Consider the following 57,671-nt stretch of genomic DNA (forward strand, 5'->3'; position numbering starts at 1 on the left):
CAGATAAAGATACTAATTCTTGCAGATATAAACAAGAAATAATCAAACTAATATATTGTCAATCAAATAAATGAAATGCTTTTAAGGATAGACTAATTACAGGATTGCTTATTTCTGCATTGGTACTGAATACGCCTAATTTTGCCCCGGCATCTTCTGTGGTATCAAAGTGATCTTTATATACTACCCATACGAGGAATGCTCCTAAGGCAGCACCCAGCATTTGGGCGGCAATATACGTACAAACATCGCACCAGGGGAATGTTCCACCAATGGCTAATCCGATGGAAACTGCCGGATTCAGATGCGCTCCGCTATACGGTCCGGCTACTACCACACCTATAAACACACCCAGCGCCCAGGCTGTTGTAATAACGATCCAGCCTGCGCCATGCCCTTTGGTCTTGTTCAGACAGACATTTGCCACTACGCCACCTCCCATTAGGATTAGTAGCATTGTACCTAATAATTCAGCTATAAATGGAGTCATGTTATTTAATTGAATGTTGAACGTTAAAAGTTTAAAATCATTTTTGTTCGTTTGGCAGCGCCCAGACTCGTGAGCTTCCTACTGCCTTATGCCATTCGGATAGCAACAGACCGGCTTCGCGTTCTTTCATTTCCGGATTGAAAACCTTGTCCAGCGACCATTGCTCTTTTAACTCGTCGATGTTTTTCCAGTAGTTAACAGCCAGACCGGCCAGATAGGCTGCTCCCAGAGCGGTTGTTTCCAATACTTTAGGCCTTACTACCGGGCAACGACAAATATCTGCCTGAAACTGCATCAGGAAATTATTGGCAATAGCTCCGCCGTCTACGCGTATTTCTTTCGGCTTGGCGTTGAAGTCGTTTTCCATAGCCATTAGTACGTCGTATACTTGATAACAAATACCTTCCAGAGCTGCACGGGTGAGATGTGCGGCTGACGTTCCGCGCGTAATGCCTACGATTGTTCCTCTGGCGTATTGATCCCAATAGGGAGCGCCCAGTCCGGTGAGGGCAGGCACAAAGTATACGCCTCCGTTGTCGGGAACAGATAAGGCCATTTGTTCGCTGATAGATGCATTGGGTATCAGTCCGATGCCGTCGCGCAACCATTGGATAGCCGCTCCGCCGACAAAGACGCTTCCTTCCAGGGCATATGTCACCTTGTCACCTATTTTCCATCCGATAGTAGTAAGCAAATGGTTCTGAGACAAAACCGGCTTCTCTCCGGTATTGACAATCATGAAACATCCTGTTCCGTAGGTGGTTTTTATCATTCCCTTTTCGATACAAAGTTGTCCGAAAAGAGCTGCTTGCTGGTCTCCGGCTATTCCTGAGATCGGTATATTTCTTTTGAATACCGGACTGGATGTTTCGGCATACACTTCGCTGCAACTGCCAACTTTGGGCATTAGTGAGGCAGGTATCGTGAATAAATCCAGTAGTTCCTGATCCCATTGCTGCTGATGTATATTAAATAACATGGTACGCGAAGCATTGGTAATATCGGTGACGAAGCATTCGCCGCGCGTTAGCTTCCATACCAGCCAGGTGTCAACTGTTCCGAAACAAAGTTCTCCCCGTTCCGCCCGTTCACGTACACCTTTTACATTGTCCAGTATCCATTTAATTTTGGTAGCCGAGAAGTATGCATCAATGACTAATCCTGTTTTCTGCTGGATATATTCGGCATAGCCTTTTTCCTTTAGTTCTTCGCAAAAGTCAGACGTCCGGCGGTCTTGCCATACGATGGCGTTGTAAACCGGAAAGCCGGTTTCCTTGTCCCAAACGATAGTCGTTTCCCGCTGGTTGGCAATGCCTATACAGGCGATGTGTTCGTCGGTAAGGTCGGCCTTAGCCATTGCCTCTTTGATGACTGTCGATTGTGTATACCAAATCTCATTCGGATCATGTTCTACCCATCCCGATTTCGGGAAATACTGCTGAAAAGGCTTTTGTGCAAGGGAAATAATATCTCCCTGCCGATTAAAGAGAATAGCCCGTGAAGAGGTGGTTCCCTGATCGATAGCTAATACGTATTTGTTCTTAAAAGTCATATATTTACCGTTAATCGTTGAGTATATAATTGCTGACTAATTGTTTAAAGGCTGTGAGCTGGGCATCTTTCCAAGCCGGGTCTTTTCCCTGCTCAGCCATGAGTATCTCTGCTACTTGCGGAGCTATTTCCAAGGCTGCACGAGCGTCCATAAAGAGAATACGGAGCCTGCGAGCCAATACATCTTCCAGTGTGCAAACCATTTCGTTCCGGATAATCCAGCTTACTTCTCCCACAGTGAAAGGGTAGTGGGTATGTAGCCGCTCGGACATCTCCGGTGACGAATTGATCAGTTCCCGGATCTCGTCGGCATCTGTCCCGTACACATAGAGTGGGTCGGAAAAGTTAGGATTAGGCTTTGCTCCGTGAATAGGATATGTCTCGGTAACACAATCGTGCGTTGAGATACGCATATTACGGATAGCAAAGTCTACTGTCTCTTGAGCCATTCTGCGATAGGTAGTCCACTTGCCGCCAATAATAGAGATCAGGCCGGAATCTTCCCGTATGATCTTATGGCTGCGGGATATCTCTTTGGTTTTCTTTCCTTCACTGCGAGGAGCAGCCAGCGGGCGAAGTCCGGCAAAGACAGACAGTACGTCGCTGCGCTTGGGAGCGCGGGTCAGGTAATGTCCTGCCGTAGTCAAAATGAAGTTGATCTCTTCTTCCAGGGCAACGGGCTCTTCTACAGCTTCCTTCATCAGCGTATCGGTAGTTCCTACCACTACTTTATCATGCCAGGGAACGGCAAAAAGCACACGCCCGTCTGAGGTTTTAGGTATCATTATGGCGTAATCGCTTTGCAGGAAAGACATATCCAGGACCAGGTGCACTCCCTGACTGGGACGTACGCTGGGACGCTTACCCGGTGTATCCATCTGCAGGATATCATCTGCAAATACACCGGTGGCGTTAATGACAGCTTTTGACTTGATAGTGTACTCCGTATTGGTTTCTTCATCCCGAACGCTAACACCGCTTATTTTGCCATCTTCCTTTAACAAACCGGTAACTCTCATGTAATTAAGAACACATGCCCCGGCATCTACGGCTGTTCGGACGAGGTTAATACCCAGGCGTGAGTCATCAAACTGTCCGTCATGGTATAAAATTCCGGCTGTTAGCCCTTTCTGACGCAAATTGGGGATTGTCTTTACAGACCGCTTGGGACCTATGCACATGGAACGCCCGAAGCGCAGAATACCTGCCATGAAATCATAGAGTACCAGTCCGCAGAAGTAGAAAGGCCCTTCCCACCAACGATAGCAGGGAATCAGGAAACGCTGATCTTTTACGAGATGTGGAGCATTTTTGCGCAGGATACCCCGCTCGCGCAAGGCTTCAAAAACAAGTGACACATTTCCCTGAGCCAGGTAACGGACACCCCCGTGTACCAGCTTGGTACTTCGGCTGGACGTTGCTTTAGTGAAATCAGACTGCTCGAATAAAGCGACACTATACCCGCGTGTTGTAGCATCAAGCGCCACACCCAGCCCCGTAGCGCCTCCTCCGATCACAATAAAATCAAAAGGCTCTACCCTTGAGGTTAACAGATGAATAATGGTTTCGCGCTTCATAATATAAAGAATGTGGTACGTTGTACGTAGTATGTGGTAAGCTATAAGGGGTATGTGCTTACTTCTTACCACATACCCCTTACCACAAATATTTATTGAAACATCTTATCAATGCCTCCTACATCGGTAGGGATGTTTCGTATGTCTTCTTCGCTATATCCTTTACAAGGATTGGCATATTGAGACGGAACGTCGAAATTTTCTGTTTCGGAATATCCCAAAGTCTTGTCTGCATATACTTTTTGCATAAAGATGCCATAGATTGGGAGTGCCATGCTGGCTCCCTGTCCTTCGTTCATGGTGTCGAAGTGGATGGAACGGTCTTCTCCACCTACCCAACAACCTCCCACCAGGCTTGGTGTAAAGGCCATAAACCAGCCGTCTGAATGATTTTGCGTTGTACCTGTCTTGCCGCCCATCGGCACACGGATGTTGTAGCGGTAGCGGATACGGCTACCTGTTCCGCCATCCATTACGCTCCGCAGCATGTGCAGTGTTTTATAGGTGGCTTCTTCGGTTAATACATCCTGCATATGCGGATTGAATGTCGCAATAGTATTTCCATATGAGTCTTCAATGCGCGTAACATACATCGGTTCTACGCGTATACCTTTATTGGCAAAAACAGAATAGGCTCCAACCATCTCGCCCACAGAGATATCAGGCGTACCCAAAGCCAGCGAAACAACCGGATCTATATTCCCTTTCAATCCGAACGAGTGCAAAAGGCGCACCAAGGTGTAGGGAGAAAGCTGTTTCATCAGATAAGCTGTCACCCAGTTGGAGGAGTTCTGTAGCCCCCAGTTGATGGTCACCATTTCGCCTACCCGCTTGGCTCCTGCATTCTTGGGAGACCAGGGAGTCCCGTTTTCGTCGGTCAGATGCTGCTGCACGTGTAATACCTGGTCACAGGGGCTGAACCCTTCCAGCATAGCCAGGGAGTACAGGAACGGCTTCATGGTTGAGCCGATCTGACGGCGACCTCCGTTCACCATATCATACTGGAAATTATTAAAGTCTATTCCTCCTACATAAGCTTTTACATGTCCGGTTCTCGGGTCCATAGCCATAAAAGCAGAGCGTAGGAAACTCTTATGATAGCGGATAGAGTCCATTGGAGACATAATGGTGTCTACTTGTCCATTCCAGCTAAATACTGTCATCTCTACCGGCTTCTGAAATTCCTTCCGTATATTCGCTTCACTCATACCTCCTTTCTTCATACCTCTGTAGCGGTCGGTTTGTTGCATGGAACGGAATAAAATAGTGTCTACTTCTTCTGTCTTCAATATCCGGGAGAAGGGAGCATAACTCCGTCCTTTCTTTTCCTTAAAGAACGCGGGTTGCAAGTTTTGGCCTATATGTTCGCGAACGGCATCTTCGGCATATTGCTGCATACGGGCGTCTATGGTTGTATATATCTTTAATCCATCGGTGTATATATTGTAGAAAGATCCGTCTGCCTTTTTGTTCTTATTGCACCAGCCATACAGAGGATTCACCTCCCAGGCTGTAGAATCTTCCTGGAACTTCTGACGTTGCCATGCGCCATAGTTCTTCCATTCAGGCTTCTTGGCAGTCATCGTCATGCGAAGGTATTCGCGAAAATAAGGCGCCAGCCCTTCTTTATGGTCGAGCCGTGAGAAATGTAGTGTCAAAGGCAAAGCAGACAGTGAGTCGCATTGAGCTTTGGTAAGATAATCAGCCTTTTCCATTTGCGACAGAACAACATTCCGGCGCTGACGCGTCCTGTCATTGAATCGTACCGGATTATATAAAGACGGATTCTTACACATACCGATCAGTGTAGCAGCTTCTTCTACCTTCAAGCCTCTGGGCGTAGTATTGAAGTAAACCTGAGCTGCCGACTGTATTCCTACGGCATTGTACAGGAAGTCGAACTTATTTAGATACAGATTAATAATCTCTTCTTTGGTATAATACCGTTCGAGCTTAACAGCTATCACCCATTCGATGGGTTTCTGAAGCAGACGCTCCAGCATATTATTTACGTTGGGCGAATACAACTGCTTAGCCAACTGCTGAGTAATGGTACTTCCCCCTCCGGCGTTTTTCTGAAACAACAATCCTCTTTTGATAATGGCACGAAACAATCCCTGAACATCAATCCCGCTATGCTTGGAGAAACGAATATCTTCCGTAGCAATCAAGGCTTTCACCAGTTCCGGCGAAAGGTCATTGTAGTTGACCTGGATACGGTTGTCCGAACTGTGCGCATATCGGTTCAGCGTCTTTCCGTCAGCCGAAATAATAAGGGAGGCGTATTTATCTATAGGATTCTCTAACTGCTCTACTGGGGGCATATAGCCAATAGAGCCTTTGGATATAGCAACAAAGAGAACAACTACTGTCAACATGATAACAGCATACAATATCCAAAACCCGAGAATGATATTCTTTTTTACTTTTGATGTCATATTTATTTCTTATGCTTCACGAACTCAAACGGCAAAGTTAGTAAAACATTTTTTATTTCATAGGCTGATGCTTCATGTAGTTTTCTATTAAAGCAGTAACTTGCTGTATCGGCATTTTCTCTATCAGCCGGAGGTGATTGCCATTCTCGTCCGCTGTCCAGTTGTTTGAGCCTTTCTCATCTGTCAGGGCAATCCTGCCTCTCTCTACATTATAATAAGGCTCATACCCCTTAATGGACACCAATACAGCCGTTTGATCCCAACTCATCCGCCCGTTTTTATCTCCTTCCGCCAGGCACAGACGATAGGTATCAACAACCGGACTACCTTCTACATCCATCTCAATAACAGACGTGCCGGTTAGAATTTTCTCTCCGATTTCAAATCCGCTAAAGACAATCTCAGTTGGCCATTTGCTGAATACAACAGCTGAAGCCGGAGTGTCAATATATACATTAAACTCATATCCTTGCGGAAAACCTCCAGCCATCGAAACCAGCCGTTTAACCTTTTGCTTAACCAACTCTTCCCCGTTCAGCGGACTATAAATATCCCCTTGCGAAAGGAGCAATCCCGCAAGGTTTGTAAAGAAGCCTACCGTGCAGATCGTAACACTTTGATCGTCCGCTTTGCTTAATAGTTGGCGATAAACACTCACGGCATCCGGCACATCCGAAGTAGCCTGTACCTTATGTGGATAATGAGCCGGAAGATACTCTGTCCATTTATCCTTATGCCATGTAGTGAGGTTTGGAGCATTCTCTCCCTTAGGTGCTCCAAGCGGAATATCCGGTCGCCCAAAATACGTATTTAACACATCAATACAAGGAACAACCATCTCATGACAATTAGAAGAAAGAGTGGCCAGGATAGTAACCTCTCCGCTGTCTGCCAAAGCATGCAAAAGCGCCATAGCCCCCACATCATCATAGTCAGGCCCCAGATCGGTATCAAGGATCAGATTAACAACCTGTTTGCCGGATGTTCCCGTCTTGTCATTACAACCTACACAAACAACAAAACATAGCAATAATAAACAAAACACAGCATATTTAACTTTCATACAGACAAAGATTTAAGATTACACAATGAGCAACTAAAAATCAAATATATAATATTATTTTTAAAATCCCACAACTGTTGAACACAAGTTCCACAATTGTTGAACACGAATTCAACAGTTGTAGAACATAAGTTCAACAGTTGTGGGACTTAATTTGAATCCGTGTAAATTTATAGAGAGAAATAAGAGAGAAGCTAAGGGGCTAAAAACAAAAAAAGCCGCTTAAATAGCGACTTTCCTTTGTGACCCCGGACGGGCTCGAACCGTCGACCCAATGATTAAGAGTCATTTGCTCTGCACGCCTACAAAAGCTTCGCTTTCGTACGCCACCAACTGAGCTACAGAGTCTTATAATGCTGCGCTTTTTCACTTCTCATTCGTCTTTCCCCGATGGTTTAACTCACGGTTTAACTGACAGGGTTAAATCAAGAATGATTAATAATAAATTTCATATTTTCTCCTTCACGTTAGAAAGAGCATCAGAGAGTCCGCCAGCCAATAAAGCTAACGGTAATATCCTTAATGAATGTCTGCTATTTAATATAATAGTATTATGACTGGACTTGTCCTCATAATGCCCTATTATGTTATATAGCTTTTAGGCATTCGTTAGGGATATGGAGCCTATAACAGCTACCCTAAAATCTATCCCAAGGAATAGCCACCACTAAAATAGGTATAAATATCGCTGCTAATAACAAAACTATCTATAATATAAAGATGAAATGATTTCACCACCAACAATAACTCCTAAAACAATTAGGACTACTTTCAACCATCTGCTGAAAACATATTCTCTCAAAAATATTGAAAAGAAAAATACCCCCAATAAAAACAGAGCAATTAAGGGTATATAGCTAAAGACTTCGCTTAGTGCTAATACTGTAAAGTACAGAATACAACAACTAATATAAAAGATTCGCTTATGCCTAATATTCTGCTTAACAAACTCATAGCCTATGCATAGGAACATCGAAAACAGAAATAAGCAAACATTCAAAATAAAACCATATATATTGTAAATTCCAGGTAAGGGAAATATTCTTGCTATAAAATCCAACAAATCAACAGATAAGCATAAAATAATGAATAATAAAATGCCATACCCTAAGCCTTTTAATATCTTAATAGAAATATTCTTAATTGATTCTAACCGATTCATATTTAAATTAATAATTCAATAATATATCATCATAATCTTCACAACCTCAATATTGGGACATTTCTGTATCGGGGTCTATAAAACGGAAATCAACTGATTTTTGTCCCACTCAACTTTATAAAAAGATAGCATTATTCATAATGATAGTTTATTGTAAGAACAACAGTTTCATCAAGAGATGCAGTAGAAGAAATCCTGCCCTCACTATCCCTTTTAATGTTCATGAGGTAATTGGGTAAATAAGAAACAGGTTTTCCAGAAAATCCTCCATAATATATTAATTCTGTTATACCAAATGTGGCTGCACCAAAGAGTATAATGGGCTCAACCCCTCCTGTGTTTTCTTCATTTGATAAAAGTATATCATAAGAGTGTGAGTTAGGATATCCATAGCTTATAATACTGATTTTAGTATCATAATATTTGTATGCGTGATGGCTTTCCGCAGAACTTTCCTGCTCCCATTTTTCTTTTATGTAACCTTCCTCATTATAATGACATTCAAATTGCTCAACCCACTCTTCGCTATCTTCTGGATAATAGGTAACTGTCATTTCAGAAGCATAACCTTTATCATTTAAAGCGATGATAAAAGATGTTGTATAAATAGAGCCTTCTATTGCTTTTGTTGTGCCATATATGCGATTTTTATCATATGAAGCTTCTAAAGATTGTCCTTCAGTATCATAAATTTTAATAATACGTCCAGATTTATCCCTTTGAAAATTCATCCTATAACCATTGTTATCGCTAATCGCTATTAGCTTCTGAGTTATTAAAGATGTTGCTGGCTTTTCATCAGGTTTCTCTCCACCTTCTTCACTACTGCATGAGGCAAAGCATAATATAGCTATCACAGTAGCCATGATTAGTTTAAAAGTTTTCATAAGTTTAATTTATTGAGTTTATAATGAATTCTTCTGTTTAAAACTATAGACAGGGACATTTTTAACTTGGGGCCTATAAAACCTTTATTCTGAAAAAAATGTCCTTGTCAAATCAATACTAACAGCGTTGGCTAAAAAACTGTACCTATAGCAATTGGTATCCCAGCATTTATCCACAAACAACAAAGAATAAATATTTCAGGATTGCCGCTTTTTTTTGCAGCAGCAATCCTTCAATGTTTCCAATCATATTTCGACTCGTTTTGATATATGTGCCATCAAATAATCGCCATTCCACTGCATGACAATATGTTCGTTAAACCTCGCTCGCATAATAATAACATTGTAGCCACCACAAACAACAGAATTGTCATCTTTGATCGTGTCAACTCTATATGTATATGTTTTTCCTCGCAATACTACAGTAACCCACTCCTTAGTGATAGAAATACTTCCTATATTAAGGTTATTTCTAACTAAAGCACCTGAAGCGTCTGTTTCAACACAGTAGTCAAAATGGTAAACATAACCAGGAAGATAGTCGTATTGCTGCTGACCACATCTGGGGTTATCCGAAACATTCCACGAACTAAGTACAAGAATAGTCATAATGCTAAATACTAACTGTTTCATTTTTCTTTTTCATTAGAAATGTATTGCTTAACTATACTTTGCATGTATCCGACGATTTCTGACAACTTTCCATGTTCGAATTCGTCTTCAATCCCATTTTCTTTCAGAAAAGACCGAAACCAACCTTTGCATTCTTCTTCTGTCTCTCCTGCAATAGCAGATTCAATAACATATTCTTTAATCTTGCGAAAGGTGCCAGCGTGCCCCAATAGACCGTTTTTCACATGAGGTGAATCGTTAATCTCATTTTGCAAAATTTCTTTTGCGGAATCTAAACTCATAATAATAATCTTTTTGCTTCCTATTCCCAACAGAAGCGGTTATAAAAAAAGAAGCAGGGAACTATCCGTATATCTTATCTGCTTTAGAAGGTATCGCCAGAGACCCCCGAACAAATAAGCGAATAGACCCTGCCCTTTATGTGATACGCCTTGTAAAAGGAATATTCCATAGAAAGACAGAGCACTTCTTCGCTATCACTCGTTCGGATTCGAAAAACTGGCGATTTTTCTAAAGCAGAGTAATATCCTAGAATGCTTCTTATAATAAGTACTTCACTACCTTGCTAACTCTTTAGCCATAATGAAGTAATGCAAAGATAAACAAAAGCGTTAAATATCGTATTCTGATAAAAGAATTATAAAACTCCTTCATCAGCAAAAGAATAATAACCTTCTGCTGTAATAATCAGATGGTCTAACACAGTAATATCAAACAACTTGCAAGCCTCTTTAACATTGTTAGTGATGCATCTGTCCTGATTGCTAGGCATCATATTGCCTGAAGGGTGGTTGTGGCAAAGAATAATGCCACTACTGTTAGACAGGATTGCAGACTGTATGATTAGCCTAATATCGACTATAGTTCCGTTAACTCCTCCTTCACTTATAAGGTGAACACCAAGCACCTTGCTAGCACGATTCAGTAATACCACATTAAAAGACTCCTTGTGTTGGATTGTCTTCATATCAAAGACGTGCTCCATCAGAAAACTAAAAATATCCCGCGAGTTCTTAATCTGCAACCTTTCAGAAGGCTTGATTAGGGGCTCATAGTGGATAGTAACATCACAAACTTTATAAACATCTTTCATCTCTGTAAATGATTAGATTAAACAATAAGAGAGCCACTCATTGCTGAATGACTCTCATTTTGAATTGGTTGTAAAGGTTAAATGATATGTTTATTTCCTCCCCAAAAAGAAAAACCTATTAGATTTCTGCCTTATGTTATTTGAGTAGCAGTTTTCTCTAAGAGTGATTTCCCCAATAGGGCAGGTCAAACTAAAAATGCAGCGTAGTTTCCACAGCTACAATTCGAGTTATAATATATCATTTTCCTCTGAGCCACCTCTCGGGGCGTATTGGGGAACACTACTATCGCTCACATACCTATAGCTATGTTTGTATGGAACATCTTACTAGATTTTAACGGGGAGGGGGTGTTTTTTGTTGATTCCTTTATATACGGAACATCACTCAGGAACAAGCCATTTTATGTAGTTATATTGTTCGTATTTCGGTTAGTATAAAATTTTAGAAAATTGATTGTATATGACCCGATAAAAATTTCATACTAAAGTGGATTTATCAACAATAGAGTGACCTTTTGCATGAATTTTCTGTAACATGGCACACCGTAGTACCATTAATAGAACATATAGAGGTACAGTGGTTGTTTTTGTAGATTTATCGCATTTCATTTTTTCAACCTATCAAGTCTTTGTACCTTTGTTTATCTCCAAATCGAAAACTACCCTACGTCCCAGTAAACGGAATAACTCACTTCGCGTCCGGTTCTGGCATTACTACTACCTTTAAGAGGACGACGTCTGATAGATACATTATTTATAAACCAACCAAACCGTAATATGTACCATACCTACGAACAGTTAAAAACAGAAGCTATTAAAGCTGGCATACCAGATTCACGAATGCATATCGCCATTTGGGCGCAACTTAATGGATATGTAAAAGTAAGAAAACAGATTAACCACATTAGACAAACCTATTATTTCAAACCTACCAAATCGCTTCAATAACTAATTGGAGAAAAAACATTAGGCAATATTTAATCCCGAAAAAGTAAGATGTAAAATTTTAGGGGTATGAACATGTAAAAAATTAGGGGGCTATACTATTAACTAATATACTATTAACTATTTTAAGTTCGCAACTCTTCCAGAGTTCCAAACATGGAAATCACAGAATGTATATCAACAAACAGACCAACCAAACTTATGAGGACCGAAAAGAAGCCAAATTGTCTCTTGGCAGTTCTCAGTTTAATAGATTATTAAAACGTAAGATACTTTATTATACCAACACACAACCATCTGCTAACTATGGACTACAGGATAATACCTATAAGCAAACTCTTAGGACTCACCGTAAATGAAGCATACACTTATTTATGTTTATTGGCTAAAACAGACTTTGTAACATATATATCACATGTAAGCCTTCAGACTCTATGTGAATTGACAGGAATAAAGAAAACAGAAACTATATCGGGTCATATAGACACTTTAATTGATAAAGGTCTGGTACTCCGCAAATACCGTTATAGACGTGAAGGCACCAATACTTATGAACTTTATAAGCCTGAAAAAGACTTTGTAAGAGTCAATCTGCAATTATTGAGAACAGATATTCCAGTAAAGTTGAAAGGCTTCCTAATCCTTCTAAAATGCCTCTGTCTGAATAATACTAACTATACTGGGTATTGCAAATCTGAAATCAGCAAATTATTGAATATTAGCAGACCAACAATAGACAGCTATCTGAAAGAGTGTATTGCCCTTCGTCTGGTAAAGGAAGAAAAGACAGGATTCACTATAACCAATTCTGAAATTTTCATTATAGACCCGGTTCGTGGCTCAGGTGAATTTCATGATGTATTCTTTGTCCCTGTCCGTAATTATCTAATAGATAAAGGTATAATTCCACCTCACTATGATGAGAAGATATTCCGCAGATTCACGTCCTGTTATAGCAGTCCGGACTATATTATAGCTGCATTAGACAAACGTAAAATACCTAAAGGTACTAATTGCAGTTGGCAGTATCTGGCAAAGGTGCTAAATGTATCTATAGAAATCCACCCAATAAAAAGAAACTCCTATGGGGTGGATTTTAGATTATGATTCTTATAGACCTAATTTTTATCCTTTCTGATTCAAAGCATCCCTTAATCTAGGATACCGGAGAACATCCTTATATTTTCCTCTTTTTCTATCTGACATCAGCAACATGGCTTTCATAGACAGATACATTTCATCTCCGTAATGTTCATCTATTTTAACCATAGCATCGTCTGAAAGACAGAAACTATTTATGTTCAAAGCACACCATTCGACATATATAGGGTCTTTATGAAAGACTTCTGCAAGGGTTTGACCTTTGTATTTTCCAAATGTAAAAGGAGTGTCCAAATGATAAATTTCTACGCCAATCATGTTTTTTTAGTTTTAAAAGTGTTAATACCGGAGTGTAGATTTATTTCGGAAAATTCATATACGTTTTGCCATTAAGTAGATTTCCTCCGTTACCATACCTACCGCCCCATTGTTTAAAGAAGAATGTCACGTTTTGCTCTTCGCATTGCTGTTGGATGTCTAAAACCCACTCTTTTTTCATCGGGCGTGCATTTCTCCCTTTTTCTCCGCCAACAATAACCCAATCAATGCCTGTTAAATTCAGATTATTCAGCGGACCGAGTAAAGGCTCAATAGATAAGAATTTCAGTTTAGCGCCTGTTTCTCTTAGCTGGTCGATTCTATTTATAACCTTCTCGTTTTCGACTGTAACCCCCATCCAAATGTTGTCCGTCCATGTTAAATGAGGACTTAACTCCAATAGCCGATCCGCTCTTTTTGTTAGTATCTGGAAATCAAGGTGGGGATTGCGATGCATAACCTGAAAAATTCGCTGGAGAAACTCAAACAGAACATCTTTGTGAAAAAAGTCACTCATCGAATTAGCGAATACCCTTCCGGGTTCTTTTTCGTAGTCCGGTTCATTGAGTAGCCTTTCATGGCATACAACAGTATTAAAGCCAGCCCTGTACTTAAAAGAACCTTTTGACTGAAAATCTTCAGTAATTTCTTTCGCGTAACAATTTGCGCATCCATCTGAAATTTGAGTGCATCCTGTTATCGGATTCCAAATATAGTCTGCCCACTCAATGTTTGTCTTATTCATGTTTTTTTATTTTTTAAATTGTAAATAAATGTTTATATGTAATCTTATTGCTTGTATATACCTTAGTACCAAATTTTAGAAAATCAGTTCTATATGACCCGTGAATAATTTCATACTAAACCCGGTTTTAAACCTTTAAGCCTATATGAAGGCGGTTTTTCATTATTATTGAGACTTGCAATGAAATAATCATATACCGTATCGTCAGTTATAGTACTCATAACATTAATCCCTTTCTGCCCGTCTCCATATTCTTTGAAGGTGATGCCATGAGCCCGGTATATCATTTTTAGCCTGTCCCGAAAATCTGTTTTTGATACGTAACTTTGTGTTTCAATTTCATGCCGGAACTCTTCTTCAATATCTTTCACTACTTCCGGGCTAAATCGGAGTTTCTGTGATTCCTGCAAATCATATGCCTTCAACTCCGCTTCTATCGCTCTTTTCTTCCATTCCGATGCTTCGATTCTTGGTCGCCCTATTTTGAAATAAGCATCTATTATAAATTCATCGTCTGGGTATGAAGAGCGGATAAATTCAATCGTACTCTCCAAATCAAAACTTTCATCCCGTAGTTTCGCTTTTTGCATACGTTCGATATGTTCGACTATGAGCTTCCAACGGTCTTTCTGTTTAGCCTTAGACATTGCAAGCTTATCGTCCTCTCCTAATAGTTCTTCGGGAATGAAGGTTAGATTGAAATGCCCGGTATCTTCGTATGCCTGCTTCAACCTATACTGGTCGATATAGTAGGATTTAACTCTTTCTTCATTATACCGATTATCAACTTTAAAAGGGTCTATTCCCCCGTCAGCATCCATGAGCAAGGCATAATCCATTTTCTTTAGTTGCTTCTTGTGAATAGCTTTCTTTCGCTTATTTATCTCATTTTTGTAGAGCCCTTTAATCGACATGTACTGCTCTTTATTAGCTTCAATCTCCTGTGTAACTTCCTCTTCTGTTTTCACCCGGAGTTTGTCATTCACATTAGTAATGAAGGTAAGTGAATTATATCGCTTGCCATCTTTGAAAACTTTCCTGAATCGACCTTGAATCTGCACGGCTTCCGTAAATGGGTCAATAATGGAATGAGCTACTTCTCCCAAATTGCTAAGTACAAGAATATTGCATCGCTTCGTCACCCATAAATCGAATGCCGTAAAGAACCGGGATGTGAAAAAATTAATCTTAGCCAACGGAAGATTTATCTGCTCATAACTGTTTTTGAAACGGACTCCCTTTAATAACTTCACACTCTTTTGCGAACAGAATACTTTGTATTCACTCTCTTTAATTATGCCGTTATCCAGTAGCCACGTTAGTAGCTTATTTATTCCTTTCGTTGTCTTGTAAAAGACACAGATCGGGCTAGAATCTGCCAATAAACGTTGTATTTCCGCTTTAATAGTTCGATTAATACTGCGGGTAACAATCAATGTCGCATCCTTTTTATAGTCATATGTGGGCTTGACTTCTAACCACCTAAAACCATGCTCTTTGAATATCGGACTTCTTGGTTGAATCGGAGTTGCCGAAACGTACGCTTTGCCTGCATATGCAAAGAAATCATTAATCGGTATCGATATGGCAGGTCTGTAGCCGGTATCTTCTATTAGCTTGTCACATTCGTCATAAAGGCAGAAATAGTCTTTGTGTAGGTCTATATTCAACTTCTTTGCAATGGGTAATACCTTCTTCACATACCCCTCCGGTGTAGCAACGATTTTCTTAAACTCTATATCCGTTCTGTTGAAATACCGCTCAACATCTTTCTTTGTCGCCTTCTCGTAAACACCTAAATAATTAGGATTATTCTCTGTTTTGCCTACAATGGCAGGAACAGGAGGTTCTATAATTATAGAGTTGCGTTTTGCAATTAGTTCTCCATGTGTAGCTCCTCTGCCTGGTTCTACCTTGTTTAAAAATACCATTGTTGGAATATTTTCATATCCTGCTCGTTTTAGGGCATCAGATAGCCACTCTCCCTTATTTATTGGGATTTCTTCGACCGGAAGGGCAAAATCTTCATCAGGATTGCTCATAGTCATCTTATTTTATATAGTAAGAAAATTTGAAAAATTGGGTATATATGACCCAGAGTAAATTTCATACTAATCTTGATTTCGTAGGGATATTCAATTTTTTAGTAAAAAAGTGAGGAGAAGAAAGACCTCTCCCCACCGTAAACTTAATCAAAGTACGACTCCTGATTAATCACTTCATGCTCCTTAAGGTAGTTGATTAATTCCTCTGTTTTAGCTGGGGTAAAGTGCATTTCCATTTTGCGAGCGTAGGTCTTAATGAACCGCATACGTACAGTCCCTTTTCTGTCAGTAAATTCACCTGCATACTTGGGTATTTTCCCAGATTTAACACTGCGTTTGAGCATGTCTTCTTCGAAGTTCCCTTCGTAAGGTGGAATCTCCCCGCCTACCCCTTTATAGATAGGAACATTCTCAAACTTCTTGAAAAGCACTTTCTCCAGTTCTATCACCAGATTTTCATCTGCTTGGCATGTGTAGTCCGTTTGGCGAGAGCTTTCTCCATTTTTTAATCTGATCAAAGCCCTTGCCCGAATATGAGGCTGACCATTCGATTGATAGAAAGTAACATTCACCAATTCAGCACCATTTTTAACATCATTTGCTACGTTTCTGAGAAGTTGCTCCATTGGAACCTTGAAATAACTTGTTTCAGGCACAGAAAATTCTTCTTTTTTCTTTTTTTCTTCTGTCATAATAAATAAATTGTTTTAAATTTGCTGCAGCAAAAAGCTACAGGCATTCATCCGAATGCGTTGCAAATTTCCACATTTTCAACGGATACAAGCCTAAGTGAATTGGGGTATAAAATTGATTAAGAGAAGTAAAATACCCCAATATAAATTGGGGGGTTAAAGGTCTTTTTTATTAAGGATGCAATTGCGAATATAATCTCTTTTGTCTTGGTTGCTTTTATCAGGTAGTTCTCCTGTGATAATATGCAAATAAGATAGTGTATCATATATGAAACAGCCAGAAAAGGTGTCAATTTTGCCTGTAGCTTTTATGAATTGGCCTTTAAGCAAGTTGCCATATAAGCTAGTGACGTATTCTTTGAGTTGCTCTCTTTCATTTTTTCTTTCGGCTAATATGATTTTGGTTAGTCCCTGATTAGTAATTGACAATGGCTTTGGGTTATCTGGCGAATAGTTTAAATTCCCGTCTTTATCTCTAATTAATTTCAATTTCTTTATACCATTTGGGGAACCCTCCCAACAGATATCGGACAGGTATGACTCTATTCTTTTGTTTTCAAATAACCATGAGAAAAGTTTTTCCGTTAATGCCTGTTTGCACAAAACTAATGTACTTTCATGAATGATTTTTGAAGGTCGTTCATTCTCCTTCTCAATCTGGGCTCTTGTTATCTTTCCTGTTTGAGATAGAAATTTTAAGTCTTCTGCAAGCTCCCTAATTTCATTATTCTGATACCCGTACATAATATCGAAACATGCAATAAGTTGTTTCCATTTTCTGTAAGCAGCTCTTTTATCTTCCTTGTTTATTGCTTTTTCTTCTACATCAAGTAGTTTATATTGGATCGCCATTCCTCTAATGTAGTTTATTAGCTCCTTTCTGGCTGAAAAAACATCTGCATTATTAGGGGTTTTAAATTTGTATTTTTCATCTCTACTCAGTCTGAATAAAGCAAGATAGTAAAGTGGCCTCCCTTTTAAATCATGAGACTCATCTCCTTTTTGACATATATAGATTTTTCCGTTAATAATCTTTCCATATTTATCAGCAGGAATAATATCTCCGTTATCATCGTAATAATATTTTATTTTATCCACTACAACAATCTGCTTTTATCCGCAAAAATAAAAAAAATCCCACCTCCATTGCTGAAAGTGGGATGATTTTTATAGCAGATTCTTCATCGCCTCGTCTATCTGTGAGTTTTCAAAGCTATCAAGGTAGATTTGAGTAACCTTTTCCGATGAGTGTCCCATTATTTGGCTTATAATGGCTGTGGGTGCTCCTGAGCGTAAAAGTTGGGTAGCCTGTGAATGTCTGGCAACGTATGTCGTTAAATTTATTGGTAGATTTAATTCTTCTCCAACAGCTTTAAGATATTTGTTGACTTTAGTTATCACCTTATGTACTCTGTTCGCTTTCTGTTGTCCGGTCTTATGAAACGGAGATAGAATCGGGAACAGGTACGGACTACCGGACTGCTTATATTGCTCTATCAACTCTATGGCTTTAGGCTGCAATGGTAGCTTTATCAACTTTCTTGTTTTTTGTCTGGTATAAACAAGCCTGCCATCAATGAGATTATCTTTTGTCAGATAGGCTATATCAACGAAATTGATACCGCCCTGTAAATAACTGAACATAAACAGGTCAATAGCAAATACTGTGTAGGCATGCGATGTTTGATAGTTAGTAATCGCTTCAATATCCGCTTTGCATACCGCCCTTTTGGCAGTTTCTTTGCTCAACTTTGAGACATTATAAGAATTAAACGGATAATATTCTGGCTTAACAATGTTTGTTTGAATTGCCATGTTGAAAATAGCTCTCAGCGTTCTGAAACGAATGCCGATTGTATTGTCACCCAAATCTTTTTTGCGGAGAAACGTTTCATAATTCTTTAACCAAGTGCTATCTATGTCAGAAAAATAAATATCTAAATTGCCATTGAAATCTATCAGTGAATTCATAAGCTGCTTATATGACAATGCGTAATTCAGCCTGTTTTCATCATTAAGCCGTTTAATTTCGTTGTCAAAAACACCTTTCACTGTTTTAGGCAGGATAGGCTTATTGACCTTGTTAATCAGACTTGATGCAGTGAAATCTTTTTGAACAGACTTTAGTTCTATTATTTGGGCGGAATATTCTTTCAACTTCTCGTTTATCAGAGATTGTATATTATCTCTGTCAGGACAATTCCGTTTTAATTTGCCCTTCTTAAAGTCCCAATACTGCGGATTAATTGATATGCCAAGACTGGAATATTTCTTCTTTCCGTCTTTGCATACACGAACCATTAACGGATGCTCTCCGTTTGCTAATGTTTTTGATTTGTAACACAAGATGTTAACCATGATTTTTCGGTTTAACTCTTGGTTTAACTCACATGCTTAAAACCGTGTAAAATCGTAGGGAGAAATAGGAGAGAAGCTAAGGGGGCTAAAAACAAAAAAAGCCGCTTAAATAGCGACTTTCCTTTGTGACCCCGGACGGGCTCGAACCGTCGACCCAATGATTAAGAGTCATTTGCTCTACCAACTGAGCTACGGAGTCATTATTTTGTCTAACTTTTTCTTTGTTTGCGGGTGCAAATATAGAGGTTTAATTTTTTCTCTGCAAATTTTTTTCTTCTTTTTCATTCGAATTCGTAAAGGTCGGAAGGAGTCGATCGCTTGAGAGTTGTGAGTGTTACGTCTTTACCTACGCGGATGCCTTCACGGAATAAACGGATGTCTATTGTTTTGTATGCCAGTTCGGGGTGATTGTTGTCGCGACTGAGATGGCATAGCCAGATGTTTTTTAGTCCGGGATGGTAATGGGTGGCCAGAAATTCTGCAGCTTCCCGGTTGCTGAGATGGCCTGTCGGACTGGCTACCCGTTCTTTAAGAAAGTGAGGGTAGGTGCCGGATCTGAGCATTTCTTCGTCATAGTTGGCTTCGATAATCAGATGGTTGGCCAACGATAGATACTTGCTTACGGTATCTGTAATGTGGCCTACATCAGTGGCAAACGTGAAGCGGTGATTGCCAAACTCTATGTGATAGCCTACATTGTCTGTGCTATCGTGCGGAACTTCAAAGGCTGTTATACTGAAGTCCCGGATTTGGAAAGGCACTTCTTTTTCGATGATTTTACGCGAAGGGCCTAATACTTCTTCTACATAACGGCTTTTCTCTATTCCGTGATGAACGGCATCTGTTGTATAGATCGGGATATTGTATTTTTCACCCAGACAGCCTACCGTCTTAATATGGTCGGCATGGTCATGAGTAACTAATACAGCTACTATCTTGGAAAGGTCTATAAAGCGTTCTTTTAGTACTTTTGTAATGGTACGAATTCCGATACCGGCATCTACCAGGATGCCATATTCCGGAGTTCCTAAATAATAGCAGTTCCCACTGCTTCCGCTTGCTAAACTAAAAAAAGTTAGTTTCATAATTGTTTTATAATTTATCGGGAATGGTTATCTCTCCGATCAGCGAGCGATTCATATGCTCTTTTACTTCTTCGGAACTTAACCCATGCCCAAAAAGAAACATCAGCTTGGTGACAGCGCTTTCTGTTGTACTGTCATATCCGCTGATCACGCCTGCTTCCAGTAATTTACGTCCTGTTTCGTACCGGTGCATTTCAACATTTCCGCCTACACATTGTGTTACATTTACTATTACAATGCCACGCTCTGTTGCATCTTTCAGCATTGTGATGAACCATTCGTCTCGGGGAGCATTTCCGCTTCCGAATGTTTCCATAACTACTCCCTTCAAGCCCGGTATATTCAATATACTTTCTACTACCTGCGGAGATATACCCGGATACATTTTCAGAATGGCTATATTCCTGTCGAGCAGATAATGGGGTTTTAACGGTTTGTGGGGAGTTGGACGAAGGATCTGTGGCAGATCGTATTTTATATGAATACCAGCATGTGCCAGTGGCGGATAGTTGTACGAACGAAACGCGTTGAAGTTGTCGGCATTGATCTTGCGGGTCCGGTTTCCTCTTAACAGGTCGTTTTCAAAGAATATACATACTTCAGTAATGACCGGCTGGCCGTCGCTATCCTGATCGGCAGCAATTTCTATAGCCGTTATCAGGTTTTCTTTGCCGTCTGTCCGCAACATGCCGATCGGTAGTTGTGATCCTGTAAGTATAACCGGTTTGCTCAGGTTTTCAAGCATAAAGCTTAATGCTGAGGCTGTATATGACATGGTATCTGTTCCGTGCAGGATTACAAAACCGTCGTATAATTGATAGTTTTCGGATATTATTTCTACAATTTTCATCCAGCTATCCGGTCCCATATCAGATGAATCCATAGGAGGATCAAATTGATAGGTGGTAACGGCATATCCTAACTTCTTCAATTCCGGCATGTTATTTTTAAGATGCTGGAAATTGAAAGACTCAAGTACGCCTGTTTCCGGATTTTCTATCATACCGATGGTTCCGCCGGTATAAATAAGCAGAATGTCTGCATTTTCCTGATGTGTGTGAACATTTCCTGTCATAAAAGTACAAAGGTAGTTAATTTATTCTTCTCCTTTCAATACCGGAACGCTTATGTGATATTTTACGGCCAGGATTCGTACGGCAAAAACCGAAACGGCAGATATGAATTGAGACAAAGCCGAAGGCAATGCCAGCTGAAGGCATATCCAATAGGCAATACCGCCAAACATACAAGCCAGCGCATAAATATCTTTCCGCAGGATAAGAGGCACTTCATTGATAAGGATATCCCTGATCATACCTCCGAACGACCCGGTAATCGTTCCCATTACAATAGCTACCCACATAGGGAAGCCAAATTCCAATGTTTTGACTATTCCTACAATAACGAATAATCCTAGTCCGATAGCGTCGAAAATGAAAAAGGTATTATTTAACTTGATTACATATTTTCTGAAAGCAATAACGAATAAGAGTGCTAATCCTGAAATAATTAAGTACGAGGGCTGGGTCATCCAGAAAGGGGTGTCGTTTAGCAAAATATCTCTTACCGTACCTCCTCCAACAGCAGTTACGACTCCTACAACGTAAGCTCCAAACCAATCAAATTGTTTGGCAGAAGCCAGCCTGATACCGCTTATTGCAAAGGCAAAGGTGCCTAAATAGTCGCAAAATGTAATAAAATCTATCATTTTGTTTTTTTGCAAAAGTAATGAATAGTTTCTAATCTTGATTAATATTCTACCTTATTATGATGTGAAAAAGCCGAGTAATTACTAAAATTAAACGAACGAGCTATAGCTAATATCATGTACATTTGCATAATAGGAACTATTTTCTTTGATGATGATTAAAAGATTACTCATAACGTTTTTTGTCTTACTTACGTTAATGTTTACCCAATCGGCTAAAGGACAGCATTATCCCCAGTTGGATAGGCGTCTTTATGTTAGTGATTCTATCGTTATACATCCTCGTCGCCCGTGGCTTGCAGCCGGGGAGGCTTTTGGGGTGAATATGCTTGTGTGGGGCTTTAATCGTTTCGTAACAAATGAAGATTTTGCCAGGATAAACGGTAAGAGTATTAAACGTAATTTTAAGACCGGGCCGGTGTGGGATACTGATAAGTTTTCTACCAACCTGGTGGCTCATCCCTATCATGGCTCCTTATACTATAATGCTGCTCGGAGTAATGGCATGAATTTCTGGCAATCAATTCCCTTTACGTTTGGGGGAAGCCTGATGTGGGAGTTTTTTATGGAGACAGAGCCGCCTTCTATCAATGATCTGTTTGCCACTACCTTTGGTGGGGTAGCCTTAGGAGAAATAACCTACCGTTTGTCCGACCTTTTTATTGATAACCGGACTACAGGAGCCGAGCGGGTAGGGCGTGAATTACTATCCGGTGTCATTTCTCCCATCCGGGCATTAAACCGGATCATTACAGGTGAGATGTGGAAGACGATGCCTTCAAAAGGGCGTACTTTCCGCTCTGTACCGATTAATTTTGTGGTAGGAGTCGGTCCGCGTTTTCTGGCAGAAGAAGACCGCTCCAGTCATGGGGTAACAAGTATGAATGTCTCTTTGCGTTTGAATTATGGCGATCCGCATGATGATGAGTTTTATTCTCCTTATGAGTGGTTTCAGTTACAAGCCAGCTTTGATTTCTTCTCAAAACAGCCGTTGGTTAGTCAGGTAAACGCTGTTGGTGCCTTATGGGGAAAGCCTATCTGGAAAAAGGGTGCGAGGGCTTTAACTCTGGGAATTTTTCAGCATTTTGACTATTACGATTCTCAGCTACGATCAAAGAGTGGCGACTTGCTAGCTCCTTACCGAATCTCTCAGGCTGCGGCAGTTGGAGGAGGGTTGATCTATAAAAAATCGTCACCGGAAAATAACGTGGAGGTATTTGCAGACTTTTATCAGAATGCTGTGATACTAGGTGCGAGTGCTTCAGACCATTTTATGATAGACGAACGTGATTACAACCTGGGGAGCGGATATAGCACGAAAGCCTTTTTTACTTTGGTTTATAATAAGCGCTGGCTTTTTTCGCTGAACACTGAAAACTATCATATCTACACATGGAAAGGCTACAAGCCGGATATAGACTGGTCTACCGTTGATTACGAAACGCTTAATGTGCAGGGAGACAAGAGCAATGCGCAACTGTCTATTTTCTCGGCACAGATCGGTTATTTTTCAGATAAGAAGTGGAACCTTACACTCACCAACCGTTACTTTTCAAGAGAAACGAAATACAAATACTTTGATGATGTAAACTCTTCAACTATGGATGTCATGCTGACTTTAGGAGTGGGTATCTGATATCATACAGTGTCTGTAGGTTGAGGAAAATATGTTGTGAATAGGTTTTGTAGTTGGTTTTTTGCCAACTCAAAGTCTTGTGGAGTGCCCAGTTCTTTTTCCAGAGAGGTTACGCCTTTGTCGGTAAAGCCACAGGGGTTTATCAGGGAGTAGTAGCTGAGGTCTGTATTGATGTTCAAGGCAAAGCCATGCATGGTTACATAGCGACTGCTTTTTACGCCGATAGCGCATATCTTCCGGGCTTTCATAGGTGTTTGAGCGTCAATCCATACACCGGTAGCGCCTTCCAGACGTTCGGCGGATATGCCGTATATAGCCAGGAAGTTTATCATGATTTCTTCCAAGGTATGAATATACTGTTTTAATCCCATGTTCCAATACTCAAGGTCGAAGACTGGGTAGCCTGTAATTTGCCCCGGGCCGTGATATGTGATATCGCCGCCTCTGTTGATGTGGTGGAGAGTTATGCCCCGCTGGATGAGTAATTCTTCTGAAATCAGCAGGTTCGCTTCTTTTCCGCTTTTCCCCAGAGTGAGTACCGGTTCGTGTTCGCAGAAAAAGAGTTGGCTTTCGCCCTGTATGCCTTTGGCTTTGGCGTCTAATAAGGCTGTAAATGCGTTTGTTTGTCGTTCTAATGCATCGGCGTAATTGATTCTTCCCAAGTTGTGATAACTAAAGCTATTCATACCCCATTTCGATTTTTAATAGTTTATTCATTAAAGACATAATTTGTGATTGCCGTTTTATGATGTAAGGTGAGGGATTGGCAGAGTTAAACCTGCGAGGATTGGGCAGGGTAGCTGCTATCAGAGCGGCTTCGGCCTTGGTCAGCTTGTAAGCATGTTTGTCAAAATGGGCTTCGGCCACGGCTTCGGCGCCATAGATACCCTTTCCCATCTCAATCGAGTTCAGGTACACTTCCATGATGCGCTCTTTGCTCCAGAAAAACTCTATTAATACCGTGAAATACACCTCGATACCTTTGCGAAAGTATGTTTTCCCCGGCCATAGAAAGACATTTTTGGCCGTTTGCTGAGAGATGGTACTGGCGCCCCGTACCCGTTTGCCGGCTTCGGCCTCGTTTCGTGCTTTCTGAATCTGTGTGATATCAAAGCCCTTATGTTCCAGAAAGAGATTGTCTTCCGAGGCTACAACAGCTTGTACCAAGGGTTGAGCAATCTTTGAGATAGGCACCCATTTGTGTTTTAATGTTACTTCCTGCTTGTCTCTAATCTGTTCATACACCCGGATAAACATCAAAGGAGTGAAATATATCGGAACGAAACGTAAAGCAATTACAGCCAACAGACTAGACAGGAACAGGAATAAGATAATATTCCTGCACCAGGTCAGTATACGTTTTAGTATCTGTTTACTCTTCGGTTTCATTCGAATGCGTAAAGATACCGAATCTATTTTATATATTTTCCAGTATTTTTTTTATTACGGCCTGAGCGGAGATTTCCCGGTTGGCGGCTTCGGGTATTACAATGCTCTGAGGGCTTTCTATCACATCGTCTGTTACGATCATATTGCGGCGAACAGGTAGGCAGTGCATAAAGTAGGCATTGTTGGTCAGTGCCATCTTCTCTATATCTACCGTCCAGCTCCGGTCCATATTAAGGATTTCTCCATAATGCGGGTCTGTGTAAGCTGCCCAGTTCTTGGCATAAATAAAGTCCGCTCCTTCAAAGGCTTTTTTCTGGTCGTACTCTACGCGAGCTTTCCCTACGAATGCCGGATCCAACTCGTAGCCTTCGGGATGGGTGATTACAAACTCATAGTCTGTTTCATTCATCCATTCGGCAAAGCTGTTAGGTACGGCTTGCGGGAGTGCTTTGGGGTGAGGTGCCCAGGTCATCACTACTTTGGGACGGGCTGTCTTTTTGTACTCCTCTATCGTGATGAGGTCGGCATAGCTTTGCAGCGGATGGCGGGTGGCTGCTTCCATGCTGAAAACCGGTCTTCCGGAGTATTGAATAAACTGAGTCAGAACCTTTTCGGTATAGTCTTCTTCCTTGTTTTCAAAGCGGGCAAACGAACGGACACCAATGATATCACAATAGCAGCCCATAACGGGAATAGCCTCCAATAGATGCTCCGGCTTGTCTCCGTCCATCACTACGCCTCGTTCGCTTTCCAGCTTCCAGGCACCTTGGTTTATATCGAGTACCATGGTGTTCATGCCCAGGTTCATGGCTGCCTTTTGCGTGCTCAAACGTGTACGCAGGCTGGAATTGAAAAATATCATCAACAAAGTCTTATTTTTCCCCAACTCAGTAAACCGAAACCGGTCTTTCTTAATCTCAAGGGCGTCTTTTACTGCCTGCTGCAAATCTCCTATATCGTGTACGTTTGTGAAATGCTTCATATCTTTAATTCTTTAATTATTCTTCATTCAAGACCTTGTAAGGCCATTTCCTTCTATAATATATTTGTAAGTAGTGAGTTCGGGGAGGGCCATGGGGCCTCGGGCATGGAGTTTTTGGGTGCTGATGCCTATTTCGGCACCCATTCCGAACTGTGCGCCATCGGTGAAGGCTGTTGATACGTTGGCGTAGACGCAGGCGGCGTCTACTAATAGCTCGAAACGGCGGATGGTGTCGGCTGATTCGCTGATGATACATTCGCTGTGTTTGGAGCTGTGCCGGGCAATGTGTTCCAGTGCTTCAGCTAGGGAATCAACTGTTTTGATGCTCATTTTATAGTCGAGAAACTCTGTGCCAAAGCTGTCTTCCGTTGCTTTTTGCAATAACTCTGCCGGATAATGCGATGCCAGAGCGGTATAGGCTGAGTTGTCGGCATAGATGATTACTTGACTTTCCGATAGCTTTTGGCAGAGATACGGCAGGTCTGATAACCTGTCTTTGTGGATGATAAGGCAATCCAGCGCATTACAGACACTTACGCGTCGGGTCTTTGCGTTATTGACGATGGCTTGCCCCTTTTCTTTGTCTCCCTCTTTATCAAAATAGGTATGACAGATACCGGCTCCGGTTTCTATCACCGGGATACGGGCATTTTCGCGTACAAAGTTGATCAGCGAACTACTGCCTCTCGGGATGATAAGGTCTACCAGTCCTACGGCATTCAGCAAGGCTGATGTTGCTTCACGATCGGGAGGCAATAAGGTGCATACAGCCGGATCTATATGATATTTTTTCAGTACATCGTGTATAATGGCAACCAATGCTTTGTTGGAATAATCGGCATCCGAGCCTCCTTTCAACACGCAGGCATTCCCGCTTTTCAGACAGAGCGAGAACACATCAAACGTTACATTCGGGCGGGCTTCATAGATAATGCCAATCACACCAAACGGAACGCTTACTTTCTTGATCGTCATCCCGTTGGGACGTGTCACTTTACTCAAGACCTTGCCAAGAGGCGAGGGTAGGGAGGCTACATTTTTCATGTCTCCAGCAATGCCTTGCAGGCGCTCTTCCGTTAGTTTCAAACGATCGTATTTGGGGTTGGAAGGCTCCATTAATGCCAGGTCTTTGGCATTTTCGGCTAAGATATGAGCTTGCTTTTCAAGCATTGCATCTGCTGTATCCGAAAGTATCTTACTAATGGATGCATCGCTTAGCCCAACCAACGAACGGGATGCGGCAACTGTCTGTTTTATAAGCTCGTTTACGTTCATAGAAATTCTTTTTTCTATTGTTTAGTCCAAATATAAATAGTCGTAATGGACGAGCGGTTTGATGGCGCGTTGTCCAATCTGTTTGATCGCTTCTTCGCTGGTATATCCGGCACAACCTACACCGATTTGCTTTCCTTTTTCGTCAAATATCTTTACAATATCGTCTTTCTCAAATTCACCTGTAATTTGGGTTACCCCTACTAGCAGTACACTGGTGGCCTTAGGACCTTTCAGTGCTTCAGCTGCTCCTTTATTGATGTGCACTTCGCCTTTGGCAAAGCCTTCGGAGTGGGCAATCCATTTCTTTACATTGCTTACCGGTTTGGCTGATGGTTTGAAGCGGGTACATACTACTTTGCTATTGTTGTCCAGCAGGTTGAGCAGGATATTCTCCTTTTTTCCATTGGCGATAATTACGGCAATACCTTCATCCGCCACCTTTTGAGCGATGCTGCATTTGGTCAGCATTCCACCCCGTCCGAAGGCTGATTTGGTGGTTTGCACATAATCCAGTACATCTTCTTTTCCCTTTTCTATTTCGGGAATTACAAAGGCTTGCGGGTCCGACGGATTTCCGTTGTATATACCATCTACATTGCTCAGAATGACAAGCATATCCATACCCATCATGGTAGCAATCAGACCGGATAGTTCGTCATTATCCGTAAACATCAGTTCCGTAACAGAAATTGTATCGTTCTCATTGACAATGGGTATGACCTTGTTTTCCAGCATCACTTCCATGCAATGTTTCTGGTTGAGATAGTGACTACGACTTCCAAAGTTTTCCTTCGTAGTCAGCACCTGCCCACATACGATATGATGTTCGCGGAATAATTCGTAGTATCGGTTGATCAGTTTGGCTTGTCCTACAGCCGAATAGAGTTGGCGGGCTGAAACAGAATCCAGCTTTTTACCCACCTTTATCTCACTGCGTCCCGAAGCTACTGCACCGGAAGAAATGAGGATAATCTCAATTCCCTTTTTGTGCAATACCGCCACCTGGTCTACCAATGCCGACATGCGGGTAATATCCAACGTACCATCCGCTCTTGTCAACACATTACTACCAATTTTTACTGCTATTTTCATTTATCTTTATTCCGTATTTCTACTCTTCTGATCTTGCCGCTGATGGTTTTGGGGAGTTCGTCTACAAACTCGATGATGCGCGGGTATTTATAGGGAGCAGTTACCTTTTTTACATGATCCTGTATTTCCTTTACCAAGGCCTCTCCGGCTTTGTCTTTGTACTCTTTAGACAGGATGATGGTTGCTTTTACGATCTGTCCGCGTACCTCGTCGGGCACTCCGGTGATGGCGCACTCTACTACTGCTGGGTGAGTCATCAGGGCACTTTCCACCTCAAACGGGCCGATACGGTATCCCGAGCTTTTGATCACATCGTCGGTACGGCCTACAAACCAGAAGTAGCCATCTTCGTCACGCCAGGCCACGTCTCCGGTGAAGTAGATGCCGTTATGGCAGGTAGCTTGAGTCAGTTCCGGATCGCGATAGTATTCTTTGAATAGTCCGAGAGGTCTTCCTTTGTCGTAGCGGACTACGATCTCGCCTTGCTCTCCGTCTTCGGCAGGTGTCCCGTCGGGGCGGAGTAGGTCTACATTGTACTGTGGGTTGGCTTTTCCCATTGAGCCGGGCTTGGGCTCTGTCCAGGGGAATGTGCAGACCGTAAGTGTCGTTTCCGTCTGTCCGAAACCCTCCATCAGCTTAATACCCGTCAGCTTTTTGAATGCTTCAAATACGGCAGGATTGAGGGCTTCTCCGGCTATGGTACAGTATTCCAGCGAAGACAGGTCATAGTTCGAGAGGTCTTCCCTGATCAGGAAACGGAAGATGGTAGGAGGTGCGCAAAGCGAGGTGATGCGATAGTCTTGTATCATCTTCAGCATATCCGCCGGATTGAACTTTTCATGATCATAGACAAATACCGTAGCTCCGGCAATCCATTGTCCGTATAGTTTGCCCCATACGGCCTTTCCCCATCCGGTGTCGGCAATCGTCAGGTGCAGGCTTCTCTCGTGCAGATTATGCCAATAGCTTCCTGTCGTAATATGAGCCAGCGGATAGGTGAAATCATGTGTTACCATCTTGGGGTTGCCGGTAGTACCCGATGTAAAGTACATCAGCGAAATATCATCGTTTTTGTTTACTTGAGCAGGCTTTACAAAAGGCTTCGCACCTTCTATTCCTTTATGAAAATCTTCAAATCCTTCCGGGATAAGCGGGCCGATAGAAACGAGTTTCTTTATCGACGGAGATTCCGGCATAGCATCGGTTATATGCTTGGTAATAACCTCTTCTCCTGCACAAACAATCATTTTTATATCTGCCGCATTGTTGCGGTATACGATGTCTTTTTTCGTCAGCAAATGGGTGGCAGGGATGGCTACAGCTCCCAGTTTATGCAAGGCGATGATAGCGAACCAAAACTCGTACCGGCGCTTTAGTATCAGCATCACCATATCGCCCCGACCGATGCCCAGCGACTGAAAGTAAGAGGCTGTCTGGTCGGAATATTTCTTCATATCGGCGAAAGAAAAGTCTATATGTTCGCCTTTATCATTTGTCCAGCAAATAGCCTTTTTATCAGGGGCTTCCTCTGCCCAGGCATCTACTACATCATAACCGAAATTGAACGTTTCAGGCACATTTACCCTGAAATGCTGCATAAAGTCGTCTTGCGACTCAAAGGTCGTCTTATCTAAAAATCTTTCTAACATTTTCAATACCTATAATATGATGGCTAAAAAACGGACTTTCTCATTATCCAAAGCCTTCATTCCATGCGGAAGTTCGGAGTTGAAATACACACTGTCGCCTGTTTCCAGTATCAGGTCTTTGCCGTTGATATGGAAGAGCATACGCCCACTTAATACCAGGTTGAATTCCTGTCCGGAGTGTGCATTCAGATAGATGGACTCTTCTTCGGGTTTGGGATGAACAGTTACCAGAAAAGGGTCGGCCTTGCGCTGGGTGAAACCGGCAGCCAGCGACTGGTACCTGTAGGCCTTGGTGCGTTCTACAGCTATTCCTTTCCCTTTGCGGGTAACAAAATAGCTACTCATTTTGGGTTCGTCACCAAACATTAAAGTCGTTAACTCAATACTATACGCCTGGGATATCTGGTGAAGTACGCTGACCGATATGTCTACCGTTCCACTCTCCAGTTTCAGATACTCTTCAGCAGTAAGGCTACACGCTTTGGCCATCTCTTCGGGAGAAATATCCAGGGCATCCCGCAGGCCTGCCAGGCGTTCGGCTATCTGTTTTATCTGCTCATTCATCGAATCAAGTTTTAATTGAGCCCCAAAGATATAAAGAAAAAGCTAAAAGTTATGGTTTAATGCTTTTTATTGCCATTTTTTCATCGATGAACCTATTTGTCTATAAAAATGCTATTTCTTTTTTGATGCTCCTTTCACCAATATGTTGACAACTTGCTTAGCTATAGGCACAAAGACTGTAGTAGCCATCTTGTTCCAGAAACGTTTGTTTTCTGTCGCCCTTTTTTGTGCCGCTTTTTCCTCTTCACGGCGGGCTTTTTCCAGCTCTTTCTGTGCTTTGGCATCTGCTTTGTCTTTTGCCACCTGCTCTTTTTCGCTCAGGGTATTCTGTAGACGTTCCGTCAGAATTTCAAAGGCAGATGTACGGTCTATCAGTTGGGCATAATGCCTGTATAATAGAGAAGAAGTAGTCATCTTGTTGCGCTCTGCTGTGTCGAGCGGGCCGATCTGTCCTTCAGGAGGCAGGATGTAGGCTCTTTCTACCGGATTGGGACGGCCTTTTTCGTCCAGGAAGGAAACCAGCGCTTCACCCGTACCCAACTCCATGATAGCCGATTCGGTGTCAAATTTAGGATTGGCACGGAAGGTTTGAGCCGCTACTTTTACAGCCTTCTGGTCTTTCGGTGTATAGGCTCGCAGGGCGTGCTGCACCCGGTTACCCAACTGCCCCAGTACCGAATCGGGAATATCCGATGGCGTTTGTGAGATAAAGTAAATACCTACCCCTTTAGAGCGGATCAGACGCACCACCTGTTCGATCTTTTCCAGCAATGCCTTCTGAGCGTCAGCGAACAACAGATGTGCTTCGTCAAAGAAGAATACCAGTTTGGGTTTGTCCGGATCGCCTACTTCGGGCAATACATCAAACAACTTCGTCATCAGCCACATCAGGAAGGTGGTATATACCCGTGGCGAATTCATCAGCTTATCAGAAGCAAGAATGTTGATAACTCCCTTATCCCCTACGGTTTGTATCAGGTCGTCTATATTAAGATTCGGTTCGCCGAAGAACTTATCTGCTCCGTCATGCTCCAGGGTAATCAGCCCCCGCTGAATCGCTCCGATGCTGGCAGTAGAGATGTTTCCGTAAGCCGTTGTAAAACGCGAAGCGTTATTTCCCACATATTCAAGTAGTTTCTGTAAGTCTTTCAAGTCGATAATCTCCATCGACTCATCTTTCGCAATCTTAAAAATAATCGTCAGAACAGCCGACTGTGTGTCATTCAGTGATAAAAGCCTGCTCAGCAACAGAGGCCCCATATCCGCAATCGTAGCCCTTACCGGAGCCCCTTGTTCGCCAAACACATCCCAAAACTGCACAGGAAATGCCTGAAACGTAAAGCCCTTATCCGCTAAACCATAGGTCTCAACCCGCTGGGTTACACTCTCTTTATTGCCGCCAACAGCAGCCACACCCGACAAGTCCCCCTTTACGTCAGCCGCAAAAACAGGAACCCCCATCCGGCTAAACGTCTCCGCCAGCGTCTGTAGCGTAACCGTTTTACCCGTACCGGTAGCCCCGGTAATCAGTCCATGTCGATTGGCCATCTTAGGCACCAAGCAAACTTCCGTATCTTCAGATATGGCCACAAAAGCCCTTTTCTCATTGTCAAACATCGGTTCTATCCATTAAGATTACTATTCCGCAAGCAAAAATACACAATTACCTCCACATTCACGAATAGGAGAGGGAAAAGATTTAAAAGCCCGGCTAGGGCTTTCTGAAATATCAATATGATTATATAGTCAGATATATTGTGACATTATTTGACGGAAAGACGTTTTTTTTCTAACTTTCACTTTAGACGAAGTCGATGATATTTCTAGTCACTATCGAAACAAAACGAAAAAATACTCGTCAATATCTAATATTTTTGCGGAATTTTCTTTAAAAATGAGCGAATTCATCTAAATGATTCACCACTTTTATTTGGATGATTTACCGTTTTTATTCAAATAAATGACCGAAATCATCCAAAAAAAGCCTCAATATACAAGAAAAAAGCCTCTAAAATAGCCATTTTTACCCCAAAAGCCTCAAAAATCACCTTCAAGATTGAAATAGCAAAAAGAAAGAGTTTGAATGAAGAATGTAGAATGATGAATGAAAAATCTTTTGATGCATATTCAATTTTCAACTTCCAATTTCTAATTGCTTGCAAAGTGGAAAACCTTAACCTGTAATTTTAACTATTCCTTTGCAAGTAGCTCCGATCCAGGGTCAAATAGCTCCGTATTTTGATAGTTGTTTTGTCAGAATGTCAAATGTGTCTGATAATAGCAGAATGACAATTTAACTCCGGCTTGCTCAGCTATTGTTTTTTCAGAATAGCCGGCAAGGTCGAGATCATGTAAAAAGGTAGGTTTATGAGCCGGAATGTTTTATGATTTTGTGTTTTTACTTCATCGATACTATATTTCCCTGTCCAGATGCGGATGGCAATATCGTGTGAAGATTCATCCATGAATTGATGTAGTGATTTCAACCGGGTATTGTGTCCGCTTTTTACTTCAATTGGGATTATTTTACCGTCAAATGGATAAACCAGATCCACTTCAGCCATACTTCCCCGTTTAGCGCGTATCCAGAAATTTCGTTTTACGCCTACATCAAATGAAAGGGTCTTTAATTCTTGAGCAACAATTTGTTCAGCAGCTTTACCGCGCCATGTGTCCATCAAGTCGCTCGATGTTACATATTCTTTTCGGATATTCGCTGCATAATTTACTAACCCGGCATCAAACCAAAAAAGCTTTGGAGCTTTTTTCTGATCCGAAATCATTGGCATTCTGGCGCTTGTTAATGGGTAAACCAACTCAAGCAACATCGCTTTTTCCAACATACGAAAAGCTTCGCCCGTTTCCCGCGCTTTGTATGGCGAACCACCAAACTCGCCCAGCGTAATGGTTTCGCCTGAAAAAGACCATCCTTCTTCTAGTATATAACGGATAACCGATACTTGTGTGTTATTTTTTGCATATTTTTCCACATCGTTCTTATAGGCATTCAGCAGGCTATTGTACACCTTGTCAAGTACCGTAAAGTCTCTTTGGGCAGCATATCTGGCCACTGCTTCGGGCATACCGCCAATAAGTGAATACCTATTAAATAGCTCATTCAACATATTGTGTAAGGCATCCGGCAAATCGGCATTGCGTATAGGATCCAGAAAGCGTTCTTCTCCGGTTGCATTCAGAAATTCAACAAACGAGCAAGGCTGCAATGCCATGTATTGAACACGTCCTACCGGCAACGAGATGTGACTGTCTAACATGGTTTCCAAAAGCGAACCGGCAGCAATCACATGAATTTCAGATAATTCTTCGTAAAAATAACGCAATAAAGATACCGTATGTGGAGAATTTTGTATTTCGTCTATGAAAAGTAATGTCCGCCCTTCATTTCTTTTCACATTACAATATAAGAATAAGGATGGTAGCAATTCTTTTACATTCTCGGTTGCCTCAAACAACCTCCTGGCTTCTGATTTTTCAAGATTAACCGAAAGGTAGTTCTCGAATTTTCCAGCAAAACGATCTACAATCGTTGTCTTGCCTACCTGTCGGGCACCCCGCAATACAAGTGGTTTGCGATATGGGTCATTAGCCCAGGATACCAATTCTTTCTCTATACTACGTTCAAACATAATCCCTTTATTTTATGGCATAAAGATACGAATTTGTTTCATTGCAGGGGTATAATTCGCCCGATTTTGTTTCATTGTAGGGGGTATAGAGGGAGTGTTCGGTCTCGGTGTTTAGGTTATACGGTAAATATTTATTCAAAAATAACTGCAAAGTGAATATTTATTCAATAAATGGTATTATATTTGCGGCTGTTTTTGAATAATTATACGGAATGAGTGTAAGGAAAGAACGGTTGGAGGCTATTTGCAGGATTGTGCAGGCGGAGGTAATTTGTAATCAGGAAGAATTGCTGAAGCGTCTGGAGGCGAATGGGTTTGCTATTACGCAGGCTACTTTGTCTCGGGATATCAAGCAGCTGAAAATAGCCCGGATGCATGATGGGGACGATAATTATGTCTATCGCTTGCCTGATTCGTCTTTGCAAACTCAACCTACAGCTCCTCAGCAGTCTAAGATGTATAAGAATATTGAGTTTTCAGGAAATCTGGCTGTTGTGAAGACGCTTCCGGGTCATGCAATGGCGATTGCCTATGATATTGATATTAATGCTCCTAAGGAGATTGTGGGGACTATTGCGGGGGATGATACCATCCTGGTGGTGCCTCGCGAAGGTTATGACAGAGAAAGTGTTGCCGAGGCGATTGCCCGGTTTATTAAATAAAGGTATATTATTATAATGCAGACTACATTAATGGCAAAAAAAGTTGTTAAAGAAGACGATATAAATATATATGATATCGATGTAATGGTGGCGGATGCCTCACATGAGGTATATGTCGATACTATCCTTGACACCATAGAAGCTGCCGCCAGCGTGAGGGGGACAGGGATCGCCAAGCGTACGCATGACTATGTGGCGCAGAAGATGAGAGAAGGAAAGGCTATTATAGCCCTTCATGGAGAGGAATTTGCCGGGTTCACGTACATTGAATCCTGGGGAAATAAGGAGTATGTGGCTACTTCGGGGCTGATTGTTGTGGATAAGTTTCGTCGTCATGGCTTGGCCAAGCGGATAAAAGAAGCTTCTTTTGCATTGGCTCGTCTGCGTTGGCCGAAAGCTAAAATGTTCAGCCTTACCTCTGGTAGCGCCGTTATGAAAATGAATACCGAACTGGGATACGTGCCTGTAACGTTTGCCGAGTTGACGGATGATGAGGCTTTCTGGAGAGGTTGCGAAGGCTGTGTAAACCATGATGTACTGATGCGTACAGGCCGTAAGTATTGTATATGTACGGCTATGTTGTTTGACCCCAAAGATCCGCATCGTGCCAAGCGTGAACAACAGAAAAACAAAAACAAATAAATGAAGAATAAACGATATAATTTATGAAGAAAAAAGTAGTATTAGCATTCAGCGGTGGTTTGGATACATCGTTCTGTGCCATGTATTTATCTAAAGAAAAGGGCTACGATGTATATACGGCGCTTGCCAATACGGGTGGTTTTACAGCCGAAGAGTGTAAGGCTATTGAAGAGAGGGCTTTGCAACTGGGAGCTGTTAAGCATGTTACACTCAATATCGAACAGGAATATTACGAAAAAAGTATCAAATATATGGTGTTCGGCAATGTGTTGCGTAATGGTACATATCCTATCTCTGTGAGCTCGGAGCGTATCTTTCAGGCACTTGCAACAATCAACTATGCCAAGGAAATAGGGGCCGATGCCGTAGCGCATGGCAGCACAGGAGCGGGGAATGACCAAGTGCGTTTCGACCTGACCTTTGATGTGCTTGCTCCGGATATGGAGATTATCACTCCCACCCGTGATATGAACCTGAGCCGAGAATACGAGATCAATTACCTGAAAGAGCATGGATATGAAGCAGACTTTGTGAAGATGGAATACTCTATCAACAAAGGGCTTTGGGGCACCAGTGTAGGCGGGAAAGAGACGTTGCACTCTAACCAAACCTTGCCGGAAACAGCATACCCTTCTCAACTGGAAGCCGAAGAGCAGGAAGAAGATATGTTTATCGATTTCGTAAACGGCGAGATTGCTGGTGTAAACGGTGTTATGTATAATGACAAGGTAGAAGCCATTCGCAAAGTAGAAGAGCTGGGTGCTCAATGGGCTATCGGACGTGATATGCACGTAGGCGATACCATTATCGGTATCAAAGGCCGCGTAGGCTTTGAAGCTGCCGGCCCGCTGCTCATCATTAATGCTCATAAACTGCTTGAAAAGCACACGCTTACCAAGTGGCAACAATACTGGAAAGATCAGCTTGGTAACTGGTATGGCATGTTTCTGCATGAGGCTCAGTACCTGGAACCGGTGATGCGTGACATGGAGGCTTTCCTGCAAAGTACACAGAAGAATGTTACCGGACGGGTAATCATAACCCTTCGCCCATACACCTACACCTTAGTAGGTATTGAAAGCGAACACGACCTGATGAAGAGTGACTTTGGCGTATACGGCGAAGAGCAAAAAGCCTGGACAGCCGAAGACGTAAAAGGCTTTACCAAAATACTGGGCAACCAGATGAAGATATATTATAACGTAAATAAACATGATTAAAATAGGAATTATCGGTGGAGCGGGGTATACGGCAGGCGAACTGATACGTTTGCTGATCAACCATCCGGATGCTGAGATCGTTTTTATTAATAGTTCAAGTAATGCCGGTAATAAGGTTACGGATGTGCATGCCGGATTATATGGTGAAACGGATTTGGTCTTTACCGATGCCTTACCATTGAATGATATCGACCTGCTTTTCTTCTGTACGGCACATGGCGATACAAAGAAGTTCATAGAAGCAAATCCGCTTCCCGAAGCATTGAAAGTCATAGATTTGTCTACTGATTACCGTATCAAGAGCGACGATCATGATTTTGTTTACGGCTTGCCGGAGTTGAACAGGCGGCAGATATGTGATGCGCAGTATGTGGCCAATCCAGGCTGTTTTGCAACCTGTATTCAGTTGGCTGTACTTCCGCTTGCCAAGCATCTGATGCTGAACGGAGAGCTGCATGTGAATGCCATTACCGGGTCGACAGGAGCCGGTGTAAAACCATCGTCTACCACCCATTTCAGTTGGCGAAACGATAATATCTCTATCTACAAACCTTTTGAACATCAGCACCTGGCAGAGATCAAGCAAAGTCTGGTGCAATTACAACAGAGTTTTCAAAGCAGTATCAACTTCATACCGGTGCGTGGAAACTTCTCCAGGGGTATCTTTGCCAGTACATACATTGATACTAAAATAGAATTGGAGGAGTTCCGACGAATTTACGAAGCGTATTACGAAGACCATTCGTTTACCTTCATAACCGACAAGAATCCCGATCTGAAGCAGGTTGTAAACACCAACAAGTGCCTGATTAACCTGCAAAAGTTCGGCGACAAACTATTAATAATATCCATGATTGATAATCTGCTGAAAGGAGCCAGCGGCCAGGCTGTCCACAACATGAACCTAATGTTCGGACTCGAAGAAACCGTAGGCCTACACCTCAAGCCTTCAGCGTTTTAATAAAGAAGATGAAACTATTCGACGTATATCCTTTATTTAATATAGAAATTGTAAAAGGGAAAGGTTGCCATGTCTGGGACAAGGAAGGCAACGAGTATCTTGATTTATATGGCGGGCATGCTGTGATCTCTGTGGGGCATAGTCACCCTACCTTTGTGTCTGCCATTACCGAACAGGTAAATAAGCTGGCCTTTTACTCCAACTCTGTGATCAATGGACTGCAACAAACACTGGCAGACAAACTGGGTAAGGCATCCGGCTATGAAGATTATGCGCTTTTCCTGATTAATACAGGAGCTGAAGCAAATGAAAATGCCTTGAAACTCGCCTCTTTCCATAACGGGAAAAGGCGGATTATCTCCTTTAAGCAGTCCTTTCACGGACGTACATCGGCAGCTGTTCGCGTAACAGACAATCCCTCTATTATAGCACCTGTAAACGAAGGCCTGCCAGTTACTTACCTCCCGATGAATGATCCTTATCTGATAGAAGCAGAACTGAAAAAAGGGGACGTTTCTTCCGTGATCATAGAAGGTATCCAGGGGGTAGGAGGGATACAAGTTCCCAGCAACGAGTTTATGCAATCTTTGCGCCGCCTTTGTACGCAATATGAAGCCTGCCTGATTCTGGACGAAATACAGTCGGGATATGGACGCAGCGGCAAGTTCTTTGCCCACCAATATGCGGATATACGTCCTGACATCATTACTGTTGCCAAAGGAATAGCCAACGGCTTTCCGATGGGTGCTGTCCTGATTAGTCCGATGTTCAAGGCTGTTTACGGAATGTTGGGTACCACTTTCGGAGGTAACCATCTGGCCTGTGCCGCCGCCATTGCCGTATTAGACATTATGGAGCAGGAAAAGCTGATCGATAATGTCAACCAGGTAGGCGACTACCTGATGAAAGAACTCCGCCAGTTCCCCGGAATCAAAGAGTTACGTGGCAGAGGCCTGATGATCGGCATAGAATTTGAAGAGCCCATCAAAGAAATACGAAGCAAACTACTATTTGAAGAAAAAGTCTTCACCGGTGTAGCCGGTGCCCACACGATCCGCCTGCTTCCCCCGCTCTCCCTCTCTATGAGCGAAGCCGAAGACTTCATCACCCGCTTCCGCAAAGCGATGAAGTAGTAAGTGATGAGTGCTAGGTAGTAAGCGCTTCAAAATTACTCGCGAGCCAATCAAATTCACTCACGTGTGAATCTGATTGGCTCGTTTGCTATTTCTTGGTGTATTATTGGGGAATTTTGGAGAACTTTTTGTTTCTTTGTTATATTGCAAACCATTAAACACATTTGTTTTATGAATTACAAATTACTTTATGCCATAACTATTTTCCTGATATGCAATCAGCTATCTTTTGCGCAAAGTACGTTTACGCTGGAAGATGTATTTTCCCGCAAACTTATTGACACGAAGGGTGTAGGTGCTATGAATTGGCTCAGTGACGGGGAGCGTTATACCCGTCTGGAACAGAACAAAGAGACAGGTGGTCTGGATGTCGTAGCTTATCGGGCCAAAGACAATCAACGTGAGGTGATTATACCGGCTTCTTCCTTTATTGACAAAGCTACAGGTAAGTCGATTGCTATGGGACGTATCTCCTGGAGCGAGGATAACAATCGGGTACTGATTTATAATAATACACAGCGTGTATGGCGCTATGACACGAGGGGCGACTATTGGGTATTGACCTTGAGCGACGGAACCCTCCGGCAGTTGGGAAAAGGCTTACCGGAATCGTCTATGATGTTTGCCAAGTTCTCGCCCGATGGGAAACGGGTAGCCTATGTGAGCCGGAACAACCTGTATGTAGAGGATCTAGAATCAGGAAAGATAACTCAGTTAACTACCGATGGTAGCGAAACGATTGTCAACGGGACGTTCGATTGGGTGTATGAAGAGGAGTTTGATTGTCGCGACGGTTTCCGCTGGAGTCCTTCGGGCGACTATATCGCTTATTGGCAAAGTGATACGGAAGGAACCGGTGTGTTTGATATCATCAACAATGTAGATGATATTTACCCGACTATCCAACATTTCCCTTATCCGAAGGCCGGAACAGCTAACTCGGCAGTAAAAGTAGGCTATGTCCCTGCTGCGGGAGGTGCTACCACCTGGATTCCTATTCCGGGAGATCCGCGCAACAACTATCTGCCCCGTATGGAGTTTATCCCGGAAAGCGACGAGCTGTTTATCCAGCAAATGAACCGGGAACAGAATACCAATAAAGTCTGGATTGCCAAGATTGGAACTCAGGAACCGATGAATATCTTTACGGATACCGATGCGGCTTGGCTAGATACAAACGATCATATCATATGGCTGAAAAATAATCGCTATTTTACGTGGGAAAGCGAAAGGAGCGGTTGGAGACATCTGTATCGCATCAGCCGAGACGGCAAAGAGATACTTCCTATCACTAAAGGGGAGTTTGATTATATCTCTTACGTAGGAGCTGATAAAGATAAAGGGCTGGTTTATTTCATAGCTTCGCCCGATAATTTCACACAGCGCTATCTGTACAGTGCCGCTTTGATGGGTAAAGGAGAGGTGAAGCGCTTAAGTCCGGTAGACCAGTCGGGACAACATCGGTATGCGATGTCTCCCTCCGGTAAGTGGGCGGTTCGTACGTTTAGCAATTCGGTAACCCCTCCGGTGATAGATATGGTTTCCTTTCCAAAGCATGAATCTGTCCGCATGATTGAAGAAAATAAACAGGCAAAAGAGCAATACGCCGCTCTGGGCCTGAATCCGAAAGAGTTTGTAAAGGTAAAATCCGGAGACCTGATGCTGGATGCCTGGATGATCAAACCCGTGAATTTTGATGCTTCAAAGAAATATCCTGTTATCATAGATGTCTATGGAGAGCCTGCCGGATCTACGGTTCAGGACACTTGGTCGGGAGGCGATTTGTGGCTACAGTATATGGCAAACCAGGGCTATATCATAGTAAGTATCGAGAACAGAGGAGCCAATGCACCTCGCGGACGCGAATGGCGTAAGTGTATTTATGGTGAAGTAGGGACGTATGCCTCAGAAGATCAATGTCGCGGTATACAGGATATGGGTCGGCAGTATGCGTATATAGATATGTCGCGTATCGGGATTACCGGCTGGAGCGGCGGAGGTAGTCAGACCTTAAACAGCATGTTCCGCTATCCGGACGTATTCCGCACGGGGATTGCTATCGCCTTTGTAGCCGACCAACGCTTATACGACACCATCTATCAGGAACGCTACATGAACACTCCTCAGAATAACCCCGAAGGATACAAAAAAGGCTCACCCATTACGTATGCGGAAGGATTGAAAGGAAACCTGCTCTTAATTCATGGAACAGGAGACGATAATGTACATTATCAGAACTGCGAACTATTAGTAAATGAGCTGGTAAAACACGGAAAGATATTCAGTCAGATCAGTTATCCGATGCGGACTCACGGCATCTATGAAGGCGAAGGAACTACTTTACATTTATACAAAAGCATGGCCAACTACTGGCAGCATTATTTACCGGCCTCCGGCCGGTAAATAATGTATTAAATTAGAGCTTAAGCTTTGATTTGATGGAAGATGGGATAGCGTCTTTGTGGACTACGATACTCATAGTTTTGTAGGCCATAAAGGCTTCCGAGATGTACCAGGTTCCGTTGTATTTGTTATCTGTACCCCAAGAGTTCTTGATCATGAAGAAGTTCTTGCCGTTTTGATCTTTAGCGATGCCGTAGATTTGCATGCCGTGGTCGTCGGTGGTCTGGAAGTTGTCATAGGCTTCCTGACGCATTTCCTGTGTGATGGTCATTTCCTGGCAAGGTTTTTCAACCAACTTGCGGATCTCTTCATTCTTTTCTCTTTGAGACATGCCTGTCCATCTTTCCTGGTCGGAACCGGAAGATTCAATGGCTTTTACGTCTGGTACTACAGCAACTCCGTTGCGTGTGAAACCAATCTCGCTTACGTCTGATGCCCATGCTACTGTATAGCCTGTATTGATGGCATTCTTCATTATATCCATCAACTCGTTTATCGGTACATTGTATGATAATCCCCAACGCCAGTTGTCAGGTACTTCCAGTGCAAAGGGAGTATAGAACGGATAGTGGGTATAAGATGTCAGCGATACATAGTTGTCCATATCAAGTCCCAGCTCTTTGGCAAAACTTTGTGGAGTATATTCTTTTCCCTTATAGGTAAATTTCTCAGGTATAGCGCCTAAGTAAGCATCAATAATACCGTTGAACCCTTTTTTCCAGGCAGTAGAAAGTTTCCCGTTTGGGTTTTTAGCGATGGCTTTTATATAAGCAGAAGCGGCACTTTCCATTTCGTTATGTACGTGCATGTCTTCGCCATAGTTCAGTCCGGGTAAAACAGACTCGGGCACTATGCCATAGTGTTTTACGGCATACAGAACATCTTCAAAAGAACCTCCCTGAGAGAAGTTTAATACACCGTTCGTCCGGATATATTTCTCAGCCTGATCTTTGTATGAGTGGCTGACAATAAACATTTCCGACAGGTCGTACTCTCCTTTACCCATCCGTAATAGTTCGGATTCCAGGTGAGCTATTCCAGAGAATGACCAGCAGGTACCCGTCCGATTCTGATTCTTAACGGATGTGATCTTTAATTCTTTAACAGGAGTAAATACGTAATCGTCTCCGTTTTGTGCTACTGCTGTTGTGAGTGACATGGCCAGTATTAGTCCGGCGCTCATTAGTCTTTTCATGTTATTATCCTTTTAGTTTTAGTATTTACAGGCAAATATACAACAAAGCAATCAAGACATGCGATTAATTTCTTATTTTTGTTCCCTGTATATATTAAAAAAGGGACGTATTTTTATGAAAATCACAATTATCGGAACAGGAAATATAGGTGGAGCTATCGCACGGGGGCTTGCCAAAGGCTCTGTTGTTAAGACTTCTGATATTACCTGTACGGATCATTCGCAGGCTTTGCTCGACCGGATCAAAGCCTATGACAAAAACTTCAACGTATCGACAGATAACATCGCCTCGACACGTAGTGCGGATATCATCATTATTGCCGTAAAACCCTGGATGGTAGAGACAGTAATTGACGATATCAAAACGGTACTTGATTATGACCGGCAGATAATTGTATCTATCGCAGCAGGAGTAACATTTGAGCAGATGATGTCTTATCTTACCAAGCACTCGGGCTTTGACCAGATGGCGACACCTACTCTTTTCCGTGTGATTCCCAATACAGCCATAGAGGTATTAAGTAGTATGACCTTTGTGTCTGCCTATAATGCTTCGAACGAACAATCGGAACTTATTCTGCGTATATTCAATGAGTTGGGAAATGCCATGCTGATTGAAGAGCGCCTGATGACAGCCGGAACAGCTCTTGCTTCCAGCGGAATAGCCTTTGCGCTTCGCTATATACGCGCCTCCATAGAAGGAGGGGTAGAACTAGGATTCTACCCTCAAGAAGCCCAGGAGATCGTTGTTCATACCGTAAAAGGAGCCGTTGATCTCCTGTTGGCCAACAAAAGCAATCCCGAAATGGAAATAGATAAAGTAACCACTCCCGGAGGTATCACCATCAGAGGCCTGAATGAAATGGAACTCTCAGGCTTTACCTCCGCTGTTATCCGTGGTCTGAAAGCCAGTAAATAAACTATTTCTTCCTTCTTCTCATTTCTGCTTGCAGCATTTTGAGTTCGCGGCTGGTTTGTCCGGCTACGGAGGTATTCTCTTCTGCGCGGCGAAGCAGGTAGGGGAGCACGTCTCTTACTTTGGCATAGGGTACGTATTTGGTTACGTTGTAGTTTTCGTGTGCCAGGTTGAAAGAGATATTGTCGCTCATGCCCAATAGCTGAGAGAAATAGATGCGTTGGTCGTTTCTCTGCAAGCCCTTTTCGTCAATAAGAGCTGCCAGCTTGTAGTTGCTGTTTTCGTTGTGCGTTCCCATGAAAAGCTGCATCCGGTCGATATGGTCTACTACGAATTTTACGCCTGCATCAAAGTTTTCATCTGTGGCAGCCTTATCCTTGCAGATCGGGTCTGGATAGCCCATAATTTCAGCTCGTTTGCGCTCTTCTTCCATGTATGCCCCACGTACAAACTTGATGCCGGGATAATATCCTTTTTCAATGGAATCATCATAAATACGGCGCAGATAGGGCATCCTGTCATGGCGATACATCTGCAGAGTGGCAAAAACAATCGCCTGCTCCTTATTGAACTGGCGCATGGCGTCATCTGTCAGTTCGTCGATGGCATCTTGGAAGCAGTAGTCTTCCGCGTCTACCAGTATACGAACATTGTTGTCGTAGGCTCGCTGGCACAATGCCATGAAGCGTTCTTTAAATTCGCGGAACGCTTTTACCTCTTCTATTGTGAGTTCTTCTCTTTTTTCAGAAGCTTTGCACAGTACCTCGTCAGTGGTTAATGTAGAAGGCTTGAATACGGCATATGCTATATTGGGATTGCCTTTGGCGAAGTCTACAGAGCGGAGCGTTTCTTCAAAGGTAGCCTGAATTCCGGCTGGCGTTTTCTTGCTTTCGGCTGAATAGTCTAAGGTAGACTTTACATTGTATTCTTTCAGGAAGTTAATGTATTTAGTGGTATCTTCCAGTGTTTCTCCTCCTACAAATTGCTTGTACAAAGTAGGCTTAACGATCCAGCCTAAAGGGAAATGAATGTTTAGCGCGATATTACTTGCAAATTTACCCAGCTTTACGATGCTTGGGTATTTCATTACGTTAAACAATACATACGCATTTCTCAGTTCAGATTTAGATTTAGACGAGAATGCAATCTCGGTGTTATTGAAATCGATCATGGTATTTAGAATTGAAAATTGAAAGTTGGAAGATTAAAACATTTTTCAACTTCCAACTTTCAATTGGTAGGATTATTTTTCTTTAAGGAAAGGATATTTATAGTCTGTTGGCGGAACCAATGCTTCCTTGATGGTGCGTGCATTTGTCCAGCGAATCAGGTTCAATGGGCCTCCGGCCTTGTCATTGGTACCCGAAGCTCTTGAACCGCCAAACGGTTGCTGAGCAATTACTGCACCTGTCGGCTTGTCATTGATATAGAAATTACCGGCAGAATAACGTAGCTTATCCATGGCTGTTTGTATGGCGTAACGATCTCTGGCAAAGATAGAACCGGTCAGTCCATAAGGAGATGTACGGTCGCAGATTTCCAGTGTTTCTTCAAATTTCTCGTCATCGTACACATAGATAGTGATTACCGGGCCGAAGATTTCTTCCGTCATCGACTTGAACTGTGGATTAGTTGTTTGTATCACAGTTGGTTCAACGAAGTATCCTACCGATTTATCTCCTTTTCCGCCAAAGATAACTTCGGCATCAGAGGCTTCTTTTGCATGGTTGATATAGCTCATGATATTGTCGAAAGAAGCTTCATCAATAACGGCATTAAAGAAGTTGGTGAAGTCTGTCGGATCACCCATTTTTATATCTTTCAGCATTTCGCCAACCTGCTCTTTAATCTCTTTCCACAAGGATTTAGGGATATAAGCACGAGAGCCGGCCGAACATTTCTGTCCCTGATATTCAAAGGCGCCTCTTACGATAGCTGTAGCTACTTCGAGGGTAGGAGATGAAGGATGAACGAAGATGAAGTTCTTACCACCTGTTTCGCCTACGATTTTAGGATATGACTTGTAGGTTTCCAGATTGTTACCCATCTGGCGCCATAGTGTATTGAATGTAGCGGTAGATCCGGTGAAGTGGAAACCTGCCAGATCCGGGCTTGCAGTGATTACTTTACCAATAACGCTTCCCTGTCCGGGTATAAAGTTTACAACTCCATCGGGCAGTCCGGCTTCCTGGAATACTTTCATCAACAGGTAATTAGAGTGTATAGCGGTAGTAGATGGTTTCCATACGGCCACATTACCCATCATAGCCGGAGCCATATTCAGGTTGGCGGCAATTGATGTGAAATTAAAGGGACTGAGGGAAAATACGAATCCTTCCAACGCTCTGTACTCCATTCGGTTAATGATTCCTGTATCGGAATAAGGCTGGTCTTCGTATATCTGTCCGGCATAGAATGCACTGAATCGTAAAAAGTCTATCAACTCGCAAGGAGCATCAATTTCTGCCTGATACGGGCTTTTGCTTTGTCCCAGCATAACCGATGCATTCAGCAAATAACGATATTTTGTGGCGAATAATTCGGCTACGCGCATCATCAGCGAAGCACGTTCTACCCAAGGCAATTCCGACCATTCTTTGTGCGCTTTCATAGCAGCGTCGATGGCCATTTGTACTTCTTTTTCTCCTGCTTTGTGATAAGTTGCCAGCACATGCTTGTGGTTATGCGGCATAACTACTTTACCGGTGTTTCCTGTTCTTACTTCTTTCCCTCCGATAATCAAAGGAATATCCCATTCCTCGGATGATAATTGTGTTAAAGCGTTTTTTAGTGATTTTTTTTCTTCTGAACCAGGTGCATACGCCTTTACCGGTTCGTTAATAGGTTTAGCGAATTTAAAAATAGCGTTGTTCATGATGCGTTATAGTTTAATGATTACATGTCTTAAAGACGCGTAAACTTAACGAAAAAATATTCAAACAGAAAGATTCTGGCCGTTAAATATCTTTTATTCCTATCTATTTGTGAAGAAAAAAAGAAGAGCATCCCCGGAAATGGAAATGCTCTATCACGACTGACATATGTTATTAACTAAATAAAGAAGCAGTTTGTTAGTGTCTGAATTGTTAAATTATTATCGTAAAATTTTTCATTATCATTTTTCGTTAAATCGAATAAAGGTTAAAGACTTATCTCTGTCTTTATAACAAGAGTTGCTATAAATTGTTTTCTTTTTCTTGAAAAAAGTTGCTGGGTCACAACTGTGACCCACGTGGTTCACAGCCGTCGACCAGCTGGTTCACAGCTGTCGACCACGTAGGTCATGGCTGTCGACCACCTGATCGACAGTTGTAAACCAGCAACTATTTCGTATAAAAGCAAAAAAGAAGAGCCGTTATACTTCACAGTAAAACGGCTCTTATAGTAACTACATAATAATTATGAACAAAAGGGTTTAGCTCCCTAAACCTGTCTTTGCCTATAATACCTATCGTATCTATACTAAAAAACGAAAGTGTATAGCCTCTTTGTACTATATTAGACGAAAGAAAATATAAAACGTTTAACGTGAAAGAGAACTTATTTGCAATGTTACTTGTTACCTTGTTTTAAAGGGATTTTTTATTGTTATATTGTAAAAAGAAATATATTTTTGCATATTAATTTTAACGTTGCAGGAAAACATGAAAAAGTTAGTTGGTTTATTTATTGTATCCTTATTGATTTTAAGCAGTTGCGGAAGTGTTCCGTTGACAGGGAGAAAGCAAATGCTGCTAGTGTCGGACCAGGAGGTACTGACCAGTAGCCTAACCCAGTATGGCTCATTTATGAAAGAAGCTAAAGTATCTACTAACCAAACACAGGTGGCTCAGATTGTACGTGTAGGTAAAAAGATTGCTGCAGCTACGGAAGCTTACCTGAAAGCCAGTGGTTTAGAGTCTGAAATTCAGAATTTTTCGTGGGAGTTTAACTTGGTACAGAGCAAAGATGTGAATGCTTTCTGTATGCCGGGTGGTAAGATCGTCTTCTACGAAGGTATCATGCCTTATTTCTCTTCTGATGCGGAAGTAGCTGCTGTAATGGGGCATGAAGTGGCGCATGCTGTAGCCAAGCATTCTAACGAGCGCATGAGTACACAGTTGATGTCGGAATATGGTGCAGCTATTTTAGGACAGGCTGTAAGTGGTAAATCGGCTGCTGTTCAAACACTTGCCAGTACTGTTTATGGTTTAGGCTCTCAGTATGGTGTGATGTTGCCTTATTCTCGGAAACATGAATATGAAGCGGATCACATGGGGCTGATTTTTATGGCGATAGCCGGTTATAACCCGGAAGCTGCCGTTACTTTCTGGACAAAGATGGCACAAGGCGGAACAGCTTCTGTTCCTGAGATTATGAGTACGCACCCAAGCGATGCTAACCGTATTGCCGAGTTGCAAAAATACTTACCGGATGCTTTAAGATATTACAAGAAATAAGCTAGTAATATCTTAAATCGTGATTCCCATTTTTTTCATCAGGAAGCTGGCGTTCATGTTCTGGGCAACTCCTTCGCGTAATAGGTAGGAGAATGTTAGTTCATTATTGGTTATGTCGGCTTCAAAACGATAGTTTTTGATCTGATTTGGGAATTCCTCTTCCAGTGTGCCGAGTGCCAGGTCATGCGTGGCAATGATTCCACATGTATTGTAGGTAATCAGTTGCTTCATCAGTGCAAAGGAACCTTTCTGTTTGTCTACGGAATTGGTTCCTTTTAATATTTCATCCAGGATGATAAATAACTCTTCGCCTTCTTTCAAGCGGTCGATAATCATTTTCAGCCGCTTCAGCTCTGCAAAGAAATACGACTCGTTGCTGACCAGCGAATCGGATGTTCGCAAGCTGGTTACCAGCTGGGCGGGGTAAACAGATAGCTTTTCTGCGCAAACCGGAGCACCTATACAAGCCAGCAGGAAGTTGATGCCAATGGTGCGCAAATAGGTACTTTTGCCGGCCATATTGGCTCCTGTAATAATCAGGAACCAAGGGTTTTTCTCGATTGAAATATCGTTTTTTACGCATGCGTTGCGAGGTATCAAGGGATGCCCCAGGGCTTTGCCTGACATCTCAAAATAGCTATCGGCTATTTCAGGGAACATATAGTCCGGGTGATTAAAATAAAAGCCAGACAAGGAGCATAATGCGTCAAAATTAGCCAAGGCGTCAAACCATTGATCGATGTGTTTGCCGTAGGTTTGGTTCCATTTTTCTATCGCGATAGCCGCACGTATATCTCTGAAGGTAAATATATTTAGTAAAACAGCTGTCAGGGTGCCCCGCTGATCCATGGTGCCGATATGAGAAGATAGCTTCTTTACGGCTTGTGAGGCAGCTATGTTGTCACATATCAGCTTGTTGCTTAAGTCGGATAGTAATTCGGATTTATACGAGTCGCCTTCAATACTTTTCATCAGTCTGGCATAGGTGGCGAATATTTTCTCCATCTTATTGACGGTATTATGTATCTCGTTTATTTTCTTTAGTTTGCTATAAGCAATCAGAAAGCTGAGAACAAACAAAATGCTGAATACCGTTGGATGAATGAGATTGAAACCAAGCGCAATAATGGCAAGCAGCCAAAAACAGGGAATCAACCAGACAGAGGTTTTCCAGAACAAATTCTTGGAGAAATAGGCCGGCAGCTTGCTTAGGTCAGACAATAGCCTTGAGTCGTTTTTTTTGCCGGGCTGTAGCGTTCCGGTTACATAAAAATGTTGCCTTAAATGGGAGAGAGTAGACAGCTCTTTTACAGCCTCCTGGCGTTTTAATATGTCTGCCTTGTTTGTTAGCGGATTACTCAGCCAGTTAATCAGCAACTCTTTTCCGATATGGGTAACTGTTCTGTTTATCGACTGAAAGAATGAACGATTGCCGAATATATCCAGGTCTAGACTGAACGAATGTTCTCCGTCTATCTTTTCCGGCGCTCCGTCGAAAGCACTGAAATCATAGTTCAGTCCTTTTAGTTCATCTGAGCATAAACGGATTAAGGCCTCGGCATAGGTTTTCCGGTTTGATAAAAGCGAATGGTAGAACATCAACACAGCAAAGGGAATGGCATAAAGCAGGAAGATACCTGCCAGTATTTTCCAGTCCATGTCTTTTAAAACCCAGATATTGATGATTGCTACAATTACGATAAGTAGCCGGATGGTACCGAATAAATGTATTTTTTTTTGTAAATTATCTACACGGCGTGTATAGGCCTCAATGGTATTTTGGTAATAATTATGAACTTTTTCCATGCCTGCAAAGTTATAAATAATACAAGTTTCTGTTCTATATTTGTGCTTTTAAATTTATATAGTATTATGAAGACTCTATTTAATATTGCTGTTCTGCTATTCATTAGTAATGCATTATACTCGCAGATTTTAGATATCCCTATCCCGGCTTACAACGGGGATAGTGTGAGGGCCGAATTGGAAGATGCGCCTTATTTTACCATGTTTAAGGATAATTATTTTATAGGGGGTACTACGCTGGGACACAAGCCTACAGCTACTAATTCAGATGTGAAATTTCAGGTAAGTGTGATGCAGCGTATTACTAAAAGTGTCCTTCCTTTTGATACGTATTTATTTCTTCAATATAGCCAGAAGACCTTCTGGAATGTTTTCGAAAACTCCCTTCCCATTCGTGAATTAAACTTTAATCCGGGACTCGGACTGGGGCATTTAATCATCTACAAGAACAGGTATATCGGGAAAGGTTATTTAATGCTGGAGCACGAATCAAACGGGAAAGACAGTCTGGATTCGCGTAGCTGGAATAAGGTATCACTGGCCGTTTCTTTATTGCTGAATGACAATTTTGATGTGCAGTTTAAAGGCTGGATTCCGATTATAGACAGCCGGCGGAACAAGGATATCTTAAGATATAACGGACTGTTTCAGTTTGGCGGTAACTTCAGGACAAACAACAGACGTTTTCAGATAGGCTTGCTTTTAACCAAGCGGAAAACTTGGCGGATGAACTTCAATACACAACTGGAATTCAGCTATAAGATCAACCGGAATGAGAATCAATTCCTTTTCCTTCAGTTTTATAACGGGTATGGAGAGAACTTGCTGGAGTATAAAGTACATCAGAGCAAGATACGTTTAGGTTTTGTAATAAAACCAAGGGATTTCAGTATTTACTGAAACCCCTTCGCTTGTGTTCGTTAGTTGTATTTATATCCTGTTTTATTGGGGATATCGTTTTCATTTTTGATGGGTATCAGCGTGAATCCCCAGTTGTATTCCTTGTTGGCAGGGATGTTATAGCCTGGTTCGGGACGTGCTCCCCAACTATTATATCCGGCTACTCCCTGTTGTTTCATATCGATACATACTTCTACGAAATTGCGGGGAGAAATGTCGTTGATATGGTGCATACGCCTCAATACGTTTTTCGCGTCTTTTTCGTCGCGGGCTGCTATCTCTTCGGGAGAGAAATTATTCCACTGGTAAGGGTGGGGCAGGGCTTCTTCCGAATCGAAGTCTTCGATGCTGTTTCGTAGGGCGTTAAAGCCGATCAGTTGGTCGGCTTCAATGAGCAGGCCTGCGTTTTTCCCTCCGCTAAGTGCCACCCAGCGCGTGTCGGTATGATGTCCGTTTTCTTGTGGACGTACGTATGGGAAATACATGTTTTCAGCTGTGTTTTTGTATAGGCCAACCATTGTAGCTGCATTTCTGTCGATATAGTTCTCTTCCGGTCCGCGTCCGAAATACTGTACTTCTTGCATGGAAACAGGCAAGCGGAAACGAACGCCAATTCGGGGTACTTCCAGTTTGGATGCTGCCTTTCGCGCCTCTTCATTGCCGGGAGTGAAGGTTGCCATACGGGTTGCCTCTGATACTTCTGCCTGAGTTTCAGTCATCTCTGTAGAAGTAAAGCGCATCGAAGCATGAACTATGCCGTCAGGATAAATCGTATACTTGATTATGTACAGGTTTCCGGCAGGAAGTAAGTAGCTGATGTTCAGCTCTGCATTGTCACCTGCTTTTTGTATGTTGGCGTCGGTTATATGGAAGTTTGTACTGCTTTGTTTCCAGATTTTCAGACGCTTAGGCGCTCCATTGCCGTAATCATTATCATTGGGCGCGCGCCAGAAGTTGGGTTGTATCCCGAAACCTTCGCTAAAATACTCCACACCATCTACTTTGTATGAGGAAACAATACCGGTTTTTTTGTTGAAAATAAAGTTTACTTTCGTTGACGATATTGTCAGTAAATCTCCGTTTTCAGAGGTGTTTAACTCAGGACCTTTAGCTTTGGCAAGTGTTTTCTTACCTCCTTCTACAGGTATGCGGAATTGATCATGAGCGATCTCGTGCCCTGCAGGAATAAGCGCTTCAGGACGCGTAGTCGTTACTTTAAAATTGACGAAATACTCTGTGCCCGGCTGAGCTTTCAACTTGCTGACAGGAATTGTTACTGTTTCCGTAGCTTGCGGAGCCACTTTCAGAGGCAGTTTTCCGGCGGATACTTGTTTTCCGTTAGCCATAACGGCATACTGTATGTTGTACGCCTCACTGTTTGTGAAGTAGAAACGGTTTGTTACTTTAAACAGCCCTTTGGCTGCATCTACCTCTTCAAATCCGAAATTCTGATAGGCATATTTTACTTCTGCCAAGGCTGGGTGAGGGGTACGATCCGGACTAACTAATCCGTTGCATAAGAAATTGCCGTCACTTGGCATATCTGTCCCGTAATCACCTCCATACGTCCAATATTCCCGTCCGTTTTTGTCTTTTTCAAGGATGCCTTGGTCTACCCAGTCCCATATATAGCCACCTTGCAGGTTGGGGTATTTGTAGATGGCTTTCCACTGATCCCATAAATTCCCATTGGAATTTCCCATAGCATGTGAATATTCGGAAGGCACTACCGGACGGTCGCTTCCTTTGCGGCCTATTTCTTCCAGCCAGTTTGCTCCCGGATACTGGGGCACATACATGTCCGTATTCCATTCCCACAAGGCGCGTTCATAGTTTACCGGACGGTCCATCAGTAGCTTATCAGCCTCTTTCAGCCACAGGTATGACTGATAGAAATTATATCCGTTTCCGGCTTCGTTGCCTAAGGACCAGAAGGTTACAGATGGATAGTTCTTGTTTCGTTCATACATGTTTATGATCCGGTCCAGATGTACATTCAGCCATTCGGGATTGTTACCCAGGGATTGCCCTTTGCTCAGGTTGTAATACATACCGTGTGATTCTATATTGGCTTCATCGTACACATAGAGTCCGTATTCATCGCATAATTCATAAAACCTTCGGTCTTGTGGATAGTGTGACAGGCGTACTGTATTCAGGTTATTCTGTTTCATAATCTCAAAGTCCCGGCGCATGATATCCTCTGTTACGTAATGGCCTGTCTTGGGATTGTGTTCATGAATATTTACCCCTTTTAGCTTGATAGGTTGCCCGTTGATAAACAGCAGGGTGTATGGTTTTCCATAGCCTGCAATCAGGTCTGTTTCTTTTATTTCGATACGGCGGAAGCCTACGTTAAAAGGCACAATCTCTGTTACTTTGCCGTCTTCTTTCACTGTCATAAGCAGCTTGAAGAGGTTCGGATGTTCCGACGTCCATTGAGCTACGGCAGGGATTGTTTTATCAAAAGAAGAGGTCGTTACGCTATGGGCACTTACCCATGTGTGCTGCTCTTCGGAAGCAACTGTTTTTCCGCTTGCATCCAGCAACTCATAGCCGATCTGAATGCTCTTGGTGGTATTGGTATGGTTTTTCAGATCAACGGCCAGTTTAAAGATGCCGTCTTTGTATTGATCATCCAAGGTAGAGACAACACGGAAATCCCGGATCGCCGTCTGAGGTTGTGAATATAGAAAGACATCTCTCTCTATACCACTGATGCGCCAGAAGTCCTGACATTCCAGATAGGAACCTGTGCTCCAGCGGAAGATCTTTAAGGTTAATACGTTTTTACCCGGTTTGAGGTATTTGTTGATCAGGAATTCTGCCGGGTTTTTAGAGTCTTCGCTATATCCTACTTCTTTACCGTTCAGGTAAACGTACATGCCGGACTTAGCTCCTCCGATATGTAGGTAGATATCCCGTCCGTCCCATCCGTCGGGTATTTCTATATCTCTGCGATAAACGCCAACCGGATTCTCTTCCGGTAGCAGCGGAGGCTGCGGGTTACGCGCTTTAAACTCGTATCCGTGATTGGTATATATAGCTACTCCAAAGCCTTGTACTTCCCAGTTGCCGGGTACATTTATATCATGCCATGAAGCTGTATTTACGGAAGGATCTGTAATATTTTCGGGTAACTTTTTATATCCGTCTACGAAGTAAAACTTCCACATCCCGTTCAATAAAAGATAATAGGGGCTGTTTTCAAAACGAGAACTGATAGCGTTTGCACGATCCGGATAAGTCATAAAAGAAGTACGGGGTAATTCCTTATTTACAGCTACCACTTGTACGTCTTGCCAGTAGGGTTTTGTGTTTTCCTGAGATGTCGTTATTCCTGAAGCAGAGAAGCAACAGAAAATAGCAATCAGAAGAAAACATTTTGTGATTTGATGTTTCATGTACATTCAGATTTAATTGGAGTTGGCGAAAATATAAAAAAAACGGGAATCTAAATAGAGACCCGTTTTTACTATTGATTTTTTTTTGCAATTAACGTGCAGCGAAGAAAGAGAAGCTGCTCATAGCTTGTTGATAAGCAAGTACGCCGGCTTCGTTCAATGTCACGTTCATTTCCTGTCCGTCAGGAAGATACATAACAACTTCGTCATTTTCAGTGAAAGACAGCAGTTTGTAGCTTTCGCCATCAGCTTCTACGCTCCATGTTTTTTCTGCTTTGTCAAAGTTCAAGTCAACCACTTTGTTTTCACCTTCTTTCTGAATGCTGTAACCATCTTCTCTTGTTTCTACTGTGTAGATACCGTCTTTAGCTTCGATTGTTTTGATAGTACCTGCATCTGCTACTGGATTGTTTCCTGTCCAGAATTCGATAGAGTTTATCACAAGAATATCAGCTAAAATAGAGATTCCATAAACAGGAACAATGTGGAATGCAAGGAACACTAATTCGTTCACAAACTTGCTATCGATGCCTTTGTTCCAATCCAATAACTTATTGGTTAATTTGAATGAACCAATACATGAAGAAAATAAAATGCTGCTCGCAAGAGTGAGAGCAACAACCAAAGTAAGACTTCTCTTTTTCATAATAAATTAATAAAATTAATAAATTAGTAGTATTAATAACATGGGGCGAAGGTAATATTTTTAACCTATCCAGCAAAACTTTTAGTTATAGATTAAAAGGGAAATCTTTCAATTGGGAGTTTTAATCGCTTAAAAAACAACTTTATGCTATAAATATTCCTGAATGCTAAAAAACAGTATTACAGCTTCCACTCCTTGCCGGATGCCTATAAATCCGTAACTTTGTGGGCGAATTCAGAGAATGTATTTTTATGAAAGCAAATCGGATTATTGAAATATGTGCCAATTCGGCACAAAGCTGTGTAGAGGCTGAAGCGGGTGGCGCTAAGCGGGTTGAACTTTGTGCTGCTATTCCGGAAGGAGGCACTACCCCCAGCTATGGAGAAATAAAAACAGCGCAGGAGCTTACTTCTGCTCTTGATATACATGTGATTATTCGTCCCCGGGGGGGAGATTTCCTGTACACGCCGGCAGAGGTGCAATCGATGCTGTATGATATAGAGATGGCCAAACAATTAAAGGTACAGGGAGTGGTCTTCGGTTGCCTGACGAAAGAGGGTGATATCGACTTGCCTCTGTTATACAAACTGATAGAAGCTGCCAAACCTTTGTCTGTCACCTTCCATCGTGCCTTTGATGTGTGCCGCGATCCCTTTGTAGCTTTGGAACAACTTATAGAGGCAGGATGTAATCGTATCCTGACGTCCGGGCAACAACCGGATGCCGTAAAGGGCATTCCGTTGATAGCCAAACTGGTTAAACAAGCTGCCGGACGCATCATTATCATGCCGGGCTGTGGCGTTCGTGAGAACAATATCGCGCAAATAGAAGCCGAAACCGGAGCGACAGAGTTTCACACCTCCGCCCGTAGCATCCTTCATAGCCGGATGGAATACCGCAACGAAAACGTCCCGATGGGCAGCAGTGTCGTAACCTCCGAGTTTGAAACCGTACAAACCGACCGCCAAAAGGTAGCCGCCTACTTGAATTTATAAGCTGACGAAGTATTAAAATCATACTAAAGGTGCTTGTTTTGTGTTATTATTTAAGTTAATTCGTGTTTTTTGTAACTCGTGCTTTGGGTGAATCAGATAATATTTTTGGTTTATATTGAAACTAAATGTTAAACTACTAGTCTGTTTATAATATTTTTCTCCTGTTTCCTTGAAAAATGAGCGTATTTATTTGGATGATTTACCATTATTGTTTGGATGATTTACCGTTTTTATCCAAATAAATGAGTGTTTTCATCCAAATAAAGTTGCCAAATACAGGAAAAAAGCTTCTTGAAAAGCCGTTTTTAGCTCAAAATCTCCAAAAAATCCAGATAAAATGGACTTGACAGAAAGAAAGGATTTGAATGAAGAATGTGGAATGATGAGTGAAGAATCTTTTTACAATGTTTCTAATTTTTAATTTTTGACTATTTATTGCTTGCAAAGTGGTAAACCTAAAGTGTCGATTTTAACTTTTCCTTTGCAAGTTGCTCCGATCTAGGGTCAAATAAGTGCGTATTTTGATAGTTGTTTTAGCAAATTGTCAATTCGCCTCCCAAATAGCAATATGATATTTCGTCTATTTCGTATAAAATATAAACAGATACATAGAATATTTACTATTTTTGTATTTGTACTTAAAGGATGAATTTTATGGATACAAAGAAGAGATTGACCCGGTCGGGTAAAGGTATGATAGGCGGTGTGTGTGAGGGGATTGCCAATTATTTGGAGTTAGACCCTACCTTGGTGCGTGTAGCGTATATCTTGTTGTCGGTACTTACTATTTTTTCGGGTGTATTAATCTATCTGCTTCTCTGGATTGTGATGCCGAAGGAGGGGACTGTATAAGGAATGGATTTTGAATTATCATCCCCCTTTAGTCCGACAGGGGACCAACCGGAAGCGATAGCTGCCTTAACTGAAGGACTTGAATCAGGTATCCCCTTTCAAACACTGTTGGGGGTTACGGGTTCAGGAAAGACTTTTACGATAGCCAATGTAATAAAAGAAGTACGTAGGCCGACGCTTATTTTGAGCCATAACAAAACCCTGGCTGCTCAGTTGTATAGCGAGTTTAAGGCTTTCTTTCCCCACAATGCCGTGGAGTATTTTGTATCCTATTACGACTATTACCAGCCGGAAGCCTATCTTCCTACTACCGATACGTATATAGAGAAGGATCTTCAGATCAATGAAGAAATAGATAAACTACGTTTGCGTACGACTGCTTCTTTGCTGTCGGGACGTAGGGATATTATTGTTGTATCTTCTGTTTCATGCCTTTATGGTATGGCTGACCCAACGGCTTTTGCCGAAAAAGTGACCCATTTGAAGAGAGGCATGAAGATAAACCGGGATGTGCTGTTACGCCGCTTTGTGGACGCCTTGTATGTGAATGATAAAGTGGAGTTTAAGAGCGGGAGTTTCCGGGTAAATGGCGATACGGTAGATATTTTCCCGGCCATTGAATCGTACGACGGAGTGGCTTACCGGATTGAGTTCTGGGGGGATGAAATAGAGCGTCTTTCGTCGTTTGAACCGCTGAGTGGGCGGGAGATAGACGAACAGGACGAACTGAATATTTACCCGACAAACCTCTTCGTTACTACACAGGATCGGATCAATATGGCCATCGGGCAGATTGATGTAGACCTGGGAAAACAGGTGGCTTTCTTTAACGAGGTAGGGAAGCCTTATGAGGCGAAACGCTTGTACGAGCGGGTTACTTTCGACCTGGAAATGATCCGCGAACTGGGACATTGTTCAGGCATTGAAAACTACTCCCGATATTTTGATGGCCGCGATGCCGGGGTACGTCCGTACTGCCTGCTAGACTATTTCCCGAAGGACTTTTTGCTGGTTGTAGATGAGAGCCATGTGACTGTACCACAGATACGTGCCATGTACGGAGGGGATCGTTCGCGCAAGGAAAACCTGGTAGAGTATGGTTTCCGCCTACCGGCAGCGATGGATAACCGTCCGCTTACCTTTGAAGAGTTTGAATCGCTGACGCAGACTGCTATCTACGTGAGTGCTACTCCTGCCGATTATGAATTGGTGAAAAGTGAAGGGGTAGTAGTAGACCAGGTGATACGTCCTACGGGCTTGCTGGATCCTGTTATTGATGTAAGGCCTACCTTGAATCAGATTGATGACCTGATGGAAGAAATAACCCAGCGTTCGGCTGTAAACGAGCGGATTCTGGTGACGACTCTTACCA

General features: G+C 42.3%; 46 protein-coding genes, 2 tRNA genes and 1 pseudogene (1 of these 49 running past the window's edge). 14 read left to right on the top strand and 35 right to left on the bottom strand.

Annotated features, from left to right (window positions below; all coding sequences use genetic code 11):
• Window positions 1–118: 118 nt before the first annotated feature.
• The 10 genes and pseudogenes from M2470_RS03500 to M2470_RS03545 form a co-directional block, all read right to left on the bottom strand.
• Window positions 119–490 (bottom strand): annotated as a pseudogene (locus M2470_RS03500) (MIP/aquaporin family protein); the annotation flags it as partial.
• Window positions 491–527: 37 nt separating this feature from the next.
• The gene (gene glpK, locus M2470_RS03505; protein ID WP_280743938.1) at window positions 528–2,042 is read right to left on the bottom strand and encodes a glycerol kinase GlpK; all 1,515 of its coding nucleotides are present in this window, start codon (window positions 2,040–2,042) and stop codon (window positions 528–530) included.
• Window positions 2,043–2,052: 10 nt separating this feature from the next.
• A complete protein-coding gene (locus M2470_RS03510; protein ID WP_280743937.1) occupies window positions 2,053–3,618 on the bottom strand; it encodes a glycerol-3-phosphate dehydrogenase/oxidase in 1,566 nt (521 codons plus the stop codon).
• A gap of 92 nt (window positions 3,619–3,710) precedes the next feature.
• Window positions 3,711–6,056 (bottom strand): transglycosylase domain-containing protein, encoded by a 2,346-nt coding sequence (locus M2470_RS03515; RefSeq protein ID WP_280743936.1) that lies wholly within the window; start codon window positions 6,054–6,056, stop codon window positions 3,711–3,713.
• A gap of 52 nt (window positions 6,057–6,108) precedes the next feature.
• Complete coding sequence (locus M2470_RS03520) at window positions 6,109–7,119, bottom strand: nucleoside hydrolase (RefSeq protein WP_280743935.1); 1,011 nt, start codon at window positions 7,117–7,119, stop codon at window positions 6,109–6,111.
• A 243-nt stretch (window positions 7,120–7,362) separates the two neighbouring features.
• Window positions 7,363–7,467: transfer RNA gene (locus M2470_RS03525), tRNA-Lys, on the bottom strand.
• Between the two features lie 945 nt (window positions 7,468–8,412).
• Window positions 8,413–9,168, bottom strand: coding sequence for a hypothetical protein (locus tag M2470_RS03530; RefSeq protein ID WP_280743934.1), 756 nt, complete (start codon window positions 9,166–9,168; stop codon window positions 8,413–8,415).
• 246 nt (window positions 9,169–9,414) lie between these two features.
• Window positions 9,415–9,801 carry a hypothetical protein gene (locus tag M2470_RS03535; protein ID WP_280743933.1) on the bottom strand — a complete coding sequence of 129 codons (387 nt, stop codon included), beginning with the start codon at window positions 9,799–9,801 and terminating at the stop codon, window positions 9,415–9,417.
• Window positions 9,798–10,082: a hypothetical protein gene (locus tag M2470_RS03540; RefSeq protein WP_280743932.1), complete on the bottom strand. Its 285-nt coding sequence runs from the start codon at window positions 10,080–10,082 to the stop codon at window positions 9,798–9,800. The genes M2470_RS03535 and M2470_RS03540 overlap by 4 nt, the downstream gene beginning before the upstream one ends.
• Before the next feature lie 356 nt (window positions 10,083–10,438).
• The gene (locus M2470_RS03545; RefSeq protein WP_280743931.1) at window positions 10,439–10,894 is read right to left on the bottom strand and encodes a JAB domain-containing protein; all 456 of its coding nucleotides are present in this window, start codon (window positions 10,892–10,894) and stop codon (window positions 10,439–10,441) included.
• A 1,251-nt stretch (window positions 10,895–12,145) separates the two neighbouring features.
• On the opposite strand from M2470_RS03545, the gene M2470_RS03550 reads away from it, so the two are divergent.
• Window positions 12,146–12,946, top strand: a complete 801-nt coding sequence (locus M2470_RS03550) for a hypothetical protein (protein WP_280743930.1) — start codon at window positions 12,146–12,148, stop codon at window positions 12,944–12,946.
• Between the two features lie 18 nt (window positions 12,947–12,964).
• Here the strand turns inward: M2470_RS03550 and M2470_RS03555 are convergent, their stop codons facing one another.
• The 10 genes from M2470_RS03555 to M2470_RS03600 form a co-directional block, all read right to left on the bottom strand.
• The gene (locus tag M2470_RS03555) at window positions 12,965–13,258 is read right to left on the bottom strand and encodes a hypothetical protein (protein WP_280743929.1); all 294 of its coding nucleotides are present in this window, start codon (window positions 13,256–13,258) and stop codon (window positions 12,965–12,967) included.
• Window positions 13,259–13,298: 40 nt separating this feature from the next.
• Window positions 13,299–14,003 carry a phage Gp37/Gp68 family protein gene (locus tag M2470_RS03560; RefSeq protein WP_280743928.1) on the bottom strand — a complete coding sequence of 235 codons (705 nt, stop codon included), beginning with the start codon at window positions 14,001–14,003 and terminating at the stop codon, window positions 13,299–13,301.
• A 110-nt stretch (window positions 14,004–14,113) separates the two neighbouring features.
• The gene (locus tag M2470_RS03565; RefSeq protein ID WP_280743927.1) at window positions 14,114–16,045 is read right to left on the bottom strand and encodes a hypothetical protein; all 1,932 of its coding nucleotides are present in this window, start codon (window positions 16,043–16,045) and stop codon (window positions 14,114–14,116) included.
• Between the two features lie 146 nt (window positions 16,046–16,191).
• Entirely contained in the window at window positions 16,192–16,740 is a 549-nt protein-coding gene (locus M2470_RS03570) for a hypothetical protein (protein ID WP_280743926.1), read from the bottom strand.
• 156 nt (window positions 16,741–16,896) lie between these two features.
• Window positions 16,897–17,838 (bottom strand): hypothetical protein, encoded by a 942-nt coding sequence (locus M2470_RS03575; protein WP_280743925.1) that lies wholly within the window; start codon window positions 17,836–17,838, stop codon window positions 16,897–16,899.
• Window positions 17,839–17,907: 69 nt separating this feature from the next.
• Window positions 17,908–19,098 (bottom strand): site-specific integrase, encoded by a 1,191-nt coding sequence (locus M2470_RS03580; RefSeq protein WP_280743924.1) that lies wholly within the window; start codon window positions 19,096–19,098, stop codon window positions 17,908–17,910.
• Window positions 19,099–19,224: 126 nt separating this feature from the next.
• Window positions 19,225–19,297, bottom strand: a tRNA-Lys gene (locus M2470_RS03585).
• An 82-nt stretch (window positions 19,298–19,379) separates the two neighbouring features.
• On the bottom strand, window positions 19,380–20,183 hold the full coding sequence (locus M2470_RS03590) for an MBL fold metallo-hydrolase (protein WP_280743923.1): 804 nt from the start codon (window positions 20,181–20,183) through the stop codon (window positions 19,380–19,382).
• Window positions 20,184–20,190: 7 nt separating this feature from the next.
• Window positions 20,191–21,258: a type I asparaginase gene (locus M2470_RS03595; protein WP_280743922.1), complete on the bottom strand. Its 1,068-nt coding sequence runs from the start codon at window positions 21,256–21,258 to the stop codon at window positions 20,191–20,193.
• A gap of 21 nt (window positions 21,259–21,279) precedes the next feature.
• Window positions 21,280–21,891, bottom strand: a complete 612-nt coding sequence (locus M2470_RS03600; RefSeq protein ID WP_280743921.1) for a trimeric intracellular cation channel family protein — start codon at window positions 21,889–21,891, stop codon at window positions 21,280–21,282.
• Window positions 21,892–22,042: 151 nt separating this feature from the next.
• On the opposite strand from M2470_RS03600, the gene M2470_RS03605 reads away from it, so the two are divergent.
• Complete coding sequence (locus M2470_RS03605) at window positions 22,043–23,527, top strand: DUF3943 domain-containing protein (RefSeq protein WP_280743920.1); 1,485 nt, start codon at window positions 22,043–22,045, stop codon at window positions 23,525–23,527.
• A 2-nt stretch (window positions 23,528–23,529) separates the two neighbouring features.
• Here the strand turns inward: M2470_RS03605 and lipB are convergent, their stop codons facing one another.
• The 9 genes from lipB to M2470_RS03650 all read right to left on the bottom strand — a co-directional run bounded on the left by lipB (window position 23,530) and on the right by M2470_RS03650 (window position 34,125).
• On the bottom strand, window positions 23,530–24,213 hold the full coding sequence (lipB, locus tag M2470_RS03610; protein ID WP_280743919.1) for a lipoyl(octanoyl) transferase LipB: 684 nt from the start codon (window positions 24,211–24,213) through the stop codon (window positions 23,530–23,532).
• The gene (mtgA, locus tag M2470_RS03615; RefSeq protein WP_280743918.1) at window positions 24,206–24,916 is read right to left on the bottom strand and encodes a monofunctional biosynthetic peptidoglycan transglycosylase; all 711 of its coding nucleotides are present in this window, start codon (window positions 24,914–24,916) and stop codon (window positions 24,206–24,208) included. Before mtgA ends, lipB begins: the two co-directional genes overlap by 8 nt.
• Before the next feature lie 28 nt (window positions 24,917–24,944).
• Window positions 24,945–25,898, bottom strand: a complete 954-nt coding sequence (locus M2470_RS03620; RefSeq protein WP_280743917.1) for an N-acetylornithine carbamoyltransferase — start codon at window positions 25,896–25,898, stop codon at window positions 24,945–24,947.
• 27 nt (window positions 25,899–25,925) lie between these two features.
• Entirely contained in the window at window positions 25,926–27,173 is a 1,248-nt protein-coding gene (locus M2470_RS03625; RefSeq protein ID WP_280743916.1) for a glutamate-5-semialdehyde dehydrogenase, read from the bottom strand.
• A gap of 21 nt (window positions 27,174–27,194) precedes the next feature.
• Window positions 27,195–28,265, bottom strand: coding sequence for a glutamate 5-kinase (gene proB / locus M2470_RS03630; protein WP_280743915.1), 1,071 nt, complete (start codon window positions 28,263–28,265; stop codon window positions 27,195–27,197).
• A complete protein-coding gene (locus M2470_RS03635; protein WP_280743914.1) occupies window positions 28,262–29,914 on the bottom strand; it encodes an AMP-binding protein in 1,653 nt (550 codons plus the stop codon). The genes proB and M2470_RS03635 overlap by 4 nt, the downstream gene beginning before the upstream one ends.
• A gap of 9 nt (window positions 29,915–29,923) precedes the next feature.
• Window positions 29,924–30,478 carry a cupin domain-containing protein gene (locus M2470_RS03640; protein WP_280743913.1) on the bottom strand — a complete coding sequence of 185 codons (555 nt, stop codon included), beginning with the start codon at window positions 30,476–30,478 and terminating at the stop codon, window positions 29,924–29,926.
• A gap of 111 nt (window positions 30,479–30,589) precedes the next feature.
• Window positions 30,590–32,095, bottom strand: coding sequence for a helicase HerA-like domain-containing protein (locus M2470_RS03645; RefSeq protein WP_280743912.1), 1,506 nt, complete (start codon window positions 32,093–32,095; stop codon window positions 30,590–30,592).
• A 695-nt stretch (window positions 32,096–32,790) separates the two neighbouring features.
• Window positions 32,791–34,125 carry an AAA family ATPase gene (locus M2470_RS03650; protein WP_280743911.1) on the bottom strand — a complete coding sequence of 445 codons (1,335 nt, stop codon included), beginning with the start codon at window positions 34,123–34,125 and terminating at the stop codon, window positions 32,791–32,793.
• A gap of 212 nt (window positions 34,126–34,337) precedes the next feature.
• On the opposite strand from M2470_RS03650, the gene argR reads away from it, so the two are divergent.
• The 6 genes from argR (at window position 34,338) to M2470_RS03680 (ending at window position 41,146) form a co-directional block, all read left to right on the top strand.
• Window positions 34,338–34,787 (top strand): arginine repressor, encoded by a 450-nt coding sequence (argR, locus tag M2470_RS03655; protein ID WP_280743910.1) that lies wholly within the window; start codon window positions 34,338–34,340, stop codon window positions 34,785–34,787.
• Window positions 34,788–34,847: 60 nt separating this feature from the next.
• Window positions 34,848–35,429 (top strand): GNAT family N-acetyltransferase, encoded by a 582-nt coding sequence (locus M2470_RS03660; protein ID WP_280743947.1) that lies wholly within the window; start codon window positions 34,848–34,850, stop codon window positions 35,427–35,429.
• A gap of 23 nt (window positions 35,430–35,452) precedes the next feature.
• Window positions 35,453–36,649: an argininosuccinate synthase domain-containing protein gene (locus M2470_RS03665; protein WP_280743909.1), complete on the top strand. Its 1,197-nt coding sequence runs from the start codon at window positions 35,453–35,455 to the stop codon at window positions 36,647–36,649.
• Window positions 36,642–37,610, top strand: coding sequence for an N-acetyl-gamma-glutamyl-phosphate reductase (argC, locus tag M2470_RS03670; RefSeq protein ID WP_280743908.1), 969 nt, complete (start codon window positions 36,642–36,644; stop codon window positions 37,608–37,610). The genes M2470_RS03665 and argC overlap by 8 nt, the downstream gene beginning before the upstream one ends.
• A gap of 8 nt (window positions 37,611–37,618) precedes the next feature.
• Window positions 37,619–38,743, top strand: a complete 1,125-nt coding sequence (locus tag M2470_RS03675; protein WP_280743907.1) for an aspartate aminotransferase family protein — start codon at window positions 37,619–37,621, stop codon at window positions 38,741–38,743.
• A 171-nt stretch (window positions 38,744–38,914) separates the two neighbouring features.
• Window positions 38,915–41,146 (top strand): S9 family peptidase, encoded by a 2,232-nt coding sequence (locus tag M2470_RS03680; RefSeq protein ID WP_280743906.1) that lies wholly within the window; start codon window positions 38,915–38,917, stop codon window positions 41,144–41,146.
• Between the two features lie 13 nt (window positions 41,147–41,159).
• On the opposite strand, the gene M2470_RS03685 is transcribed toward M2470_RS03680, so the two are convergent.
• Entirely contained in the window at window positions 41,160–42,305 is a 1,146-nt protein-coding gene (locus M2470_RS03685) for a C1 family peptidase (RefSeq protein ID WP_280743946.1), read from the bottom strand.
• 151 nt (window positions 42,306–42,456) lie between these two features.
• Between M2470_RS03685 and proC the strand changes: the two genes are divergently transcribed.
• Window positions 42,457–43,260, top strand: coding sequence for a pyrroline-5-carboxylate reductase (gene proC, locus M2470_RS03690; protein ID WP_280743905.1), 804 nt, complete (start codon window positions 42,457–42,459; stop codon window positions 43,258–43,260).
• A gap of 1 nt (window position 43,261) precedes the next feature.
• Here the strand turns inward: proC and M2470_RS03695 are convergent, their stop codons facing one another.
• Complete coding sequence (locus M2470_RS03695; protein WP_280743904.1) at window positions 43,262–44,428, bottom strand: proline dehydrogenase family protein; 1,167 nt, start codon at window positions 44,426–44,428, stop codon at window positions 43,262–43,264.
• Between the two features lie 72 nt (window positions 44,429–44,500).
• Window positions 44,501–46,132, bottom strand: a complete 1,632-nt coding sequence (gene pruA / locus M2470_RS03700) for an L-glutamate gamma-semialdehyde dehydrogenase (RefSeq protein ID WP_280743903.1) — start codon at window positions 46,130–46,132, stop codon at window positions 44,501–44,503.
• Window positions 46,133–46,901: 769 nt separating this feature from the next.
• Between pruA and M2470_RS03705 the strand changes: the two genes are divergently transcribed.
• Window positions 46,902–47,696, top strand: coding sequence for a M48 family metallopeptidase (locus M2470_RS03705; protein WP_280743902.1), 795 nt, complete (start codon window positions 46,902–46,904; stop codon window positions 47,694–47,696).
• Between the two features lie 12 nt (window positions 47,697–47,708).
• On the opposite strand, the gene M2470_RS03710 is transcribed toward M2470_RS03705, so the two are convergent.
• Window positions 47,709–49,502, bottom strand: a complete 1,794-nt coding sequence (locus tag M2470_RS03710) for a MutS family DNA mismatch repair protein (RefSeq protein WP_280743901.1) — start codon at window positions 49,500–49,502, stop codon at window positions 47,709–47,711.
• 66 nt (window positions 49,503–49,568) lie between these two features.
• On the opposite strand from M2470_RS03710, the gene M2470_RS03715 reads away from it, so the two are divergent.
• Window positions 49,569–50,402 carry a phospholipase A gene (locus M2470_RS03715; protein WP_280743900.1) on the top strand — a complete coding sequence of 278 codons (834 nt, stop codon included), beginning with the start codon at window positions 49,569–49,571 and terminating at the stop codon, window positions 50,400–50,402.
• A 20-nt stretch (window positions 50,403–50,422) separates the two neighbouring features.
• On the opposite strand, the gene M2470_RS03720 is transcribed toward M2470_RS03715, so the two are convergent.
• Window positions 50,423–53,806 (bottom strand): glycoside hydrolase family 2 TIM barrel-domain containing protein, encoded by a 3,384-nt coding sequence (locus tag M2470_RS03720; protein ID WP_280743899.1) that lies wholly within the window; start codon window positions 53,804–53,806, stop codon window positions 50,423–50,425.
• Window positions 53,807–53,897: 91 nt separating this feature from the next.
• A complete protein-coding gene (locus M2470_RS03725; protein ID WP_280743898.1) occupies window positions 53,898–54,452 on the bottom strand; it encodes a DUF3332 domain-containing protein in 555 nt (184 codons plus the stop codon).
• Between the two features lie 251 nt (window positions 54,453–54,703).
• On the opposite strand from M2470_RS03725, the gene M2470_RS03730 reads away from it, so the two are divergent.
• The 3 genes from M2470_RS03730 to uvrB form a co-directional block, all read left to right on the top strand.
• Window positions 54,704–55,447, top strand: coding sequence for a copper homeostasis protein CutC (locus M2470_RS03730; protein WP_280743897.1), 744 nt, complete (start codon window positions 54,704–54,706; stop codon window positions 55,445–55,447).
• A 654-nt stretch (window positions 55,448–56,101) separates the two neighbouring features.
• Window positions 56,102–56,299, top strand: coding sequence for a PspC domain-containing protein (locus M2470_RS03735; protein WP_280743896.1), 198 nt, complete (start codon window positions 56,102–56,104; stop codon window positions 56,297–56,299).
• A gap of 3 nt (window positions 56,300–56,302) precedes the next feature.
• A protein-coding gene (gene uvrB / locus M2470_RS03740) for an excinuclease ABC subunit UvrB (protein WP_280743895.1) crosses the window boundary here: on the top strand, window positions 56,303–57,671 show its 5' portion. It continues 650 nt past the right edge of the window; only the first 1,369 of its 2,019 coding nucleotides appear in the window; its start codon is at window positions 56,303–56,305; the stop codon falls past the right edge of the window.

The sequence above is a fragment of the Parabacteroides sp. PH5-46 genome, from assembly GCF_029892785.1.
GTDB lineage: Bacteria > Bacteroidota > Bacteroidia > Bacteroidales > Tannerellaceae > DFXE01.

What these genes read in the sequence shown, in the direction of transcription:
- glpK (WP_280743938.1), bottom strand. Translation starts at nt 2,042, where the DNA reads ATGACTTTTAAGAACAAATACGTATTAGCTATCGATCAGGGAACCACC.
- M2470_RS03510 (WP_280743937.1), bottom strand. Translation starts at nt 3,618, where the DNA reads ATGAAGCGCGAAACCATTATTCATCTGTTAACCTCAAGGGTAGAGCCT.
- M2470_RS03515 (WP_280743936.1), bottom strand. Translation starts at nt 6,056, where the DNA reads ATGACATCAAAAGTAAAAAAGAATATCATTCTCGGGTTTTGGATATTG.
- M2470_RS03520 (WP_280743935.1), bottom strand. Translation starts at nt 7,119, where the DNA reads ATGAAAGTTAAATATGCTGTGTTTTGTTTATTATTGCTATGTTTTGTT.
- M2470_RS03530 (WP_280743934.1), bottom strand. Translation starts at nt 9,168, where the DNA reads ATGAAAACTTTTAAACTAATCATGGCTACTGTGATAGCTATATTATGC.
- M2470_RS03535 (WP_280743933.1), bottom strand. Translation starts at nt 9,801, where the DNA reads ATGAAACAGTTAGTATTTAGCATTATGACTATTCTTGTACTTAGTTCG.
- M2470_RS03540 (WP_280743932.1), bottom strand. Translation starts at nt 10,082, where the DNA reads ATGAGTTTAGATTCCGCAAAAGAAATTTTGCAAAATGAGATTAACGAT.
- M2470_RS03545 (WP_280743931.1), bottom strand. Translation starts at nt 10,894, where the DNA reads ATGAAAGATGTTTATAAAGTTTGTGATGTTACTATCCACTATGAGCCC.
- M2470_RS03550 (WP_280743930.1), top strand. Translation starts at nt 12,146, where the DNA reads ATGGACTACAGGATAATACCTATAAGCAAACTCTTAGGACTCACCGTA.
- M2470_RS03555 (WP_280743929.1), bottom strand. Translation starts at nt 13,258, where the DNA reads ATGATTGGCGTAGAAATTTATCATTTGGACACTCCTTTTACATTTGGA.
- M2470_RS03560 (WP_280743928.1), bottom strand. Translation starts at nt 14,003, where the DNA reads ATGAATAAGACAAACATTGAGTGGGCAGACTATATTTGGAATCCGATA.
- M2470_RS03565 (WP_280743927.1), bottom strand. Translation starts at nt 16,045, where the DNA reads ATGAGCAATCCTGATGAAGATTTTGCCCTTCCGGTCGAAGAAATCCCA.
- M2470_RS03570 (WP_280743926.1), bottom strand. Translation starts at nt 16,740, where the DNA reads ATGACAGAAGAAAAAAAGAAAAAAGAAGAATTTTCTGTGCCTGAAACA.
- M2470_RS03580 (WP_280743924.1), bottom strand. Translation starts at nt 19,098, where the DNA reads ATGGTTAACATCTTGTGTTACAAATCAAAAACATTAGCAAACGGAGAG.
- M2470_RS03590 (WP_280743923.1), bottom strand. Translation starts at nt 20,183, where the DNA reads ATGAAACTAACTTTTTTTAGTTTAGCAAGCGGAAGCAGTGGGAACTGC.
- M2470_RS03595 (WP_280743922.1), bottom strand. Translation starts at nt 21,258, where the DNA reads ATGACAGGAAATGTTCACACACATCAGGAAAATGCAGACATTCTGCTT.
- M2470_RS03600 (WP_280743921.1), bottom strand. Translation starts at nt 21,891, where the DNA reads ATGATAGATTTTATTACATTTTGCGACTATTTAGGCACCTTTGCCTTT.
- M2470_RS03605 (WP_280743920.1), top strand. Translation starts at nt 22,043, where the DNA reads ATGATGATTAAAAGATTACTCATAACGTTTTTTGTCTTACTTACGTTA.
- lipB (WP_280743919.1), bottom strand. Translation starts at nt 24,213, where the DNA reads ATGAATAGCTTTAGTTATCACAACTTGGGAAGAATCAATTACGCCGAT.
- mtgA (WP_280743918.1), bottom strand. Translation starts at nt 24,916, where the DNA reads ATGAAACCGAAGAGTAAACAGATACTAAAACGTATACTGACCTGGTGC.
- M2470_RS03620 (WP_280743917.1), bottom strand. Translation starts at nt 25,898, where the DNA reads ATGAAGCATTTCACAAACGTACACGATATAGGAGATTTGCAGCAGGCA.
- M2470_RS03625 (WP_280743916.1), bottom strand. Translation starts at nt 27,173, where the DNA reads ATGAACGTAAACGAGCTTATAAAACAGACAGTTGCCGCATCCCGTTCG.
- proB (WP_280743915.1), bottom strand. Translation starts at nt 28,265, where the DNA reads ATGAAAATAGCAGTAAAAATTGGTAGTAATGTGTTGACAAGAGCGGAT.
- M2470_RS03635 (WP_280743914.1), bottom strand. Translation starts at nt 29,914, where the DNA reads ATGTTAGAAAGATTTTTAGATAAGACGACCTTTGAGTCGCAAGACGAC.
- M2470_RS03640 (WP_280743913.1), bottom strand. Translation starts at nt 30,478, where the DNA reads ATGAATGAGCAGATAAAACAGATAGCCGAACGCCTGGCAGGCCTGCGG.
- M2470_RS03645 (WP_280743912.1), bottom strand. Translation starts at nt 32,095, where the DNA reads ATGTTTGACAATGAGAAAAGGGCTTTTGTGGCCATATCTGAAGATACG.
- M2470_RS03650 (WP_280743911.1), bottom strand. Translation starts at nt 34,125, where the DNA reads ATGTTTGAACGTAGTATAGAGAAAGAATTGGTATCCTGGGCTAATGAC.
- argR (WP_280743910.1), top strand. Translation starts at nt 34,338, where the DNA reads ATGAGTGTAAGGAAAGAACGGTTGGAGGCTATTTGCAGGATTGTGCAG.
- M2470_RS03665 (WP_280743909.1), top strand. Translation starts at nt 35,453, where the DNA reads ATGAAGAAAAAAGTAGTATTAGCATTCAGCGGTGGTTTGGATACATCG.
- argC (WP_280743908.1), top strand. Translation starts at nt 36,642, where the DNA reads ATGATTAAAATAGGAATTATCGGTGGAGCGGGGTATACGGCAGGCGAA.
- M2470_RS03675 (WP_280743907.1), top strand. Translation starts at nt 37,619, where the DNA reads ATGAAACTATTCGACGTATATCCTTTATTTAATATAGAAATTGTAAAA.
- M2470_RS03680 (WP_280743906.1), top strand. Translation starts at nt 38,915, where the DNA reads ATGAATTACAAATTACTTTATGCCATAACTATTTTCCTGATATGCAAT.
- M2470_RS03685 (WP_280743946.1), bottom strand. Translation starts at nt 42,305, where the DNA reads ATGTCACTCACAACAGCAGTAGCACAAAACGGAGACGATTACGTATTT.
- proC (WP_280743905.1), top strand. Translation starts at nt 42,457, where the DNA reads ATGAAAATCACAATTATCGGAACAGGAAATATAGGTGGAGCTATCGCA.
- M2470_RS03695 (WP_280743904.1), bottom strand. Translation starts at nt 44,428, where the DNA reads ATGATCGATTTCAATAACACCGAGATTGCATTCTCGTCTAAATCTAAA.
- pruA (WP_280743903.1), bottom strand. Translation starts at nt 46,132, where the DNA reads ATGAACAACGCTATTTTTAAATTCGCTAAACCTATTAACGAACCGGTA.
- M2470_RS03705 (WP_280743902.1), top strand. Translation starts at nt 46,902, where the DNA reads ATGAAAAAGTTAGTTGGTTTATTTATTGTATCCTTATTGATTTTAAGC.
- M2470_RS03710 (WP_280743901.1), bottom strand. Translation starts at nt 49,502, where the DNA reads ATGGAAAAAGTTCATAATTATTACCAAAATACCATTGAGGCCTATACA.
- M2470_RS03715 (WP_280743900.1), top strand. Translation starts at nt 49,569, where the DNA reads ATGAAGACTCTATTTAATATTGCTGTTCTGCTATTCATTAGTAATGCA.
- M2470_RS03720 (WP_280743899.1), bottom strand. Translation starts at nt 53,806, where the DNA reads ATGAAACATCAAATCACAAAATGTTTTCTTCTGATTGCTATTTTCTGT.
- M2470_RS03725 (WP_280743898.1), bottom strand. Translation starts at nt 54,452, where the DNA reads ATGAAAAAGAGAAGTCTTACTTTGGTTGTTGCTCTCACTCTTGCGAGC.
- M2470_RS03730 (WP_280743897.1), top strand. Translation starts at nt 54,704, where the DNA reads ATGAAAGCAAATCGGATTATTGAAATATGTGCCAATTCGGCACAAAGC.
- M2470_RS03735 (WP_280743896.1), top strand. Translation starts at nt 56,102, where the DNA reads ATGGATACAAAGAAGAGATTGACCCGGTCGGGTAAAGGTATGATAGGC.